Raw genomic sequence first — 57671 nt, 5'->3', positions numbered from 1 at the left:
AGTTGATACCGGCCAGCCTAATACCGAAGCCACTAGCAACCAGGTTGCCGCAGCAAGTAGCGCTGAGATCATACCAAAGACTAACAGTTCAGGAATATCAACAAAGAGTGCGGGATCAATAATGCCTTTACGTATAGTTGAAGTCACCTCTCCACCAGCAAGGTAGGCACCGGCAAATTCAAATACCATGGCAATGAAGATTGCCTGTTTTATCGTTAACGCTTTAGAACCAACCGATGTTCCCATCGCATTGGCAACATCATTGGCACCGATGCCCCAAGCCATAAAAAAGCCGACCACGGCTGCGATCATGACTAACGTTGAGCCATGTTGAAGTAAAATATCCATGACTAACCCTTATTTTCTAGCCAGTAAAATTTCTAATCGAGCACCGACTCTTTCGGCTAAATCTGCTAGGTCTCCTACCCACTCAATAATTTGATATAAAAACATAACATCGACTGGTTTAAGGTCGTCTTCAATTGCTAATAAGTTTTTACGTAATGACACTTGCAATGTATCGGTATCATCTTCGATACGGTCAAGCTGTTCGATCATCTTCTCGACATACTCTACTTCTCTGCCTCTGAAGCCGGTTTCTAATAAGTCATCTAACTCATTAATCGCTTCAGCCGCTTTTTCAATCGCATCAATACAACGGGCAACATATTGCTTGAACTCTTCATGCAAGGTTTCAGGAATTTCTAGTTTGCGTCCAAAGATCCGTCCAGCAATATCTTTCGCTTTATTTGCAATTTTATCTTGCTGAGTTAACAACTCTAACAAATCCGCACGATCAACTGGCATAAATAAGCCACCTGGCAACTCTAAACGTAATTGACGTTTCAAGTCGTCGGCTTGTCGCTCGTATTTAGAAATTTTGGTTCGGATTTTACCTGCCGTTGACCAGTCACACTGTGCAACCGCGTCAAAAAAAGGAACCAGTTGTTTAGAACATTTAGATACCATTCGAATATGTTTTTCTAATGGTTTAAGTGGTGATTTTGCAAAGACACCGAGAATTGAATTGCTGGCCATAATTATTTTCCAGGAGCTTTATTGCTCTTTGTTTTAATTCGCGCGGATATTAACTTATTTGACACAATTAGGAAACAACCGCATATCAATAAAAAAGACTATGCTGAAAAAATTTGAGCATAGTCTCACATTATAGACGTTTATATGAACGTGTTACTCTGGTGATGAATGACGTACCACCTTGCCATTAACAAAGTAAATAATATATTCACAAATATTCTGACAACGATCGCCAATACGCTCTAACGCCCGAGCCGACCAAATAACACTCATAATTTGTGGAATAGAGCGTGGTTCTTCCATCATATAAGTCATTAACTGACGCATTAATGCTTCATATTCACGATCAATTTTTTCATCACTTTTATGGGTTTTAATCGCAGTTTCTACATCCATGCGAGTGAAAGCATCTAAAGTTGTTTGTAAACACTCTAATACCCGGCGCCCTAGATTTTCTAGATTACGTAACAAATCCTTATGGGCACTGGTCAAGCTTTCTAATGCTACTTGTGAAATTTTTTGCGCTTCGTCACCGATACGCTCTAAATCTGCGATGGTTTTAACAATCGCCATAATTAAACGTAAGTCACCGGCCGCTGGCTGGCGTTTTGCAATAATGCGGGTACATTCATCATCAATACTGACTTCAAAATCATTAATAGCGTCATCACTGGTGAGTACTTTATTGGCTAAGTTTTCGTCTGAATCCGCCACCGCCGTTAACGCATCACTCAATTGTTTTTCAACTAAGCCACCCATTTGCATCACGTGATTTATTACACGCTCCAAATCTTCGTTAAATTGTCCCGAAATATGACGGCCAATATTTAAATTATCCATTATTTGCTCCTAATGATTCAATGATTAACCGTATCGGCCAGTTATATAGTCTTCGGTTTTCTTTTTCATCGGCGTAGTGAACAAGGTATTAGTATCACTGTATTCAATCAAGTCGCCCATATACATAAAGGCGGTTTGATCTGACACCCGTGCTGCCTGTTGCATATTATGAGTCACGATTACGACAGTAAATTGCTTTTTCAAGTCGTTGATCAACTCTTCAATCGTTAACGTTGAAATAGGATCTAACGCCGAGGTTGGTTCATCAAGCAATAATACTTCTGGCTCAATCGCAATCGCGCGGGCAATCACTAAACGCTGTTGCTGACCACCAGATAACCCTAAAGCACTATCGTGTAATCTGTCTTTTACTTCATTCCATAATGCAGCACTACGCAATGATTTTTCAACTGCTTCATCTAAAACACGGCGATTGCTTTCCCCGGTGATACGTAAGCCGTAAATCACATTTTCGTATATGCTTTTTGGAAACGGATTAGGTCGCTGAAACACCATGCCAACTTTACGACGCAATGCCGCAACATCGACATGCTTATTATAGATATTTTCACCGTGAAGATTAATTTCTCCGTCAATACGGCAAGAATCCACTAAGTCATTCATACGGTTGATACAACGTAACAAGGTCGACTTACCGCAACCACTTGGTCCGATAAATGCGGTCACTTGCCCTTTAGGGATCGCCATGGTGATGTTTTGCAGCGCTTGTTTCTCACCATAATATAAATTGAGTTTGTTTATCTCTAACGCCTTTTGCTCGGGTGAAAGATTATTCAAATCAATTTTCGTTTGTAACGCCGAACTCGTTTTAGGGCTAACAGAAATCATAATGTTCTCTTTAATTTTTTCTTTTACTTTCAGTAATCTTTTCAGTGTGAAGCTAAGCTTCTGGCTACAACATTAAATGATTAATGTTCTAACATCCGATATTTTTCACGCAAGCGGTTACGTATTGATACTGCCGTCATATTTAACGCGACTATAATTGTCACTAACAATAACGCAGTGGCATAAACTAATGGTCGCGCCGCTTCAACATTAGGGCTTTGGAAGCCAACATCATAAATATGGAAACCAAGGTGCATAAATTTGCGCTCCAAATGCAGGAACGGGAAGTTTCCATCTAATGGCAAGTTAGGCGCCATTTTCACCACTCCAACCAACATTAACGGTGCCACTTCACCGGCTGCGCGAGCAATCGCTAAAATAATCCCCGTCATAATTGCCGGGCTGGCAATAGGTAAAATAATGCGCCACAAGGTTTCCGCTTTTGTTGCGCCTAATGCCAAACTACCATGACGCATCGCGGCTGGTATTCTCGACAAACCTTCTTCTGTAGAAACAATGACTACAGGTAAGGTCAAAATTGCGAGCGTAATAGCTGACCACATCACACCAGGTGTGCCAAACGTTGGACTAGGTAAATTTTCAGGGTAGAACAGCTGATCTAAACTGCCGCCGACCATATAGACAAAGAAACCTAAACCAAAAACACCATAAACAATCGATGGCACACCAGCTAAGTTAATCACGGCGATGCGTAATAAGCGAGTTAAGGCATTGTTTCCGGCATACTCATGTAAATAAATTGCCGCAATCACTCCCATAGGAGAAACGATCACTGTCATCAGCAATACCATTAACACAGTACCAAAAATGGCCGGGAATACCCCTCCTTCAGTATTTGCTTCTCGAGGATCTTCGCTAACAAAGGTGGCTATCTGACTAAAGAATACGCCAACTTTTTCCAGCCAATACAGCTTATTATTAAAGGATACTTTTAAAATATGCTCGAAATTAATAGTGATAATTTGTCCATCCATAGCACGCATTTTTAACTGATCGCGCGACACTTTTTGACGTAACACCATTAGCTGCTGCTCAAGTGTCTGATATTCTGCTTTTAATTGAGCCACTTCATCGGCAATTTGCTGAGCTTGCTCATCAGTTAAACTTCCCTCTAAACGATATTTACGCTCCTTTAAACGCAAACGCTCAATTTGATAGTTAATTGCTCCGATATCAACAGCTTGCAATTCGTCAATTTGCTCTTGAAACGCAATCACACGTTCCAGCAGTTCAGGCATTTTATCTAATGATACCTGCTGACCATCAAGAATTAATGTCTCGATATAGCCATAGAAGTTGCCGTTAGTTCTGCGCTCAACCAGCACTAAATCTTCCGGAGTAGACTGTTGAGTGATTTGCGGCACCAATAACCAGCGAAAATCAAGGCTGACTAATTCCCGGTTACCGGTTTTGATCAATAAGCGTTCAACATCTTGCTCATCGTCTAACTTGAGATCTAAATGCGCTAATTGCTGCGCCGGAATACTTTCTCTGTCGTAAATTTCACCGATCACCGTCGATGATTTACCTTGCTCATCCGTTAATTCAAACTGATAGATATCTGCCGGCCAAAAATACGACAGGCCACGTGAGGCAATTAACCATAATAAACCAAGGACAGAAATCAAACTGATACTAACACCACCAGCTGATAACCAAATCCAGGGAGCGCCTGATTTAAACCATGTTTTCATATTTTCAGTACTCCCACACTATAACGAACTGTATTTTTCACGTAAGCGTTGACGAACAAACTCAGCTAACGTGTTAAAAATAAAAGTAAAAACAAACAAGACAAAGGCAGCTAAAAATAAGATACGATAATGCGAGCTTCCTACTTCTGATTCCGGCATTTCTACGGCAATATTAGCCGCTAACGTTCTCATTCCTTGGAAGATACTCCAGTCGACAATTGGGGTATTACCAGTCGCCATTAACACTATCATGGTTTCCCCAACCGCACGGCCAAGCCCCATCATAATGGCAGAGAAAATCCCTGGACTTGCGGTTAATAACACCACTTTAACTAAGGTTTGCCATTGCGTTGCCCCTAATGCTAAAGAACCACTGGTTAAATGCTTAGGCACACTAAAAATTGCATCTTCCGCCATAGAGAAAATCGTTGGAATAACGGCAAACCCCATAGCAATACCAACGACAAGCGCATTACGCTGGTCAAAGCTAATACCTAAGTCATTGGTAATAAACTGACGAACATCACCACCAAATAAATAGAGTTCCATTAATGGTGACAGTGAAAATGCAATTATCGCCGCCAAGATTAACACTGGGATCAGTAATATCGGCGCCCAGCTTTCAGGCAGCTTGTCTTTGATGTTTTTCGGTAGTTTGTGCCAGCCAAATGCCGTTAGGAACACAGCCAAAGGCAATAGGATCAGTAATAATGCGATCGCTGGCAGGTTATTCTCAACAATAGGCGCTAGCCATAGCCCTGCTAAAAAGCCCAAAATCACCGTCGGTAAAGCTTCCATGATCTCTATCGTCGGCTTAACTTTTTTCCGTAATGCTGGGGTCATAAAATATGCAGTATAAATTGCCGCCGTTAAAGCAATAGGCACCGCAAATAACATCGCATAAAGCGCTGCTTTAACCGTACCAAAAGAGATTGGTACTAATGAGAATTTCGCTTCAAAATCATCTGAACCTGAGGTTGATTGCCAGATATATTCCGGCTCTGGGTACCCTTCATACCAGACTTCCTGCCATAACGCTTGCCAGGTGACCTCCGGATGTTCATTTTCAACCGCATAAAGCTCAACTTTATTATTATTAAGCAGTAATAAACCATCAGCTCGTGGTGCAATCACCATAGCCGTAGGTAAACTGTCGGTTAACGTCCCGCGCCATAACTCCGCTTCACTGGTGGTATAGAAGGCCCCCATTTGTCCGGTAGCCGTTACGCTATAAAAACTCTTACGGTATTGCTCCGTGATAATCTGACTGATCGCTTCATAACGACTGGCCGTAAAAGTACGAACTTGCTTAAACTCTCGACCACTATCGGTTGACACTTCAAACCACTGGCTCACCATACCGCGACTATCACCCAGTAATACTGAGCTGCCGCCTGAAAGTAACGCCATCGCGGTTAAATGCTTAGGTTGGGCACTACTTTGCGCTAGCTGAGGAATAATCGTCGCTTTTAATTCAACGTCATATTCATCCGTTAGATCATAAACAAACACTTGATCAGCACTACGAACAAATGCCATTGCCAGATCTGGGGTTACCAGAACATCGTCAACCTGATCGTAAGGTGTATCTATTTGTTGATAGATGGCTTCATAAGCAGGATCATAATTAAAATCATCTTCGGCAATGAAACTGGTTTTAATTAAGCGACCATCTTGAGTAAAGCCAACGAACACTGCCAATTCATCGTTCATCGCGAATGCCAAATGTTGCAAAGCTTGTGCTTGTTCATCAACCGGCAAATAGTCTTCACCTAACGGATACTGAATGTTAGGAACTATCTCTCGTTGATCCAATTGATAAATAGCTTGGAATTGGGCACTGATCAGCTGAACATTACCCTGCTGGTCAACAATCAGTTTACGCTCATTATCTACATCAATAACCTTGGCTAACGGCTGCTCTGACAACACCTTGCTAAATAACTGCTTGCCAGGTACCACATCTGCAGCACCGGTTTGTAGTGAAAAATAGTTAATATGACCATCTTGCTTGATGGTATATGCAAGCTCTTGCAGTTCATCTAGGCCAACACTCAGCACCGCATCATTATGACTGAGATTAAATTCAGTCACTTTATCAACAGTCGCTGCCTCAAATATCGGTTTGATGACATAGAGTAGATACATAAAAATTAGCACTAGGGTAAATAACACACTGATCCCACCGAGTGTAATTAGCCATCGTGCTAATGAATTTTTCACCTGGCGAATGCCAGTTGATTTAAGTGCAATCGTCACTTACAACACCTTTAGTTCTAGAATTATTCTAACTTTGGCAATTATAAGACAGTTATGTGACATTTTTGTGACAGAGCAGATTTAACCACAACATCAAGTGATATTAAGTATATCTGCCATCCCAGCTCGGTAAAAAAGTTGTTTATTAATAAAAATCCGTTTATGTTAGCGTAAGACGGTTGTTCTGTAATATCAAAAGGATAAGCAGCATTATGAGCATTGAACATTTAATGACTAAAACCTTAGTAACGCTTGACATTGACGACGACCTAGCTCGGGCAAAACAAGTGTTTGAACAACATCAAATTCATCATATTCTGATTCTCAACGGTAAAGAACTTGCTGGGCTCCTTACCGATAGAGACTTATTTAAAAACCTCAGTCCAACAATCGGCACCAGTAAAGAAACCCCAAAAGACACGTCATTAACGAAAAAAAAACTACATTTAGTAATGAGCCGGGAATTAGTAACTGCCGGAACGGGAATCACCATTAACGAAGCCGTGTTGTTATTTTATGATAACCATATTTCCTGCTTACCTATTGTTGATGATAACTTTCGTCCACTCGGTATTCTTACCTGGCGTGATGTGATAAAAATTATCGCGGTTCAGTATCGTCATAAGCTGGCACAACCAAATAAACCAGTCACAAGTTAAACATTGGCGATTAAGAACTACAAGATAACATTGAACAGCCCGCTTTATTTTTAGCCCAGTCTGGTCGTTTAGCAGCAAAATGTTCAAATTCGCTATGCTCCTGATAGGGGCTAGCCAGCACAATTTGTAGTTGCTTGATCATGCTATAATCCCCAAGCTCAGCTTTATCGATTGCCTGTTGCGCTAAATAATTGCGCAAGACAAATTTAGGGTTAACCTGATTCATTTTTTTCGCCCGGTCATTATCATCACTGACATTTTGTTTAAGGCGCTGACAATAATCTGCCAGCCAGCTATCAAAACTTCGCCAAAAACCTTCAGTGTTTTGCTGTATTTGATAAAAACAGGAATTAAAGTGCACCTTGTTATCAATCACTTCATCGTTATAACCAGCGAGTAAACGATAAAAAATCGTCATATCGATATTGCCCGTCGTTAACAGCTGTTCTAAGCGGACAAATAATTCGCCGTCTGGCTCTCGTAATTGCTCAAAACCTAACTTATCTTTCATCATATCACGCCACTGGCTTTGATAAATTTCTGCGAAGTTACTAAGTAGTTGATTCAACGGTTCAGCTTCATCAATCAGTGGATAAATAGCATTGGCCAATTGAAATAAATTCCACTGCGCTATCTCTGGCTGAGCGCCAAAACAATAGCGTTTACCTTGTGCATCGGTGGTATTCGGCGTCCAAGATAAATCAAAATTATCTATCCAGCCATATGGGCCATAATCTATGGTTTCACCAATAATCGACATATTATCGGTATTTAGTACCCCATGAACAAAACCAACCCGCATCCAATGAATCACTAACTGACAGGTACGCTGACAAATTTCATCAAACCACTTAAGATACGTCTCTTTTGACGGAGGCCCAAGTTGAGGAAAATCCTGTGCAATAGAAAAATTCACCAATTGGCGTAACAACCCCACATCACCGCGCTGCGCCGGTAACTGAAAACTACCAAAACGTAAAAACGATGCTGAGACCCGGCAAACAACTGCGCCGAATTCCTCTTTTGGATGACCATCATAAAACATGTCCCGCACCACCTTGTCACCCGTCAAACATAAACTTAATGCCCGAGTGGTAGGAATACCTAAATGGTACATGGCTTCAGAGCATAAAAATTCTCTTATCGACGAGCGCAGCACTGCAAAGCCATCGGCTTGGCGAGAATAAGGCGTTGGTCCTGCGCCTTTTAACTGCAAGGTTTGCAACCCCAGAGTTTTGCTTGCTACTTGTCCGAGATTAATCGCCCGGCCATCGCCTAATTGCCCGGCCCAATGACCAAATTGGTGACCGCCATAGCACATGGCATAAGGCTGCATGCCTGCTAACAACTCGTTACCAGTAAAAACAGTAGCAAACTCTGATTCTGTTAATTGCTTAAGCCCGAGCGCTTCGACCAGAGAGGATGTCGTCGCAATTAATTGCGGCTCTGCTGTTTGCTTGGGACTAACGAAGGAATATGCTGCCGACATCACTTGGCGGCAATAATTCGCCTGTTCATTATCAGCGGGTAATTGTTGAATAAAGACGTTATTAAAATCGGGAATTGAGCGCGGCAAAATAGCACCATATCTGGCTTCACAGTACTGGTTATATTAACCGATCACGTATAATGAAGAAAGCAGTGCCCTAGGGTACTCAGTCGCAATAATTTTTTTATTAACCACGGTTAATGGGCAATATCACCCTAAAGGCCGCACCAGATAAAATATTAGAATCGCCGACACTCAGCTCACCGTGATGCCATTGTACAACCCGTTTAGCAAAGGCTAGCCCTATGCCATAACCGGAATTAGCCGCATGGTTGCCACGAACAAAAGGTTTAAAAATATCAAGCTGCTGCTGTTTTGGTACACCGTTACCATTATCATGTACCATTATTATCACCTGTCCCTGTTGATGACTTAATTCAATAATCACCTGTCCCTGGCCATAATTAATGGCATTCTTTATCAAGTTACTAAACAACATGGATAAGTATTGACTATCCCCCAACACTGTCAACTCAGGCTGATAGCGAGTTGCTTTTATCATGATGTTCACTTGCTCTGTGCTATATTGCTGCGCTAGTTTTTTTAGCAATGCCAACAACGCAAGCGGTTCACGCTCAATGGTTAACATTGTCTGTTCAAGGCGCGCATAATTAAGCAGCGTTTCCACTAACGCAGTCATTTGTTCAACATTGTCACTGATTTTTTCCTGATACTCCTTTATCAACTGAGGATCATCTTCCTCTGCTAAGGTATCAAGACCAAACTGAATACGCGCCAATGGCGTTCTTAAATCATGCGAGACAGCACTGCTAAGCAATTTAACATCGGCGATCAAATCGGCAATACGCTGTGCCATGTGGTTAAACTCTTGTTCTATTGCACTAATATATGAAATTTTACTCGGGACGATACGTTGCGTTAATTCTCCATCACCAAACGACTGCGCTGCTCGTTTTAACCGTGATAGTTGCCGCAATAATGGATATGCCCATATCAGAAAAAAGCTCAATAATAGTCCATAAAACAACAAAGTATAAAAAATATCAGTCGCATTACCTTGAGACTCAAACAGCCTCAATGGAGCCTTAAGCACTAGCACCTTATCATCTGGTAATAGCGCATAATATGAAAGCTGGCTATCAGTAGTTAACAACAAGTGTTGCTGCTGACGAAACTGTTCAACTAACAATGGTGGCATCACCAGTTTATCTAGCGCTTTAAGCGACAACTGATAATCATGATTTCCCGTCCACTGATGAATAAATGCCTGTTTGTTTGCTAACTGAGCCAAAGTTTGTGCAAGATTGTCACCAAACTGCTCAAACAACCTCACTTTGCTGACATCCTGTTCAGGCTCGGCGTTATGCTGATACAAGGTATCGACCAACCAGCCAAGGCCTATGGTTGAAGCAAACACCACCAGGATTAGCGAATATGTCAAAAAGCGCAAGTTACCAAGCCTCTTTTATAAACAAATAACCTTTACCCCACACCGTCTTAATGCGGTACGGATCGTTCGAACTGTCACCGAGCTTTTTACGTAAACGCGAGACTTTTAAATCGATCGAGCGGTCAAAACCGTCATAATCAAAGCCTCTAAGTTCATTCACTAACGCCTGACGAGAAACCACCTCACCTGCCTGAGTGGCCAGTATCCATAACAAATCAAATTCATGGCTTGATATTTTTACTAACTCACCGGCCAAACTCACAGTTCTTGCGGAATGATCTATCACTAGCTGATTAAAGTGCAAACGCTGTGGCGAATTCTCTTGCGTCTGGTGTTGCTGCTTTGCCAAATGTTTATTGATCCGCGCTAATAACGCTCTGGCCCGTACCGGTTTAGTAAGGTAATCATCCGCGCCCATTTCCAGCCCAAGCACTTCATCAATTTCTTCATCACGCGCTGTCACCATAATAATGGTATTCGTAAAGGTTGGACGAACCTGACGGCAAACCTCAATACCATCTAGGTTAGGTAACATGCCATCGAGGATCACTAAGTCCGGGTTGGTTGTTTGGATCAAGTTAACCGCCGCTAATCCACATCCTGTGATTTCAACCTCAAAGCCCTTTTTCTGCAAATAACTTTGCATCCACTCGGCCAGGTCCTGATCATCTTCAACAATCAGCAGATAAGGCGATAAACTAGGGCTATTCATCGATTAAAATAATCTCCAAGAAGTACGAGCGCGAACACTCTTTTTATAAACCCAGGCCATTTTCAGCTCTTTTTGTGCCAAAATTTCTGAGCCATGTTGCGCTTTTAAATAAAAGATCACATTTTCATTAGCGATCGTTTCCTGTTCAAAGTGACCTGACAAGCTGTTTTGCCAGCACAATAACGGTGCTTGCTGTTGACTGGAAAACAAACAATAATTGCCACTTTGCTGAGTTTGCCAATTCAAAGAAATATCGACATAACATTTTTCTCCCTGATGCACAGCAATACATTGATTCGGCTGAAGTTCAATTACATTATCCTGGGCATAGCAAACACTTGACAGCTGAATCAGGATAATCAAACTTAATACTACTAGATTTTTAATAGCAGACATCTTAATTCTCCTATTAAAAAACATAGCTAACAAGCACACCAAACTCAGTAATGCCCTGAGCACGATCATCTCGATTTGCTGCAAGTTGCATCACTGGGTTATCGGTTATGCTATCAGGTAAATCGGTATATCTGGCATAAGCTTCAAACAGAACATTTTCCGATATAGGATAACTGGTGCCAACCTGAGTAATAAGATTAATACCGCTGTCTGCCTGATAATGTTTAAAACCGATGCTTTCAATCGCATCAGAGGTCGAATAATAATAATCCATCATATCTCTCGAACGATATTCGACCCCAACCGACGCATAGACTTCCCAGTTTTTAATCAGCCAGGATTGTGAGCCCCACACTGAGGCATATAGCGCGCCGTCATATTCATCACTGAATGAGTATGGGGCTACCGTTGCCTGAAACGTCGTACGATCAAATCCACCTACCGCTCTTAAGCCCAGCATGTTGGTCGATTTTTTCACTTCCCTGATATGGGGAATATTTTTACCACCGAATTCATAGACATTTTCACCATGACCACGTACGGTTAATAAATCAAAGCTCCAGTGCTGGCTATTCCAAAAGTTAAAGCCAAAATTAGTGCCCTGATTCAGTTCGTTAGCACCGTGTGATACTTCAATAAAAAAGCCAGGTTTTAGCTGATAACGACCGCTGATAAATAATGAGCCGCCAGTATCCTTGTTATGATAAGGTGAGGTTTCCGATTTATAGCCGTAACCGACTTTTAAATAGCCACTGAGCCATTCGTTCTCTTCAGCTGGTACTTCATTCGCGAATACCGGGGCTAAACTTGCCAGTAAGTAGCAGCCAAGCGCACCATACGTTATCTGTTGTTTCAAGGTGATTCTCCATTCCATGTATTTTTCGCTGACAAGAATAACGCTTGAATCACGGCCAGGCTGTACCACGAATTATCTAAATGTATCACTTTGTATCTGTTGTATTGTTATTATCGGCCGCGAAGTTTAGCAAAAACACAATAGCTTAGCTAACGACTCGCCAAACCTAGCACTAAATCTATGAAAAATATCCACTCCATTGGCAAACCACCTTAATACAACTATGCTTAAAATATCAAAGCACTAGCAAAATATTTTGCTCAGTGTTCACTTTATCGAAGTTATTAAGGATGATCATGAATAAAGACCTCATCAACATCGCCCAGCAATCCATTGCCGAGATTATGAATAAAAACGTTATCACCGTTAGCGTTGATGACAGTATTTCCGATGTAGAAAAGTTTATAACTGAGCATCAGCTTTCTTTCTTACCTGTGATGGATATCGACAACAAGTGCTTCGGTGTTGTTAGTGACCGTGACTTTGTTAAGTTTCATCATTATAAAGGAAACGCTAAATTGGAGCATATCTGGGAGATATGTTCACACTCGGTAATAACCGTTGATATAGACACAACGATTAACGAAGCAGCACAACTGCTGATCGCTCATAAAGTGCATCATTTAATCGTTTTCGAAAACAATAACGTCACAGGCGTTGTCTCATCGATAGATTTGTTAAGGTATTATGTTAATGATTAACGCGAATTAATGCTTAATTATTATGGATGATCCGCCAATGGAGCCAAAATTTTGCAATCTGACTATTTTCGACAGCATAAACGATTAACCGATATCTGTTCAGAAGGTTTATGTGTATTAACGCCCAAGGGAAAATTCCTTCAGGTAAATGCCAGTTTTATCAAAATGACAGGTTATAGTGAGCAGGAATTACTCGACTTATCCATTCAAGATCTCGACAAGCATTTTTGCCTTCCAAGCACAGATACTGCAAATGCACCAATCGGCAATCAGTTAACCACCCAGTTACAACATAAAAACGGCTCAAAAATCAAAGTTAACCTTAATGTCTTATATCAGCAAAACGTGCACGACAACATCTTGCTCAATTGTCAAAAAGTTACTCACGAACCAAGCAGGCCAGCAAAAAACAGCATCATAGAGAATATTTTTAATAACTCAACAGAAGCAATCGTTGTAACAGATAACCGTGGAGAAATTATTTTAACCAATACGCAGTTCACCCATATTACTGGTTACAATACCACTGACGTGAGCGGCCAAACATTGGCGATTTTAAAATCAGGTCGCCATAATAATAGTTTCTATCAAGAGTTTTGGCACGAACTAAACACGAAAGGAGTCTGGTCGGGGGAAATTTGGAACAAACGAAAAAACGGTGAAATCTACCCAGAATGGTTAAACATTAGTAGTATCAGAGATGCAAACGATGAAATCAGCTACTTTATTGCCCAATTTTCCGATATCTCCTCGATAAAAAGATCAGAAAACATCCAACAATTTCAAGCGTACCATGACCCGTTAACTAAACTCCCTAATCGCAGGCTTTTATTTGAGCGCCTAGCCAAACTAGAGCAACATGATACGGTAATCGACTCGACCTTTGCAGTATTATTTTGCGATCTCGACCGCTTTAAAACGATCAATGATACCTTAGGACATAATGTTGGTGACGAAGTGTTAAAAGCGGTTGCCGATACTCTCAAAGGTGCGTTAAGGAATACTGATACCATTGCGCGCAGTGGCGGAGACGAATTTATTATTGTTATTGAAGGTAACGAGGCAATTCAACACTTAGAGCGTATTGCGGCACAAATACTAGCCAAATTCGATGCCCCAATTGAAACTAAATATGGTGAATTCTTTATTTCCTTCAGTATCGGTATCAGCAAATATCCAACAGACTCAAGCGATATCAGAGAACTCATTTCATTTGCAGATATTGCCATGTATCAAGTTAAACGCATTGGTGGAAACAATTTCTGTATTTTTGATCCCAAGCAAAAACAAAATATTCTCCATAAAATTGAGTTAGAAAATATTATTCATCAATCAATTGATAATAAGGAATTCGAAGTCTGGTACCAGCCACAAATTAACGCCAAAACGCGAGAGGTTTACGGCGTAGAATGCTTACTACGCTGGCAACACCCACAACATGGTTTTGTTTCTCCCGAGTTATTTATTCCTATTGCAGAGCGTAATGGCCTGATCAAAGAGCTAGGAGAGTTTGTCCTCACTACCGCCTGTCATCAACTCAGACAATGGCAAATTAATGATATTTTTACTGGCATGATGGCAATCAATGTTTCACCAAGACAATTTGATCGCGATAACTTGGTTGGTCTGTTAAGGAAAACCTTGGCAGAAGCAGCGGTTCCTGCACATTGCATCGAAATAGAAGTGACTGAATCTATTTTTGCCAAAGAAGATAATTTCCATATTTCGATACTGGAAGAGATACGTAATTTAGGCGCAAAAATAGCAATAGATGACTTTGGCACTGGCTACTCATCACTGGCTAGATTAAAACAACTGCCGATAGATAACCTAAAGATCGATAAGAGTTTTATCGACCATATCACTTCCTCAGATAAAGACTTATCAATAGTTAATGCCCTATGTTTATTAAGCCGCTCTTTTAATATCGACATCATTGCTGAGGGTGTTGAACACCAACAACAGGCAAATTTACTACAACAACTCGGCTGCCATAATCATCAAGGGTATTTATATGGCAAGCCCATGCCCGCTAAAGCATTTGAACAATGGCTCATCAACTTCTCTTTGTCGCCAGTCATTGACCCAATAAAAGCAAAAGTAACAGCAATAACGACCAACTAGATAAACAAGGTATGAAATCAATTAATTCGAACCACCATATTGACGTTTTAATCATCTATCAAGATAAAGAAAGCGTTAAACACGTTATCCTGCAATTACAAGAATTAAGCATCAATTTTAAAACCCTAATCTTTGATCATAATCGCTTCAGCGACATACTCCACTTAGCTCCCAAACTGATCTTACTTTCGTCCAATAACACCATCAGCACAATTAAATTTTACATTGAACTATTAGAGAAATATGAAGATAAACTCTGTAGTCATTCCAGTGTTTTACTTGTCAATAATAAAAATGCAGCCAAGGCCTATTTAGCCTGCCAACAAGGTTTGTTTGATGATTATGTCATTATCAATCCGTTAATTGAGCCTTATCGACTGAAACTATTAATTCAGCAGAGATTAAAAATTCGGCATCCCCACGGCGATAGTCATGTTAACGAGCTGCTTGCGGCCAGTGGCAATGAACTTGCGAACTGTATATCTTATGGAGTAAAACTAAAAAGCAACGTTGAGCATCAGCTATCGGCTTGTCAGCAGGAAATTATAAAGGCAACACTTGAGCAGTGTGTTACAGACGAATCGAACGAAGTATTGCAACACATGGTAAAAATGACCTTTAGCGAACTTAATCAGAACCTTTCGACACAAATTCAACAAATATTAACTCAAATGCTTGATGTCAAAGCATTACATAGCACCATAAATGACAAACTTACCTCATCCAACAATAATGGCCAACGACCTTGCTCCAGTGCAGGAATAAACTTGACCTCTTTACTCAAGCAACAAGATGATACTTTACTTACTCAGCCCCCCAAGCAATATAAATTACTGATCGCCGAACATTCAGAATTATTTACTAAATTACTGATTGAAATTTTTGAAGATACCCATTTTGATTTTGTTGTAGCACACAACGGTACAGACGCATTAATGCTATATAAAGTATTTCAGCCTGATGTTATTTTACTGTCCTACGATTTACCCAATATAGATGGCATTGAAGTGACCAAACGCCTGCGTCAGCAAGGAGAAAAAGTTCCCATTGTTGCCTTTAGCCAACATCAAAACAAACGTTTAATCAACCAGTGGATACCATTAGGACTAAGTGGCTATATCGTCAAACCATCCACTAAAAAGAATATCCTCAATACGGTTATACAAGCGAGTAAAAGCCAAAACGAAATCATCAGCCATAATCACAATCATAACCATGCACAGATAGAATGGATCCCCGCTTATTCTGTTGGCAATGAGCTGATTGATATGCAGCATAAAAAGCTGTTTTCGCTGATTAATGATTTTTTTAACAATAGCAATCAAGAAGCGGTGAAAGCCTTGTTTAGCAAATTAGCGCAATACATCAAAATACACTTTGAAGCAGAAGAAGAATTGATGTTTCATTGCAATTATCCAAAGATAATTGAGCACCAACAAAAACATATAGCGTTAACCAAAAAGTTTGAATTAATGGCAAATAAACTGGAAACATATAATGAGGCTAACCATCATAAAATAGGTTTGTTTTTGTATAACTGGTTAGCCAAACATATTTTAAAAGAAGATTTAGACTATAAACCCTATGCGATTAAACAAAGCAATATAGATTTACTGAATAATAACAGTATTTCAATCGAACAATGATATTAGCAAGCACCAGAGTATTTCTTTTTAAGCTCGGATGATTAGTGACCATAAGCTAGACGGGTCAAGCATAAACCCCTACAATATCGCCATATTTTTTTATTGCTATTATTTAAGGTCTCGTTATGGCATTGCCAGATAAGTTCATCTATTCAATGCACCGCGTCAGCAAAGTGGTGCCGCCGAAACGCACAATATTAAAAGACATCTCATTATCCTTTTTTCCAGGCGCCAAAATTGGTGTCTTAGGTTTAAACGGTGCAGGTAAATCAACGCTATTGAGAATAATGGCGGGGGTCGATACTGAATTTGAAGGGGAAGCCCAAGCACTCGCTGGCACTAACATCGGTTACTTACCACAAGAGCCTCAGCTGGATGAAAGTAAAACTGTACGCGAAGTAGTCGAAGAAGCGGTTTCAGAAGTTAAAAATGCTATGACGCGCTTAGATCAGGTTTATGCAGAGTATGCTGAACCAGACGCTGATTTTGACGCTTTAGCAAAAGAGCAAGGTGAGTTGGAAAACATTATTAACGCGCAAGACGGGCATAATATCGATAATGTACTAGAGCGCGCTGCTGATGCGTTACGCCTACCAGAGTGGCAACAAAAAGTCGCGGTACTCAGTGGTGGTGAACGACGCCGTGTCGCCTTATGTCGCTTATTATTACAAAAGCCAGATATGTTATTGTTGGACGAACCGACTAACCATTTAGATGCAGAATCCGTTGCCTGGTTAGAGCGCTTCCTACACGACTACACTGGCACTGTTGTCGCTATTACCCATGACCGTTACTTCTTAGATAATGTTGCTGGCTGGATTTTAGAATTAGACCGAGGCCATGGTATCCCATGGGAAGGCAACTATTCTTCATGGCTTGAACAAAAAGATGCCCGTTTAGAGCAAGAAAAACGCAGTGAAAACGCCCTACAAAAAACCATTAAACAAGAGCTTGAATGGGTTCGATCTAATCCAAAAGGCCGTCAGGCCAAAAGCAAAGCTCGTATGGCACGCTTTGAAGAACTCAATAGTCAAGAACATCAAAAACGTAACGAAACTAATGAGCTTTATATTCCACCAGGACCACGCCTTGGTGACAAAGTATTAGAAGTGAACAACCTAACGAAATCATTTGGCGAACGCGTATTAATTGATGATCTCAGCTTTAGCATTCCTAAAGGTGCCATAGTCGGCATTATCGGTGCTAACGGCGCAGGTAAATCAACCCTGTTTAAAATGCTATCGGGTGCTGAGCAGCCAGATTCAGGTTCAGTAGAACTTGGCGACACCGTACAGCTGGCGAGCGTTGATCAGTTTCGTGATGACATGAATGATAAAAATACTGTCTTTGAAGAAATTTCCGAAGGCCACGATATATTAACCATAGGCAACTATGAAATTCCAAGCCGTGCCTATTGTTCTCGTTTTAATTTTAAAGGTAATGATCAGCAAAAATTCATTGGTGATCTTTCCGGAGGGGAACGAAACCGAGTACATTTAGCGAAACTGGTTAAAACTGGCGGCAACTTATTACTACTGGATGAGCCAACCAATGATCTTGACGTTGAAACGCTACGTGCCTTAGAAGAAGCGTTATTGGAATTCCCAGGTTGTGCCATGGTGATCTCTCATGACCGTTGGTTCCTCGACCGTATTGCTACCCACATTCTTGATTACCGTGATGAAGGACAAGTGAACTTCTATGAAGGTAACTTTACTGATTACGAAGAATGGTTGAAAAAAACCTTAGGGGCAGCAGCGATAGAACCACACCGTATCAAGTATAAAAAAATCGGCTAAGCTATTCGCGTAACAACTTAGATAAGTTACTAGTAATTAAAGAATAAAAAGCACCTTAATTCATTTTTAAGGTGCTTTTTTTTTAAATCAGGCTATGCTAAAGATATCTATTCAACAATTGTACGAAAGTAAATGGAAAATAGACGACAGTTTACCCGGATATTGTTTTCAATTGATGCACAATTGGAAATCGATGAACAATGCTACCCGGTAAATATTCATGATATCTCACTCAATGGTGCCTTAATCAGTTCACCCGATAATATCGATAATATTTTGCATAAATTAGGGCTATTACGCTTTAATTTATCTGGTACAGAGGCAGAAGTTTGCATGCATATTGCCGTTGTCCATATAGAATCAGATGAGATCGGCTTACAATGTAACGCCATCGACATCGACAGCGTCACCCATTTACGTCGCTTAGTTGAATTAAACTTAGGTGATGAAAGCCAATTAAATAAGGAGTTATCGCAACTCTCCCGTAGTTAACCTCTTTTACTCTATAATAAGGACGACATATGAATCATCTGATCATCTCTTTTATTAGTCCAGATCGTCCTGGACTGGTTGATACGCTGGCCAATATCATTAGCCAACATCAAGGTAACTGGCAAACTAGTAGCCTGCATTATTTATCGGGTTATTTTTCCGGGGTCATGGAAATAGCCGTCGCGTCAGAACAGAGCGAGCAGTTAATCGATAAATTACAAAGTATTCCCGATTTTAAATGTCTGGTTGAGACAGCTAACACTAAAGCAACAGAGACAGATGCTAATATTATTCTGGAATTAACCGCAAACGACCGAACTGGCATAGTGCAAGAAATATCTTCAGTGATCCATCACCAAGGCGGAAATTTATTAAAACTGGTCAGTTCCCATGACAGCGCCCCACATTCCGGACAAACATTGTTTAAAGCTAAAGCAACCATCGCCGTTGCTGGTAATAGCGTAGAGAAATTAGTGGATGCACTAGAAAGTCTAGCTGATGATTTAATGGTAGACATTTCCCATTAACTCTTTGACTTATTAACGTTTTTTGACGAATTTAACAAAAGTGTAACACGGAAATTTTATACTGCCCCTTTTCAATAAATTCTTATTAGAAATAGGCCAGTATAACCATGATACATGACGTAGATATGAAATTTGATAAAGAACTCAGTTGGTTATCTTTTAACGAAAGGGTGTTACAAGAAGCCGCAGACCAAGCTGTGCCTTTATTAGAACGTATCCGATTTCTTGGTATTTACTCATCCAATTTGGATGAATTCTTCCGAGTTAGAGTGGGTGGTATTCGTCGTCGGGCTATGGTTGAGGCCGAACAAGACAACCCGAAAGACAAATGGGAAACATTGCACCAGGAAATTTCCGTAAAAGTCGGTATGCTAACGGAACAATTTAAAAAAGTGGCTGACGATGTTTTTCAGCAATTGGCCAAAGAAAATATCGTCACTATCTTTGATGATAATGACAACAGCCAATTCAACTTACATTTAAGTCAACGCCAGTTAGACTGGCTGGAGCAATATTTTGATAACGGAGTGATCCGGCATATCACTCCGATCATTATCCATTCAAAAACCCAGTTAGCTAATTGTATTGATGACGATGGCATCTACTTTTTAGTCGCTTTACATCATCAGGGTGACGTACATTACGCCTTAGTAGAAATACCAAGAGAAGAAACAAAACGATTTATTGTTCTACCAACAGTCAATGGCGACAAAACCAAATATATCGTGATGCTAGATGATGTTGTGCAATACTTTATCCGCAAGTTGTTTGATGGCGTTGTGCCATTTGACAAAATCGATGCCTATTCAATGAAGCTCACTCGAGATGCAGAATATAGCTTACCAGATGATCTGGATGAAAGTTTATTAGAACAAATGTCAAAAGGTTTAAAGCAACGACTAAAAGCTGACATGGTACGTTTGGTACATGATCGTAATATGCCAAAGTATATGACCAGTTATTTGAAAAAAGCGCTAAAAATAAAACACGAAGATGAACTGGCAGCTGGGGTGAGATATCGTCACTTCAAAGATTTTGTTAAGTTTCCTAACCTTGGGCAAGCTCAATTGGAAAACCCCGAATTGCCAGCACTCGATAGCGCTAGATTTACCGCCTATCCGTCGGTGTTTGATGCTATCTCGCACCAAGATATATTACTTTATTACCCATACCATAAATTTCGTCACTTTACCGAATTTGTCCGCCAGGCATCTTATGACCCGTTAGTACGTCATATTAAAATTAATATTTACCGTGTCGCAAAACATTCACGCATTATTCAATCATTAATTGAAGCGGTAAAAAACGGTAAAAAAGTCACGGTAGTGGTTGAGCTTAGAGCCCGCTTTGATGAACAAGCCAATATTGAGTGGGCTAAATTAATGAAAGATGCCGGCATTGAAATTGAATTTGGCATTGAAACCTTAAAAATACACTCAAAGCTTTGCCTAGTTACTCGTTTAGAGCATGATAAGCTTGTTCGCTATGCGCATTTAGGAACAGGCAACTTCCATGAAGGGAATGCCCGCGTATATACCGACTTTGCCCTGTTTACTAAACATAAAGAAATTTGCCAGGAAGTCGATAACGTTTTTTCATTTATTTCACACAGTTACAAACGCTTTCGCTTCAATCACCTGATCGTCTCCCCATTGACCTCAAGGCGCCGACTTTACCAGTTAATTGACAATGAAATACAAAGTGCACAAGATCATAAAAAAGCGGAAATCATATTAAAGCTCAATAACCTGGTGGATTCTGGTTTGATCAGTAAACTTTATGCCGCCAGTAGTGCCGGTGTGAAAATCAATATCATCGTTCGTGGTATGTGCTCTCTGATCCCTGGGGTCAAAGATAAAAGTGACAACATTAAAATTATCTCGATAATTGATCGCTTCCTTGAGCACCCTAGAGTCATGCTGTTTCACAATCAGGGCGAGCAACAACTGTTTATCAGCTCAGGTGACTGGATGGAGCGCAATATCGACCATAGGGTGGAAGTGGCCTGCCCAATATATGATGAAACCCTCAAGCAAAGGATCATCGGTATTCTTAACTTACATTTACAAGACAATGTTAAAGCAAGGATAATTAATAAAAGCCAAAATAATCGCTATGTCAGAGCCAGTAAGCAATCACCACTACGCTCACAAATTGCAATTTATCATTATTTATCTCAGCAGGAGCAACAGGACGAGCAGTTAAATGACCAACAACTATCCAAGTCAAAGCAATGAATAACACTGCCAAGCCATCATCTAATACCGATTACTTTGCCGCCTTAGATATTGGCTCAAACAGCTTTCACTATGTGTTAGCACGACAAGTGGGAGATCACCTGCAAATCCTACATGGAGAAAAATATCAGGTGCAGCTTGCACAAGGACTAGATAGTAACAACTTACTTTCAGCCAGTGCACTAAGCAGAGGTGTATCAACATTAGCGCATCTCGCCACCACCACAACACATATTCAGGCCAGTAATTTTCGTGCTGTCGCAACGTTTACCCTCAGACAGGCAAAAAACAGCGCTGCATTTCTTAAAGCCGCCCGTAAAGTTTTTCCTTTTAATATCGAAGTTATTTCGGGTCATGAAGAAGCACGTCTTATTTATCAAGGAGTGGCGCATTACTTACAAAATGACATTCAACAGTTGGTACTAGATATCGGCGGTGGCAGTACCGAATGTGTTATCGGTAAAAAAGACAAAATCCAAACCTTAGATAGCTTGAATATGGGATGTGTCAGCTATCAAAAACAGTTTTTTCCAAATCACATTATTTGCAAAAAAGCATTTAAACAGGCGATATTAAGCGCTAAGCATGAAGTTGATGCGATAGTAAAACGTTTTAAAAAGCAGCAATGGCAACATGTAGTCGGCACTTCAGGTACCATTAAAGCGATTTCCAGAATCGTTAATTATCACCATGAAATTCAACGACCATTCACCTTGCAAGATCTATTAACCATTAAACAACAGCTTCTGACGTTTAACCACAGTGACGACATTGTCATTGATGGACTGAAAGAAAATAGAAAAGCCGTCATTTGCTCGGGTGTTGCCATTTTGATCGCACTAATGGAACGTCTGGAAATATCAGAAATAGAGTACTGTCAATATGCACTACGTGAAGGAGTATTATTTGAACAACTGGAAAACCTTAAGCATAACAATGTTCGGCTGCGTACCATTAGTAATTTAATTGAGCGTTTTAACATCGACAAATTACATGCTAGCCACGTAAATAGCATAGCAATGAAAATGTTTAACCAAGTCAGTCAAGTGTGGCAACTAACAGATGCCATCTATCACGAATTACTCCAATCGGCGATTCAGCTGCATGAAATTGGTATGGATATTAATGCCTCTGGCTACCATAAACACGGACAATATATTCTGGAACAAGCAGATTTAGCAGGTTTCAATCAGGAGCAACAAAAAGCACTCGCTTGGCTGGTGGGCAATCAACGAAAAAAAATCACTCAAGCCGAAAGCGATATCTGGTATTTACTGTCAGAAGATAAACTGCTGAAACTGTGTATGATTGTCAGAATAAGCGTCTTACTGACGCAGCAACGCCATCACGATGATCAATTTTTATCGCAAGTTATCGCGGATAAAAAAAGCCTGACCCTAACACTAGATAAGCAATGGTTACAGGAACGTCCAATTATCGATACCGAACTATTTTATGAACAGCAAAATTGCAAAAAATGCGGTTATCAATTACTTATCAACCAGCGTTAAGTTATTCCCCACTCCCTACTAACGTTTTATCTAATATATTTGCCTAACCCCAAAAAACATTATAGCTTAACGATAGTTATCTAATAAGCTTCATCAGTTCGTATACAGGTAAATTCATGACCATAACAAAAAGAAATTTTCTCAAAGCCAGTGGTGCTGCCATAGCTTCATTATCCTTCGCTCAGTTAGCCCAAGCTACAGCAACTAAAAAAGCGAAACCTCAGCAACAAGGCAAGTTAACTGATATTACGACTACTGTTAGCGCCATCACGGCAAAAGAACGTCAGCAACGTATTGCTAAAGCTCAGCAGCTAATGGGTGAGCATAATATTGCTGCCATGATTATCGAACCCGGTGCTACTATGGATTATTTTTCCGGTATTCAATGGTGGCGTAGCGAGCGACTTACCGCGTTAGTGATCCCACAACAAGGCGAAGTTGCGGTTGTTTGTCCGTTTTTTGAAGAACCTAGCATTCGCGAAACCTTAATGGTGGGTAATGATGTCAGAGTGTGGCAAGAGCACGAAAGTCCATTTATTCGTATTAAGCAAATCCTTAAAGATCGCGGTATTGAAAAAGGCAATATCGCCTTTGAACATTCAGTGCGCTATTTTGTCCTGCAAGGCGTAATGGCGTTACTACCAGCGATGAAAGATGTCAGTGCCAGTGCTGTCACTTGGGGCTGTCGTATGTATAAGAGTCCTCATGAATTACAACTGATGCATAAAGCTAATGAAGTGACGCTAATGGCCTATCAGTATGTCTGGTCTCAATTAGCCGTCGGCATGACCCAAGCTGACGTCAAATCTTTAATGCACAGTGCACAAGCTCAGCTCGGCGGCAGTGGTATTTGGAACATGGCGTTGTTTAATCAAGCCAGTGCTTACCCTCATGGTACTAAGCAACAGCAGACATTAACTCAAGGTTCAGTGGTACTGATGGACTGTGGCTGTAATGTTCATGGTTATCAGTCAGATATCAGTCGAACTTTCGTTTTCGGTGAGGCAAATAAGCAACAACAAAAAGTATGGCATACCGTCAGACAAGGCCAAAATATCGCTTTTGACAAAGCACAATTAGGAGTTGCAGCAGGAGCTATAGATGATGCAGTTCGCCAATATTATCAAAATCAGGGCTACGGACCTGCATACCAGTTACCGGGTTTATCACACCGAACCGGACACGGTATCGGCATGAAAGGCCATGAAGGTGTAAACTTTGTGCACGGTGAAGAAACCAAGCTCGCTCAAGGTATGTGTTTTTCTAATGAACCAGGCATTTATCTGCCAGGAGAGTTTGGCGTACGCTTAGAAGACTGTTTGTATTTTAATGCGCAAGGGCCGCAATGGTTTACTGAACCTCCAGTATCATTGGACTCACCTATCGGTAAATTGGCCAAATTAAAAGTCTAGGGCTGAAACATCGCCCTTCCCGTGCACCCACGGCATTGCTTACATGGAGGTAAGTACTTAGTTTTTGTCTGGAACAAAAAAACTGACCGTACCTCCTGTACATCGTCACTCCTTTACATCCCTATAACCGCGACATACCGCACCTCCTGTACATCGTCACTCCTTTACATCCCTATAACCGCGACATACCGTACCTCCTGTACATAAAAAAGCCTGACACTGTCAGGCTTTTCTTTAAACTTGTGGATATTACCGTTAGATAGCAATACCAAGTTTTTTCAATTCTTTATTCACAACCGCTTTAGGTAATGGAATATAGCCATCTTTTTCAACAATTTTTTGACCCGATTGTGACAATACCATTTTTAAGAATTCAGCTTCCATCGGTGCTAATGGCTTGTTTGGATGCTTATTAACATAAACATATAAGAAGCGAGACAATGGATATTTCTTCGAAATAGCATTTTCCATCGTCGCAGCAACAAAATTGTCGCCTTTCTTAGCCAAAGGTAAAGCACGAACACCTGACGTTTTGTACCCGATACCCGAATAACCAATACCGTTTAATGACGCAGATACCGACTGTACAACAGACGCTGAACCTGGTTGTTCATTAACAGTATTTTTGAAGTCACCTTTACATAAAGCTTTCTTTTTAAAGTAACCATAAGTACCAGAAACTGAATTACGACCGTATAACTGAATGTCTTTACCCGCCCATTCTCCGGTTAAACCAACATCAGCCCAACGATCAACATTTTGTCCAGCACCACATTTACGGTTATTTGAGAAGATCGCATCCACTTGGTCAATACGTAAACCTTTTAATGGATTATCTTTATGAACAAATACCGCTAACGCATCGATAGCAACACGTACAGGTGTTGGCTTATAGCCATAACGCTTTTCGAATGCTTCAATTTCACGAGACTTCATTTTACGGCTCATAGGCCCTAAATTTGATGTTGACTCAGTTAACGCTGGTGGCGCAGTAGAAGAACCAGCCGCTTGAATTTGTACATTAACATTTGGGTAAGTGCGTTTAAATTCCTCAGCCCAGAACGTCATCATATTCGCTAAGGTATCAGAACCGACGGATGAAATGTTACCTGAGATCCCGCTAACCTTTTTATATTCAGGTAAACTTTTATCGATTGCTAATGATGAAAAACTCATCACACTAGCTAAACCAAGCACGCTTAATGCACGTTTGATAGTCATAATATTCTCCAATGAGAGTGTTTATTTAATTTGTGAACACTATATAAAGCTTATGTGACAATTATATTTAAGCTTTATGACACTTGTATGACAAAGGTAAAATAACTGTCATCAAACTTTTATAATAGAACAACAGAAGGAAATTAAATTTTCTCTTTAATATTCAAACAGTTAAGATGAATTAGGTTTAAAATCAGTTCAGCGACTTAATGCATTTAGGGTCAAAATAAATGATAAATTCACTGCCCTCTCCCCACTTGGAATTAATCGCCAATTCCGCATGATGATGATTAAGCACATGTTTGACAATTGCCAATCCTAAACCTGAACCGCCAGTGTCACGAGAGCGTGATTTATCGACGCGAAAAAAACGTTCGGTTAAACGATTAACATGTTCAGGACGAATACCCGGGCCGTCATCTTTCACCGAAAAGCACGCCTTATTGCCTGATTTCTTCCATGACACATGAATATGACCTTCAGCTGGAGTGTAAGCAATGGCATTGGAGATCAAATTAGAACAAGCACTTTTTAATTCGTTATCTAAACCTTCTATCGCTAAGGTTTCATCAATATCTGTTGTCAACTGGTGTTGTTTTTCCTGGTTCAACCACTGACTATCATCCACCAGTGCTTTGATCATTTTAGGCATATTGATCACTTGCTTTTCGTCTTCATCAATATTGATTTCAACCCGTGACAACACTAAGAGTTGTTCCACTAACCTGTCCATTCGTGACACTTGTGTTTCCATGGTGGTAAACACTTTCAGCCAATACGGATCCAATGCGTGCTCTGTACTTTGCACCATTTCAACATAACCGCGAACCACAGTAAGTGGTGTTTTTAACTCATGTGATACATTAGCGACAAAATCACGGCGCATTTCCTCCAGCCGGTGAATTTTACTAATATCTCGTGCAAGAAACAGCACTTGGTCTGTCCCATAAGGGATCAGCCTTAATTCAAGCATTAGCTCATTATTGACCGGAGATTGGATAATACATGGTGTATCATAAACTCCTGATTCTAAATAAGTGATAAATTCAGGAAAACGAAGTAGATTATCGATCCGCTGACCAACATCCCCTGGCCAACGAATACCTAACAATCGCTGGGCTTTTTTATTACCCCATTCGATCATTAAATCTTCAGAAAGCACTAATGCCGCATCAGGTAAAGCTTCAGCCCCATCGCGAAAACGTCGCACTTTCTCATTCAGTTGCTTTTGCTTGTTACGCGATTTTTTCATCTGACGATATAAACCGTCATATATCATCCCCCAAATCCCTTCGGCATGAGGAGGCGATAAAGATTTACTACGCCATAACCATTTAGCTAGCTTTAATAAATGGTGGTAATGCCAAGCCAACAATACAGTGGCACTAACAGCAACCACTAAAAAGGTATTCCCAGTCAAATATCCAACGACTGCACTGAGACATAAGATAATGATAAGGCGAGATACTACCGTGCTAATAGATACTTGAAAATACATACAGCTTGTTATTATACATTTACTTTGATCTTACCAGAAAAACGGTAACCAGAGCCACGAACTGTTTGAATAAAATCTTCATGTCCAGCGCCAGCTATCGCTTTTCTTAAACGACGAATATGGACATCTACCGTACGATCTTCAACATAGACATTAGTCCCCCAAACATTATCTAATAGCTGTTCTCGGCTATAAACACGTTCGGTATGAGTCATGAAAAAATGCAACAAACGAAATTCTGTTGGGCCTAAGTCCAGAGGCTTGTCATTGATTGACACCCGATGGGCAACCGGATCGAGTTTCATGCCATGGAATTCTATCGCTTCTTCCAGCGCCGTCGGAGATACCCGGCGAATAACAGCTTTAATCCGGGCAATTAATTCTTTTGGTGAAAATGGCTTAGTCACATAATCATCAACACCAACATCGAATCCTTTCACTTTATCATCTTCATCAGCACGCGCCGTCAACATAATAATCGGTATAGTACGGGTATATTCATTTTGCTTTAACTGTTTTGCTAATTTTACCCCTGTCCCTCCGGGTAACATCCAGTCCAATAGGATCAGATCAGGATAAGGCTCAACAATTTTCGCTTTTGCCTGGTCAAAGTCTTCTGCTTCTATGGTATTAAAACCATTTTGTTCAAGTACAAAGGTGATCATTTCTCTGATCGGCGCCTCGTCTTCAACAACCAAAATTTGTCTGTTCATGTATAAAGTTCCCTGATAATCATGTTACAACTTCTAATGAACATTGTGATAAGTTTTTGTGACAATTTTATTACACATAATAAATTTTAGTTCATCATCAACAATACTTGCTCAATACGCAAGAAAAAAGCGGCATAGGCGCCGCTTTTATTAATACCAAATGAAATAAATATTTAATTCAATTGGTATACAATTCTTTGAGCTTAATCGCTAAAATTTGTATTCGATTCCTGCCGCTAAATAATCCTGATCAGCGCCACTATCCATATCAAAGTTAGTATAGAAGGTATAAAGTTTAGTACTTTTCGCTAACTTATAATCAGCACCAACAGTAAAACCTGATTTATCATCGCCACCATCATGATCAGCCGTTTGCACTTGCGCTTTTAACGCCCAATTATTGATTGAATATTTTGCAGAAATTAATAAACCATCCATTTCTTTACCTGAACTCACTTCTTCCTGAGAGTGGTAGATAGCACCTAAGGTAAAGCCAGCTACTTTCCCTTGAACAGTCGCACGTGCAGTATCATAACCTTTAACTTCAGAGTCGAATGCTAATGCTGCATACACTTTAGATTTTTTAAGCGCTTTATCACCATAAAATAGTGCGACTGATGTTGCATCTTCGCCATCTACACTGTCTTCAGCAACATAAGTTACACCCAGTTGGAAACCATTAAACTTTTTTGTTTTATAAGTGATGGTATCACTCATACGGTTTTCACCTTTCCACAAGTGTTTAATATCAGCGTTTAGGTCACTGAATAAATCCACTTTACCTTGTGATTGCTTCAATACTGTATCGTTATTACCAATTAACACCTCACCAAAGTTGCCTTTTAAACCAACATATTGATTACGGTCGGTAATGCTTTTTCCTTTTTCACTATCGCCATCTAGATCAACTTGAAATTCAGCTTTAAAAACAACCGTTAAATCATTGTCTATCTGATGGCTACCTTTAAAGCCAATGCGAGAAGCATTACTTTTTATTTCGGTATAAGAACCATCGCCATCGTCTGATGATTGAGCCGATAAATTAGCTTTACCATAAATATCAACATCTGCAGCCATTAAAGACATAGAGCATGTTGCCAAAATCCCTGCTGCAATCGCGCTATAAGAACGTTTCATGTGATAACCTTTTAAGTGTGTCATGTAATAATTGCCGCATATTGTGCCAATAAAAGATGACATTTTTGTGACAATATGTATTTTTTTTTACCAAAATATGAATTATAAAAGTCATTTTTATTTAAATATCATGTCAGTTATATGACATTTTGTGATTAAAAAAGGTAAATAAAATAACTGAATCCATAATATATATAGTAGAAATATAATATTTTATTAGTTTTTAGTAAGTTAAATCGAAGAAAAAGCTTTAAACGTTGAGCAAAAGCGCTAAAATCAATCTAGGTGCACCGATAAATAAGAACTGAGAATGAAAGTCACTAGTATTTCCCGTAAGCTGTTAACACGCGTCTTATCCTTTTACTTTGTGCTTACATTTCTTGTGACCTGCGTACAAATCGGCGCAGAATATATCAATACCAAAAGCCATATCAACAGTGAACTGTTAACACTAGAAAAAACCTTTAGCAGCAGTTTAACCCGTGCCGTTTGGGAGCTAAACACCCAGCAGGCGATAGATATTGCCGAAGGTCTAGTCGCCATTCCTATGATCAAGGGAATAAAGGTTACCGATGAAAATAATCAAGTGATCACTCAGCTCGGTGAAGACCGAGATATCGATGACTTACAGTCCAATCAAATCGAACAACAAAGTTATTTTAATCTTACTTCTCAAGGTGAGGGGCTGTTTGGTTATAACTTTCCACTGATTTTTGAATTCTCTGGCCGCACCACTAAGGTGGGTACTGTTACTTTACTCTCAAGCAATCAGGTAATTTTTGATCGTATCGAAGTCGGGATTTATTTTCTTATCGGTAACGCTATGGTAAAAACAGCTGCGCTGGTGTTTTTATTTTCCATCGCCTTTGCCAAATTGCTGACTAACCCCCTTACTGAATTAACCGAACAAATTAATCAGTTCGATATGGATGATCCCGAAGCATCAAAAATTGATGTTGTGCATTACGAACAAAATGAGCTAAGCATTTTACAAAATGCTCACAATAACCTGTTAACGGAACTTGCCCGCAATAAGGAAGAATTAGCTCGCGCGCAAAATGAAATCATCGCCACCAATAATAAACTCGATGAACATAACCTCATGTTAGAACAGGAAGTCGCGAAGAAAACCTCATCGTTAAGCACCACTATGTTAAAAATGGAACGTCAACAACGAGAATTGTTAGTACAGCAAGAACAATTAAAAGCAGAGAACTTACGACGTAGTCAAACGGAAAAAACGCTTACCACGACAAACCAGGAATTAAAAAGCTCCATTGAAGAGCTAAACAAAGCACAAGAACGATTACTCGATGCAGAAAAAATGGCAATTTTAGGCAATTTATCCGCCGAAATTACTCATGAGATTAATACCCCTATCGGCGTCAGTATTACTTCCACCACCTATTTATCTGACTTGATCACTAAACTCAACAACGACATAAAAGAACATAAGCTCACGAAAAGGGCACTGGAAGAGTTTAGTCACAATGCCCAGCAAAGCATAGATTTACTGGTTAATAACTTAAACCGTGCATCGGAACTGATCTCTAGTTATAAACAAGTGGCGGTCGATCAAACCAGTGATAAGGTTCGTCAAATTAATCTGGCAAAATATATTCAAGAGATCATTCATTCCTTACACCCTAAACTGAAAAAAACCCAACATCAGATCCATGTAGAATGTGATGACAATATTGAAATTTACTGTCATGCAGGCGCTATTTCTCAAATTTTTACCAATCTGATCGTTAATTCTCTCATTCATGGTTTTAGCGGTATAGAACAGGGGAAAATTGATATAAAGGTAGCAATTCAGGGCTCACAAGTACAAATTAACTATCAGGACAACGGTGTTGGTATGCCAGAGCAAGACATCCCCAAACTCTTTGATCCTTTCTTTACCACCAAAGCAGGTAAAGGCGGCACAGGACTAGGAACTCACATTATTAATAACTTGGTGAGTGATACCTTAAACGGTGAAATATCAGCAAGCTCACCATCTGGTCAAGGATTATCTTATCTGATCACATTTAATGACATGCGCTAGAATTTTCATTAAGATAGCTTCCCCGTTTTGAGCATCGGCCTAAACAATGGCCAAAGGATAATTTTAATGTGGTTTAAAAACCTTTACTTTTTTGCCTTTACACGTCCATTTGAATGGTCTGAACAAGATATAGAAAAACTACTCAGCGAGCATTTATTTACCCCATGTGGCTCCACGGAAATGTCACACTTTGGCTGGGTTAATGCCTTAGGCAAACACGGGCAAACCATAGTACATTCAGTCAATGGCAACCACTTGCTCTGCGCACGTAAAGAAGAAAAGATTCTGCCAGCCCCCGTTATTAAAGACATGCTGGATGAAAAAATTGCCCACTTAGAAGCCGATCAGTCCCGCAGTGCCACTAAAAAAGAAAAAGAACAATTTAAAGAAGATATTATCTTTGAATTGCTGCCACGTGCATTTTCCCGTATCACAGATACTCACGCCTATATCAATGCAGAAGCGAACCTGATCGTAATTAACACCAGCAGCCGCAGCAAAGCAGAAGACTTCTTGGCGTTACTGAGAAAAGCCCTAGGTACCTTGCCAGTCACGAGTGTTTCTCCGGAAAAAGCACCAGATGAAATTATGACAGACTGGTTAACCGAAGCTAATCTTGGTGAAAGTTTTCAGTTAGGTTTGGAAGCAGAATTTCACGCTGTAGGCGATGATGGTGCGGTAGTACGAGTAAAAAACCAGGAGTTAGACAGTGACGAAATTAAAGCACATCTGGATGCCGATAAGTTCGTCGTTAAGTTAGCGTTAGAGTGGGATGATGCGCTGTCCTGTATTTTATGCGACGATTTGGCAATTAAACGTCTGAAATTTTTTGATGTCTTACATGAGCAAAATGAAGATATCGATAAAGACGATGTTATTGCCAGACTCGATGCTGACTTTGCTTTAATGGCAGGAGAAATTAATCGTTTTATTGGTGACTTACTCAACGAGTTTTCGGTGAAAGCAACGGACTACTTAGAAAGTTAATTGCCTGATAGCCAATATCATGATTAAAAAAGGCGCATTAAGCGCCTTTTTAATTTCTACACGATGAATGATTAACTAAACATCTGTTTGATATCTGCCGCAACATCTTTACATTCACCCGATTCCATAAAATCGATCTCTGGTAAAATCCCCTTACCGACATAATTTTTCAATAACACATCCTTAGTAGACTCATTTTTGAAAATATTATGATAAATCGCTCCAGCACGAATAAAGTCTAAGTAATGGACCTGAGTCGGCAATACTGTCAAATCACTCCAACGATGAATAATTTCACACAGTTCATCCGACAAGCCCCATGCCTTACTGATCTCGGCACCAACCTTACTCGATAGCTTAATAATCGCCTGTTGAATAAACGTCGGATTAGCAAAAACATCCGGATGATTTTCCGCTTCCGTTAATATCGGCAAAACACCAATATTATGCACTAATGCCGCAAGTGTTAAAGTATCTAGCATTAACGGCGAATGCTTTACTTCTTTTAAATAAAACGTCATCAATGCAATAGCAACCGAAGCGACATCCACGGTTTTTTTCCAGGATTTATCGAGGTACATAGCCACAATTTCATTTTCCGAAACAAAGACCTGTTCAAGCGCCATTGCAGTGGCAATACTTTTTATTTGTCTTAAACCAATACGAGTAACCGCCTGATTAACCGTTTCTACTTTGATACTGCGCCCTAACATTGCACTATTGGCAACTTTCAGTATCCCCATCGACAGCGCAGGGTCATGAGCGATAATTTCACTCATATGTGCCAAATTCACTTCTGGATCATCTGCAGCTTCCCTGACTTTTAACGCGATTTCTGGCAAAGTGGGTAAAACTAAGGCTTCTTGTTTTATTTTTTCTACCAGTATGGTGTAGAGTGCATTTTCCGTTCCCATGAAAACCTCTTAAATATCTGTTTCTATTTTTAAAATAGCACATATTTTTTATTAATTATCAAATGGCTCGATAAATAAAAATTTTTCTTTATCTTGATATTTCCTCGTGCTAACTCTGTTTAAATATCCAACAATTGTTAGCGATTTTTTCTGCGATTTTACCTGTAAAAGTTGCAAGGGATAATTGCAAGATAGTCTGCGACTCCTTATAATGCACGCCCTTTTTCCTGAGAGTGCTAATAATGTTGAAACCAGAACTACTTTCGCCAGCCGGTAGCTTAAAAAATATGCGTTATGCCTTTGCTTACGGAGCAGATGCTGTTTACGCTGGTCAACCTAGGTATTCTTTACGGGTAAGAAACAATGAATTCAACCTTGAAACCATTAAGCAAGGCATTGATGAAGCACATGCTTTAGGAAAAAAATTCTATCTGGTTAATAACATTGCGCCACACAACAGTAAGCTAAAAACCTTTTTAAAAGACATTAAACCGGTTATCGAAATGAACCCGGATGCACTGATCATGTCAGATCCCGGTTTGATCATGATGGTACGAGAAAGCTTCCCGGATGTAGCGATTCATTTATCAGTTCAGGCGAATGCCGTTAACTGGTCGACGGTTAAGTTCTGGCAACAACAAGGGGTAGAACGAGTAATACTATCTCGTGAGCTATCATTAGATGAGATAGAAGAAATTCGTTTTCGTTGCCCAGAAATGGAGTTAGAAGTGTTCGTCCACGGCGCTTTATGCATGGCCTATTCAGGCCGCTGTTTACTCTCAGGTTATATTAACAAGCGTGATCCTAATCAAGGTACCTGTACTAACTCCTGTCGCTGGAAATATGATGTCCACGAAGCCAAAGAAACAGAAACCGGTGACGTAATCGCTCAACCAGTGAATATTATTACACCAAGCGAACAACCTGTTGACGATATCGTGTTGCTACAAGAGCAAGGTCGCCCGGGTGAATATATGCCAGCCTTTGAAGATGAACATGGTACCTATATCATGAACTCAAAAGACCTCAGAGCGGTAGAGCACGTTGATCGTTTAGTGAAAATGGGCGTACATTCACTAAAAATTGAAGGCCGCACTAAGTCATTTTACTACTGCGCCCGTACCGCACAGATTTATCACCAAGCTATTTTAGACTCGCTCGCTAATAAGCCATTTAACCCAGAATTAAATACCAATTTAGAGCATCTAGCCCATCGAGGTTATACCGAAGGATTTTTACAACGTCATCGCCCGAGTGATACGCAAAATTATGATTACGGTTACTCTAAAAGCGATACTCAGCAATTTGTCGGCGAAGTTATCGGTAAAAATGCAGAGACAGGTTTAATTGAAATCGAGGTTAAAAATAAATTTTTAACTGGCGATCAATTAGAGCTAATGACGCCTGCTGGCAATATCACTTTTACCTTAGAGCATATGGAGAACGCCAAAGGTGAAGTGATCACCGACGCCAAAGGTTCAGGTCATAAAGTCGCGATTAAGCTTGATACTGACTTTGATTTAGCGTTTGGTATTATCATGCGTTATTTGGATGAAGGTGGCACAACTCGTCATCCTTTTGCGCAAAATCAAGGTTAGCTGATCATGGCACTCATCATCGAAGCGTCTTGCATCAATTGCGATATGTGTGATCCCGAATGTCCAAATCAGGCAATTTCGCTCGGGGATGAGATCTATGAAATTGATCCGACAAAATGCACAGAATGTATCGGGCACTATGATAAGCCAACCTGTATCTCAGTATGCCCGATCGATTGCATTAAAAAAGATCCCAAGCATCAAGAAAGCGAAGCACAGTTGCTAGAGAAGTTTATGCGCATGCACGGCTAACTCAATAACGTTAGCCTTTTACCGTATTTACGCTACTGTACATCTGACTTTTATCGCCTTTAATTTTATATAATGTTACAACTAAATATTATTATCGCTTTAGCACCTTACTAATTCTTTCTATAGTAGCGTGCAGTTTATTGCGAACGATAACAACAAAAAATAATACCAAGTGAATTAAATTATTGTTCACTTGGTGTAAAACATCATAATAAAATTGAGGAAACAGTTGTGCAACCCACTATTCCATTGTTGATTGCCTCTTCGATAGCCCTTACCGGCTGTTTGAATACTCCACAAAACCAACAACAAACAGCAGATACTAATAGTCAAGTCAGAGAGCAAACACCTTATTTAAGCCAAGAACAGGCAGCAAAGCGTTCTGCCCGATTGTCGAATGTCGCCTACCGCCTGAACTTTAAACTAGACGGCAGTGACTCTTTTAGTAACACCACTAATGTGCGCTTTAATTTAAACGATATCAGTAATGATTTAACCCTAGATCTGAAAGATGCAGAGGTTAAATCAGTTAAAATCAATGGTAAATCAGTAACGATTAACTACAACAAATGGTTTATCACCCTCGCAAAAGAAGATTTACGTATCGGCCGCAATGAAGTTGATGTCGAATTCACGCGCAAACACAGCACCAATGGTGAAGGCTTACACCGTATGCAAGATCCAGTGGATGGTAAAGTGTACCTCTACTCGCACTTTGAACCGGCTGCTGCACAGCAAATGTTTGCGGTATTTGATCAGCCTGACTTAAAAGCTAACTATCAAATGACAGTGTCAGCGCCTAAAGACTGGCACGTATTCAGCGCAATGAAAGAAACGAGCGTTGATAGCAAAGGTGATTTTAACGTTTGGCACTTCGATAACACATTGAAATTAAGCCCTTATAATTTCTCATTACATGCAGGCCCTTATCATATGTGGTCTGATAATAGTGGCAAATATCCGCTTCGACTTTTTGCAAGAGAGTCAGTCGCCAAACAAGTTTCACCTGAAGACTGGTTTAAATACACTAAGCAAGGGTTAGAGTTTTTCAATTCATATTACGGTGTTGATTATCCGTTTAGAAAATATGATCAAGTGCTAGTACCTGACTTTTTATATGGCGCCATGGAAAATGCTGCCGCTATTACCTTCGCCGAACGCGGATTTTTAACTAATGGTGAAATGACCAAAAGCCAAGAACAACGCTTAGCGAGCGTTATCATGCATGAAATGGCACATCAATGGTTCGGTAACTTAGTGACCATGAAATGGTGGAATGGCTTATGGCTTAATGAAAGCTTTGCCTCATTTATGGCAACAACAGCAACCGCCAACGCAACCGAATTTACGGATGCTTGGCAAAGCTTCTACGCAGGTGGTAAACAAGCTGCCTACCGTCAAGACCAACAAGTGACCACGCATCCAATTGAAGTACCCATTCCGTCATCAGCGAATGCGTTTGATAACATTGATGCGATCACTTACTCAAAAGGCCAATCGGTATTAAAACAATTAACTCATTTATTGGGTGAAGAAACCTTCCGTAAAGGCATACATAATTACTTAAGCCATTATGCCTATCAAAATGCCGAGTTAAAGGATTTTATCACTAGCTTAGGTGATGCAGCAGGTCGTGATTTGAATGAATTTTCTCAACAATGGCTATATAAAGCAGGTGTTAATACCATTACTGCAAATTACCAATGTGAAGGAGGTAAAATTACCAGTTTCGCATTAGAACAAAGTGCTGATGCTAAATTTCCAACCTTAAGAGAACAAAGAGTTCAGGTTGCACTTTATCAAAACAAGGGTGATCAACTGACGTTTGAAAGTGCAGTGCCTGTTACCTATCAAGGTGAATCTACTCAAGTCTCAGAATTAGTTGGTAAGAGCTGCCCAGATCTCGTATATCCTAATTATCAAGATTGGGGATTTGTGAAGGTTAATTTAGACGAGCGTTCATTTGCCACCGCAAAATCGGCGTTAAGCTCAGTAGAAGATAACTTGCAACGTTCTATGTTATGGCAAAGTCTATGGGACAGTGCCAGAGATGGCAATTTGCCGATGAACGAATATTTAGATATCGCTATTGCTAATGTTGCTAAAGAAACTGACTATACCATTTTAGGGCAAGTATTGTCTCAAATAGCCGCAGCGCGTAGCTACTTAAGTATTTTCTTCCCGCAAGGGCACAGCTTTTTAGCCAAGGTCAATAAAACCTTAAGCGCTTTAACATGGCAAGAAGCTAACGCCAACAGTGACAAAAAGAACATGCAACGTCGTTGGTTCAGCTTCTATCGTTCATTTGCTAACACACCGGATGAATTAACCAGACTAGCTAAAATACTCGATGGCAGTGTAACCATAGAAAATCTAACGATTAATCAAGATCTTCGTTGGAGTATCATTGGTCAATTAAGCCGTTACAACTATCAAGGTAGCGATGCATTAATTGATGCTGAGCTTACTAACGATAATTCTGACAGTGGTCAGAAATCGGCAATCAGTGCTCGTGTGATTCGTCCTGATGCTAAAGTTAAAGCCAAATGGTTAGCGAAAATTCAGGATAAAAATTCTGACTTGCCATTCTCAAAGCTGAGAACCGCTATGGGCAGCATGTATCCAAGCGAGCAATTAGTGCTTAGTGAAAAAACAGCAGAGCAACGCTTAGCAAGCCTAACAGCAATCGATAAGGCAAGCGAACATACCTTTATGCGCAGCTATGCCAATACCTTGATCCCTAGAGCCTGCAATGCTGCAAGTGTCGAACGACTCGCACAAGCAATTAAACAACAAACGAGTTTATCCGCAGGTACCAAACGTGCGCTATTAGTTACCCATCAAGCAGATGAGCGTTGTGTCAACATCCGCAACAACTTAACCATCAAATAGACTTGGTAACAATAACGAAAAAACGCCTTGCATCTGCAAGGCGTTTTTATATTCAAGACGAAAATATGTCGCGCTGTTACCACTGAAAAAGTTGACGACTCAAACGAACATACTTATACCTATTGAATTCAATATTTGATCATTCAGCGATAATGAAAAGGCTAATAGGCAATGCTTTGATTTCAGCTAATGGTCATTTTCGGTAACTGTTCCTGCGTGACCCTAATGCATGACATCCCTGTAATAACCTTAGCAAAATCAGTAGCGCATATAAGCCTTTTAAACTGAAATCGGTGCTTTAATATGGGGATGCGCCTGATAATCCACTAACTCAAAATCATCGAAGCTAAAATCAAAAATGCTATTAACCTCAGGGTTGATTTTCATGGTTGGTAAAGGCAATGGCTCTCGCGATAACTGCTCTTGTACTTGCTCCATGTGGTTTAGATATAAGTGCGCATCACCAAAAGTGTGAACAAAATCCCCTAATTTGAGATCACACACTTGCGCTATCATCATGGTAAACAAGGCATAACTGGCAATATTAAATGGTACTCCCAGAAAAATATCCGCACTACGTTGATATAGCTGACAAGACAATTTTCCATCCAGCACATAAAACTGAAATAAGGTATGACAAGGTGGCAAGGCCTGCTTACCAAGCGCCGCATTTTCACTTGGGCTGATCGACGTATCAGGTAGCAAAGCTGGGTTCCACGCGGTAATAATATGGCGACGAGAATCAGGATTGTTTTTTAGGTCATGAATAAGGTTCGCTAACTGATCAATAGTTTCACCATTGGCTGCTGGCCAATTGCGCCATTGCACACCATAAACAGGGCCGAGCTCCCCTTCCGGTGTCGCCCAGTCATCCCAGATTTTTACGCCATTTTCTTTCAAATAGGCAATATTCGACTCACCTTTGATAAACCATAACAATTCATGAATAATCGATTTTAAGTGACACTTTTTGGTCGTCACTAAAGGAAAGCCTTGGGCGAGATCAAAACGCATTTGGTAACCAAATATACTTTTTGTGCCTGTACCAGTTCGATCTGATTTCTCTACGCCATTTTCATAGACATGACGCATTAAATCCAAATAAGCTTTCATTAAATGATCCTAAAATTTTTGTGAATTTATAGCGGGAGAATTACCACAAATTATGCCGAATTTCTTGGTGAATTACTATGGTTAGCTCAATGCTTTTCGTTACTGAATGGCCATTTTTATTGCGACTAAAATTAAAAAGCCAGCGAATAAGCGTTTCAAATATCTAACCGGTAATTTCTCTGCTAATTTCACACCATAGGGGGCGAACAACGAACTGGTGGAGATAATACCCAGCAAGGCTGGTAAATATATATATCCGAGACTCCATGAAGGTAGATTAGGATGATCTAATCCGGTAATAATAAAACCAAGAGCACCAAATATTGCAACGACAAAACCACAAACCGTCGCGGTGCCGATCGCATGACGAATCGACATCGAATAGTAAGTTAACACTGGTACTAAAATCGCGCCGCCAGCAATTCCCATGATACTGGCAATACCGCCAGTGGCGAAACCTATCAGCTTAATAACACCATCGCTTGGCATCGCTTTGGTTTTCACCGTTCGAATAGAAAGTAACATATAACTGGCCAATATGGTTACAGCGACGGCAAAAATATAAGTCAGCAATTCATTCGACAATGTATCTGCAACATAAGCACCAAGTAATGCGCCCCCCGCAATCATCACCATTAGCTGCTTCGCAATATCCCAGGGAATATTATTATTTTTATGGTGAGCAAAGGTGGCAGAAGCGGCGGTAAAAACAATTGAAGCTAACGACGTGGCAATGGCAATTGGCATCAAACTTTCGCCTGAGACACCTAAACTCGGTAACAGATATACCATAGCAGGCACTATCACCAAACCACCACCAATTCCCAGTAAACCAGCAAGAAAACCGGCAACACAACCTAATATGGCACAAGCTATAAATACGCTAAAAAACATCGAGATTCCCTAAAGAGCGCTACAAACCAGCTCGGACAAATCCACCTAAACCAAGTAGTTCTAATTGTTCATTGAGATAATTATGCACTTGCTTAGCATTGGTAAATGTCAATGCGCGTTTTAATATTTTTTGAGCTTTTTTCAGCTCTATATGTCTTATCACCCACTTGATACGAGCAATATTATGTGGGTTCATACTTAATTGATCATAGCCCATTGCTAGCAATAATAAAGCACCGGCTGGCTCACCGGCTAATTCACCACATAAACTTAACGGAATATGGTATTGCTTAGCTTGTTCAGCGATGAGTGCTAGCGCTCTGAGCACCGCTGGATGGTATGCACTGTAAAGCCCAGCCACCCGCGCGTTATTACGATCAACCGCTAACAAGTACTGCGTTAGATCATTGCTACCAACTGAAAAGAAATCGACTTTTTTCGCCAGTTCAGGCAATTGAAACAGCACACTGGGTACTTCAATCATGATGCCTATTTTAGGGCGATTGAGTACTTGTCCTTCGTCTAGCACCAACTCACACGAGAGTTCATAATATGCCTGATTAACTAAACGAATCGCGTCATTCACTTCATCAAGGTGTGAAATCATCGGCAACATAATCGCCAGATTGCCCTGATCGATATTAGCCCGCATCATAGCTCTAACTTGCAGCAAAAAAATCTCTGGATGATCTAAGGTGATACGAATACCACGCCAGCCAAGAAAAGGGTTATCTTCAACAATAGGGAAATAGGGCAACGACTTATCACCACCAACATCCAGTGTTCTCATGGTAACCGTTTCACCAGCAAACGCTTCTAACACCTGACGATACAATACCGTTTGTTCAAGCTCAGATGGAAAGCAACTACGATTCATAAACGGAATTTCTGTCCGATATAAACCTATGCCCTGCGCACCGGAGTTTTTTGAATGTTCAAACCCAGAAGACAAGCCGGCATTGAGTAATAAATCAATTTGCTTACCGTCAAGTGTTTGTGCCGGTAAATCAATAACTGATCGCACTTTTTCCGATAAGGCACTTTCTTCTGCCAGTAAATGCTGATATTCGTTGATCAGCGCTTCATTTGGATCAATGTATAGCTCACCACTGTAGCCATCAAGAATACCTAACAACTTATCCAGCTTGCTAAGTGTTATTCGCTCAACCCCCATCACTGCGGGGATTGCCAGTGCTCTGGCTAAAATAGCCGCGTGGGAATTATTTGATCCCTGCACAGAGACTATGCCTTTTAATCCTTGATGCTGATACTCAGCGACCATAGAAGCAGTGACATCTTCTGCTACCAAAATAAAATTTTCAGGAGTTGCTTGTTCTTCACTATCTAATGCTTGTAAATTGAACAATAATCTATTACCTAGGTCTTTAATGTCTGATGCGCGTTCTCTGAGGTAGTCATCATCTAAGCCTTCAAAGCGCATAACATAACTGTCGATCACTAACTTTAACGCACTTTCAGCATTCCAGTGCTGAGCAATTTTCTCCATGACCTCCTTGCCCAGATTCGCTTTATCCAGCAACTGCTTATACATCTCAAATATATCAAGACTGCTATCTGAAATTATATTTTCCAGCTTGCCCGCCATTTGAGAAAAATCCGCTCGGGTACTGGTCACTGCACTTTCAAATCTTTGCTGTTGGCTTTTGATATTACTAGATTTTTTTAAAGTGATTGCTGCTAAGTTTGCATTAGGCTGTACCATTAATAATGGTGCCATCGCGACCCCGGGAGAACCAGCGATACCTTTAATCGCCTTATTCCATTGGCTCTGACCATGATGCAATGCAATCAAGGTATTCGCTTCAGTATTCGCCATTGAAGTGGCTATTTGCGCCGCTAGCGTCACTAGAAAAGCTTCTTCATTTTCATTAAAAAAGCGTGCCTGCTTTTGCTGAATAGTTAATACTCCCAGAACTTTACGCTGATGAATAATCGGCGTACCAAGAAAGGCATTTAAGTCTTCTTCTTTGACTTCTGGGGCATGAAGAAAATGAGGATGTAGTTTGGCATTAGCGATATTAAGCGGCTCTTCCCTTTGCCCAACTAATCCCACTAATCCTTCAGTAAAACCAAGCGTGGTTTGTCCTAATGAATCTTGCGCTAAGCCATCAGAGGCTACCAGCACATAATGTTGTTTTTGATGATCCGCCAGATAAACTGAACAACAATCGGTTTTTATCACTTGCTTAATTTGTGTCACTATACGGCGTAGCGAAACATCTAGCTCATTTCCCTGGCTAAATTCTAATACAATACGTCGTAAGCTAGTTAACATAACACCTCTTGTTACTATTAGTTTTTAAGGGCTTCTGTCTAGTTCATATAAAAAAATAGCCCACAGTTAAACAGTGAGCCATTGGTATTTTGACCTTAATATTAAGGTTAACACAGTGATAATCAACTACGACGTTTTCGGCGATCCGGGCGATAACCTGGTAAACTATGAGTGATGAATTCTTTCATCACTTTGCGATAAACTTCACGCTTAAATGAGACAACTTGTCTAACAGGGTACCAATAACTTACCCAACGCCAATCATCAAACTCAGGGTGACTTGAATGTAATAAATCAACTGCTGATTCTTTCGCTGTCAGTTTCAGCAAAAACCATTTCTGTTTTTGTCCGATACAAACAGGTTTACTGTCATGTCTGATCAATCGTTTTGGTAATTTGTACCTTAGCCAATGTTTCGTTGAAGCAATAATTTTAACATGTTCAGGTTTTAATCCAACTTCCTCATATAACTCCCGATACATGGTTTGCTCTGGTGTTTCCCCTTCATCAACTCCGCCTTGCGGATATTGCCAAGAGTGCTGACCATAGCGTCTTGCCCAAAAAACTTGTCCCCTGTCGTTGATTATAACTATGCCGACGTTGGCTCGATAGCCTTCGGCATCTATCACAGGACTTCCTAAAAAATTTAACTATGGTTTGATTCTTCCATAATCTGGCCCTGTGAGCAAATAAAACTTTCGCAATGATAAAATAACCCGATGCAGAAAGATATTGCACTTGTATTACAATAACCTGCGCTAGATAATATGCCTTTTCACCCGCTATATTTCACTAGGTCACCAATGAACATCCCCGCCAACGAAGCAGAACTAATTCACCGGGCTAATGAATTAGCAGGATTATCCTTAGGTGAAGTTGCTGCGCTTTATCAAATTAAAGTGCCAGCGAACCTAAATAAGGAAAAAGGCTGGAACGGATTATTACTCGAACAAGCGTTAGGAGCCAGTGCTGGCTCGAAACCAGAGCCTGACTTTCCCCACTTAGGGATAGAACTAAAATCACTCCCAATCGACCGACTAGGCAAACCATTAGAAACCACCTTTGTCTGTGTCGCACCATTAACCGGGTTAACCGGCATCACCTGGCAAAACAGCCATATTCGTAATAAGCTTGCCCGGGTGTTATGGGTGCCGGTTATTGCTGAACGAAGCATACCAGTAGCCGAGCGGATAATCGGCACGCCATTTCTTTGGAGTCCAACCCCAGAAGAAGAAAAGATACTTGCGGATGACTGGCAAGAATTAACCGATATGATCGTCCTTGGTGATGTTGAAAAAATTACAGCAAGATACGGTCAAGCATTACAACTTAGACCCAAAGCTGCGAACAGCAAAGCGAAAACTAAAGCCTTTAATAAACACGGCCAGCCTTTTCAAACCTTACCTCGTGGCTTTTACCTGAAAACCAGTTTTACCCGGCAACTGTTGGAGAACCATTTACGGATTAACTAAATTATAGAAGCTGATATCTTACAGATTTGAAAATTAAGTTGATATTTCATATGAAGGGCAGCTATGTTCGAAGAACGGTCGTTCACTAGCAATACGCTCAATGATAGCTTTAGACAAGGAGCCGCCGTTTAGAGCAAGGAAGAAAGGGGGAATACAGGTTCAACTTTGATCAATATGGTATTTATTCCATAGATTGAACCAAGTTCCCCCACTGTGCAGCACTTATAAGTCTGACTATAAACTTCCTAAAAAGTGAGCGTGCTTAATTGATAAATCGTTTCCTTATCAATCGTAGATACAAAAAGCTTAAAAACAGTAGCAATATCGATAATGTTGATGGTTCTGGCACTTCATAGCTTACGTTGAACGAATCAAGCTCACCAGTTAGATAAAGGTTATTTGAACTATCAAAATCAACTCTAAATATATGATTTTCGTATTCACTGGGAGATGGGTAATGTGTTGGAATACTAATACTATCAAGCCATTTAGCGTCACTATCAAACAATTGGAAAGCTAATCTCTCGACAATAAAACTGCCTAATTCGGAACTGGTTAATCCATCTGAAATTCTAGCGTTGACTCTTATATCAGAGTTGTTCCAAACAGTTAACTCTGTCACAGAAGACGCCATAGCATTGAATTCTCCAATAGTCACACTGAATAAACTAACAGAACTCTTAAATGAAGATGCAAATCCAACAATCTGCGAGTCTGGAGGAGTCTCCGTATCAAATACTAGTTCATAGATTACTCGATCTCCCCTAGAAAAGTAAGGCAAAAGTTCACTCGGGACCCCCCCTAAGCTGCCTTCAGCATTTAAAGTGATAAGTGCGGCTATAGAAGGTTGAGATGCTAGTCCAAGCGTCAATACGCAAAGGTTCAATAACCAACTGATTTTCTTTTTCATTTTTTTGTTTTCCTTATTCTTTAAACTTTTTCTAATCGCGAAATAGCAAAAGTTATACCAAGATATAAGTTGATGTTTTTAAGAAGAAAACACTAAGCAAAATGTATATCCTAATCCGTTTGTAAAATTTCCTGACACTCATGCGATTGTTTTTTATACAATTTTTTAACTAACTATCACAATAGTGACGTTTTTTGCAGGCGTACTAAGGCTTTCGATCATCGCCCTGATTCGCTCTAGGGTTCTTAACAAGATCTAAAGTGTCTTCTGATTTGGGGTAATACAACATTTGCGACTGTCGGATTTGATTGAACGCTATTAATCGCACCTGACCGTTCACGTTACAACTTGCTCAACTGAATATGTTCAACAAAGCAAAACCATTCACGCTAAAGAGACTCCAGAGATACTTTTTGTTTAATACTTGTTTGCTCGCCAGCTTTTATTAACTGCCAATTAGTATTCGCCGCTTCCAGACAAACATACTCATTTTCACCACCAGTATGAATATCATCCATAGTACTGGCGGTTTCTTTACCCGGATTCCACAGTACATATTGCTGGCAATGCTGAGTTTCAATCAAAATTTTGCGTTGCCACTGAGCATCGATTATTTGCTGATTTTCGCTGGTATGGTAGATGCGATCGATTGGCCCAACGCAATTCACTAGTGCCGTTTGCTGAGCGCTAAGCCCGGTTAACTTATCATCAAAATAAACAGACGATAACTCAGGCGCAGTGACATTTTCTGGTGCACTAACCGCAAAATAACTGTGCACGGCAGTTGTATATTGCACATCCTGATTCGATAAATTTTCCATAGTTAGCTGCTGGGAAAATTCACTGCCGAAAAATAGTTGTTGAGTGACTTTAAATTGCGCTGGCCATAATGGGTGGCGATCTTCCCCTACCAGCTCTAGCGTTAAACTCACACCTTGTTTATTAATTTCACTGTCGATAAGTTGCCATAAGCTAGTGCGGGCAAAACCGTGGTTACCACCATTTATTCCCTGCTCGTCTAAATTAGCGCCAAACCAGGGCCAGCAAATAGGAATGCCGCCTCTGATCGCTTTACCATAGGAAAAATCAGCGCTATCACTTAACCAAAAAACCTCTTGCTCGCCACTAGGTTGCCAGCTTAATACCTGACCACCGTATAAAGATAATGACGCGTTATGATTAACATGAGAGATATCTAAAATGGCAATATCGTTAATTTTACGCTGATTAATCGCGCCGTATTGATTGGATTGGATAAGTTCTTGAGTCATAAGCTAGCTGAATTTAAGACAGGAATCATTATTTTAGCGAAGCAAGTTATTGGAATAAAGCGTAAAAGTATTCACGCCTAGTAACTGCATATCTTTGGTAATTGTGTCGGCCAATTAAAGCCCAATATCGACCGACACCATAAATAAAGATCTTGCCATGGTAATAAGTAAATATCCACCATCTAAAGAAGGTGGCTTTCGTTGACCCCCTCGAAGGGGGCCTCTCCTGTCCAGAACCTTATTTGAACCTGAAGCTATCATTTTCTTAAAACGATAGCTCAACACAGCGAAATAAATCACTCAGCGCAAACAACGCATTCAGTCTGCTTTGAGCAAATGGCTAAAATCCAACTCTTGCTGCATGTATTGTTGGCATGGATGCCAACAAAGCTAAGCAGGCATAGGGATGTGCCTTCTTAGCGTTACATCGAAAGTGTGAGTTGAATTTTAGCATCAACATTTGCTAGCAGCGCCGGGGAGTCCAGAGGGGCTCGGCGTTTAGCCCTTCTGGTTGCCGTCGAGCAACCTCGACAAACCAATCAGCCGATAACCCCAAATAGTATTATCAACTGGCTCTTTCAGGCAAAGCCCTTTTTTGATGATAACCACCTACTGAAATAGGTGGTTTAGGCTAAAAATTAATACTAAACTGTTAATTATTTAACGTAGGCTCTTGGTAAATCCGCCTCTGCCGTATAACGTTTTCTAAGGGCATCCTGACGGCTGTCGGTACTGTATTCGATACCTTCAATCCACATTTTTTCAACCTGAGTACTAAGCTCAAACGGGTCGCCACTCCACAGTACCAGATCCGCTCGTTTACCTATCGCAATGCGCCCGGCATTTAAATCAAATGCATCTGCAGCATTAGCGGTTATTGCCGCTAACGCCTGTGTTTTATTCATTCCGTTAGCCACAGCGATACCCGCGTCATAGCGCAACTGATAAAGATTATGAGTGTCACCACGTACTGAAAATATCACAGTGACACCTGCATTCACTAACTGTGCAGCACTTTCCAGCGAGACCTGCAAAGCATCAAAGTTCGGTAAATTTTCGATCGCACCAATAATTACCGGCACCTTAGCTTCTGCCAGTTGATTGACCACGCGAATAGCATCACCGGCCCCATAAATCACTAAATCAAGGGCAAAATCTTTTTTCAGAGCTAACAACGCCATAATATCGGTTGCCCGCTCTGCATAGGCAATTAACGGCGTTTCTCCTGCTAATAACGCATTGATGATTTTTTCATCTCGTTTCGGTTCTTTCGCTGTTTTCTCATCGTCTTTGTTATCAGATTTTTCTGCCGCTTTTGCTAACGCTTTTTGCACATCTTCCAGCTTATTACGTAACTGTTGGATCTCCAAGGCACGAGAACCTTTACGCTTAGCACCTAATTCAACTATAACCGCTGCATTACGCTCAACGATACTATCCAATTCCCCTGTAAGATTGGCAATAAAAGCCTGACCTTTAAACATCTTATCGCCGCCGTAGGGCACCACCAGATTAGTGGTGATACCACCTTTGCGAGAATATGGGATCAAAGATGAAAACGGATTAAATGCCGCACTGGCATCAAACGTAATATCAGCATCTTTGTCACCAGCATCACGAGTGCTCGACACAGCAGACACTTCAACCAGTCCCAAGTGATTAAACGAACCAATTAGGCCGGGGGTTAAATTTTTCCCCATTGCATCGATAATGTTATCTGCCATCACAGTCTCTGGATTAATCGCAATAATTTTACCGTCTTCAATCACAACCGTAGCCTGAGTTAATACCCCTTGTTCAGTCACTGTATGAACGGTGGCATTAGTAATAGCAAGAGAGTCAGCAAATGCAGGAGTCGCGCAGGTCAATGCTAACGCGATAACCGAAGATTTAAATAATGTCATAATTTTATTCCTTATTACCGCTGACCTAACATAAAGTCACTTTGCGCCTGATATTTTTCGTCAAACCGATCATAGACTTTAGCGCCATCAACAAATACCTGTTCAGCCTGGGCATAAACACTAAACGGATTGTCGTTCCACAGCACCAAATCGGCATTTTTCCCTGGCTCTAGGCTACCTGTTTTGTCAGCAATACCTAGCGACTTAGCGGCATTAGCTGTGATCCAGGTGATCGCATGTTGCGGTTTAATATCAAAACCATGCTCATTCGCCCGATACATCACTTTACCAACTTCCTGATTGAGCCGTTGAATGGTAGTTGCTGAATCAGAATGAACCACAGCGCAAGAGTTTTTCTGTGCATCAACAATAGCGACATTTTCCTGCACCATGTCATAAGCTTCCATTTTAAAACCCCACCAATCTGGCCACATTGCCGCGCAGTTACCATTTTCCGCTAATTTATCAGCAATTTTATAGGCTTCAATCGCATGGTGAAATGTTCCTGAGTGATAACCAAATTCTTTTCCTAAATCTATCATCATCGCCATCTCTTCCGCTTTATAGCAATGATTATGAATAAGGATTTCACCATCGAGTACACCTTTCAATGTATCTAGCTCAATATCACGCGTCGGTACTTCAGGGTTCTTCCCAGCAGCATAATCAGTTTCATATTTATCCCAAGCGCGTTTATATTCCACCGCTTCTGCCCAAGCCATGCGATAACCTGCCATATTGCCCATTCGGGTTGATGGCGCTATTTTTTTACCTCCATAAACACGTTTCGGATTTTCACCGCAGGCCATTTTCAAACCATAAGGTGCTTCAGGAAATTTCATCCCTTGCATGGTCGGGCTTGGCACATTGCGCAAGGTAACTCCTCGGCCACCAAATAAATTGGCTGAGCCAGGTAAAATCTGTAATGTGGTGATCCCCCCAGCACGCGCCTGATGAAACCCAGGATCTTGCGGCCAAATGCTATGTTCAGCCCATACTTCAGAACTGTTAGGCTGTGTCGCTTCATTGACATCAGCGTGAGATTCCGCCGATGGACTTGGATAAACGCCAAGGTGAGAATGGACATCAATGATACCAGGTGTCAGCCACTTTCCTTCAGCCTCGACAACCTGAGCCTGCGAGGCTGATAAATTAGTGCCAACTTGCACGATCTTACCCTGTTCCATTAAAACATCGGCATTATCCAAGCGCTTTCCAGTGCCGGTTAATACCGTTGCATGACGGATCAAGGTGGGTTGACTTGCTAGCGGGTGATAAGTACTCGGATACGGGTTTTTATTAATAACCACTTTTTCATCTTGTGACTCAGAGCTATTACACGCTGAAATTCCCATCGATAAAGCGACCATCAGCAAGGATGGAGCCATTTTTTGCATGATTGATATTCCCTAATAGACATGGCTTTTGCTCTTATTATTGATAAAGAGGCTAAGCGCTTATTCTTGTATTAACAATACGTTATTATGAATAAGTGATGGTAACAAGAAAATTTTAGCGTTATCAGGCTAGGCTGCGGTCAGTGGCCCAAAAACTAGGACTAATGGTTATTGGCACGGTGTTTGTTTGCCAGCCAACGGGTAAATTTATCCTTTCTAAACCACAATAATCCAAGGGCCAGTATGATATAAATACTGGGTTCTATAATTTCAGATTTTACCGACCAGTAAAAATGAATCGCTACCAACAATAGCGCTAAATAAACCCAATTATGTAGCAACTGCCATTTTCGCCCTAATTGTTTTTTCATTGCGCTAATAGAAGTAACCGCCAACGTCAATAAAATCACAAATGCCGCCATACCTATAGTGACATAAGGACGCTGATAAATTTCTTCGATAAATAACGGCCAGTCAAACTGCACTTCAAATGCTAGAAAACTCAAGACATGGCACAAGGCATACGTAAAACTGTATAAACCAAGTAAACGACGGACCTGCATAAAGATACGCCACTGGCAATACTTAACGATAGGGGTCACCAAGAGACTGAGTAGCAGTAAATTAAATGCCCCTATGCCGGTAAAATGTAATACCGCTTCTACCGGATCGGCACCAAGCTGATCATTAATCGCTAAATAGTAGACATTCACTAACAGCGATAGGCTAACCAAATGAATCACTGATTTAAGCAATATGACTTTCATCGACTTTTTGTTGATCATTTGCTGTCACCACTAATAATACTGACGTAAATCCATGTTTTTATATAGCTCTGCGACCTGTTCGCCATAACCGTTAAATGGCAAAGTCTCGATGCGATTACGGGCAAAGAGTCCGCCAGTAGTAATACGTCGCTCACTAGCCTGACTCCACCTTGGATGATCAACTTCAGGATTAACATTGGCATAAAAACCATATTCATTCGGTGCTAATAAGTTCCAAGTGGTTGGTGGCATTTTTTCAACCAAACGAATCGAGACAATCGATTTAATACTCTTAAAGCCATATTTCCACGGAACCACTAGCCGAATTGGCGCACCATTTTGCGGTGGTAAGGTCTTGCCATACAAGCCAACACTTAGCAGAGTTAACGGATGCATGGCTTCATCAAGGCGCAAGCCTTCGACATAGGGATAATCAATGCCCCCACCAATACGACGACTGTTTTGTCCCGGCATTTGCTGTGGATCATACAAGGTTTCAAAGGCGACATATTTCGCCTTAGCTAACGGCTTTGCCTGTTTAATCAGTTGTGCCAGAGGAAAACCAATCCAGGGGATCACCATTGACCACGCTTCAACGCAGCGTAATCGATATATTCGCTCTTCCAGCGAAAAGCGTTTTAGTAGATCATCGTAATCTAAGGTGATTTCTTGCTCTACTTCGCCTGAAACCTTTAATTGCCATGGTTTAACCTTAAACTGCTGGGCATTTTCACTCGGATCGGATTTATTCGTGCCAAACTCATAAAAATTATTATGAGAGAGCACTTTTTGCTCTGGCGTTAAGCTTTCACTTGTGGCGGGACTCGCTTGAAACTTGAGAGGATGGGTTTGAAAACGCTTAGTTTGCTTGTGAGTAAACCAGTCGATGGCATTAGCATGTGGTGATAATAACCCACTGGCACCAACAAAGCCTAAGCGTTTAAGGAATGAGCGACGTGAACGGTACACCGCTTCATCCGTCACCTGATTTTCTGTTATTTGCCACGAAGAATGTTGACGAAATGCTTTTGACATAGAAGGTAAATAATCTTAACAATACGATATATCACTAGACCACCTAACCGCCAAAATAATTCGCAAATCGTCTAAATTAACGGTTAACGAACAAACTGTTGTATGTATTGCTTAATATCCGATGATTCGTATAACCAGGTTACCTCTTGGTTATCATTGACAATTTTCAAACAAGGAACCTTGTGCTTCCCTCCTTGTTCTACAAGCTCTTGTCGCAGACTATTATCTTTATTAATGTTCTTAACTGCGATATTTAATCCGCCCCGTTTCATTGCGCGGCGTACTTTGACACAAAACGGACAGGCAGGCAGTTGGTACAAACTCAAATGCGCCGTACTTTCATCAATTTCATTTTGCAATTCTGGCGCTCTTTTGGGTTTTTTCGGCGAAAAGACAAAATCAAAAAATAAAATAATACGGCCGATTAGCCAACGTAAAATAAACATCAATACACCTTAAACTGTATGTTAGCAAACAGCTATTACCAACAAATAAATAGATAAAATTTGGCCGCGCAGTCTATCACAGCGCGGCCAAACTATAAAACTCAGTATTGTTCGGATTAAAATAACGGCAAATTTACCACATTAAATCATCTGGAATTTGATAGGCGGCATAGGGATCTTCTTCATCGGTATGCTCGTCATCAACCTGATCGTTTTGTACTAAAATCACCTCTGGTTCTAATTGGGCAAGCTTTTCCGCGGTTTCCTTAGTCACAATATAAGTAACATCATCCTGACCACACAAAGCTAAACGACCATTGACTAATGCTTGGTAGGTCATCGCGTTTAAATGTAACTTTTTGATGACGTTGTTAAAAGTGTAATTGTATTCTTTTTCCCCTTCGACACCGGTAATTTGATGATGTTGCAGGATCTGCAAAATACGCAGTTTTTGCTCTTTCATTGCTAATTGCTGCTTTTTCTCCGCATTAAGCGCCGCATCCTTTTCCTGCTTGGCTTGTTGAGCCTTAGCTAAGTCTTGCTTTACTTGCTCCTGCAAGCTGGTTTCCACTTTGGCACCACTGCGCTTTTGTTTATTTTTCTTTCGTTTATCTGTATTTGCTTGTCGGGCTTTTTGTTTAGTCGTTAAGCCTGCTTTTAATAATTGCTCTTGTAAAGATGCCATCTGTTTCTTTCCGTTAGACATTCATTCTGTCGACGATTTTATCAAGTTAATTTCAGTTATACCAAGTGAATTCAATCGATATTATCAACGCGTTGCAATTCAGATAATTGCTCTGGCGTATCTAAATCAACAAAGGCGCTTGCTAATGGCAGCCAAATAACCTGCTGACGATTCGCGGCAATGACTGATTTAGCACCCTGCCCTTGCGGTAAACGGGTTAAAGCTGAAAAATATTGTTTAGGAAAAATCACTGGTGGGCCAAATACTTTGGCTAAACCACTATCTTGCGTACTGTGCTCGGCACAAACAATCGATTCAGGCTCCACCTGCCAGCGAGTAACTAATCGCTGTAGATCATCAAGCGTAAGTTGCCATTGATCCACTAACAACAGCAACACTGCATCAGTTTCTGGGGCCACAGCACTAACTCCTGCAGCTATTGAGCTGGCTAAACCTGAGTGCCAGTTTTCATTATTCACGCAGCGTACTGACAACTGACTAACTTCCTGTGCCATTCGCTTAGCTTGGAAGCCTAACACGCAAATAACCTTATCACTTAACGCCAGTGCCATTTTACTTTGTCTGATAATCAGTGATTGCCCTTGAAATTCGACCAGTTGTTTCGGCTGGCCAAGACGATCTGAACAACCCGCCGCCAACAAAATAACTTCCAGCACTAGTGGCATTTTAAAGACCAGGATTTAAGATTTTTTTGTTGAGTCTGCCGGCTGATAAACTGTTGAATTTCAGCACAAATAGATAAGGCTATCGCCTGTGGACTGCGACCGCCAATATCTAAACCAATCGGGCCGAACACTTGCTGCTCAACATCGGATGCTGTTAATGACAGCTCAGCTAATAACTTATCACGTCGCCCTGCTGGCCCTAATAAGCCGATATAATCAATATCAGCTGCCAGTGCATTTTTCAGTAATAGGCCATCATTGGTTAAGTTATGGGTCATGATAATCACCGCATCAAAGCCAGCTAAGTCGTCTGTCGTTAGATGTTCAGCGCGCAATTTTCGTTTGGCATCACAAAGGGAAAACTCACTTTGCGCCAAATTATTCTCCCGATGATCTTGCAAAGTAACTTTCCAGCCGAGCTGTTTCGCCATAGTCACCACCGGTGCAGCATCGGGTCCGGCACCACATAGCAATATCGACCAAACGGGTGTCACCGGCGTCACTAACCAGCGTTTAGCATCATTATTTTTACCTGATATTGCATTTGTTACTTGTTGTTGTAGCAATGCTTTATCATCTAAAGGTGCCCTAATAAAACAGGCTTGAGCAACTGTCTGCTCACTCACTTGCTGACAATAAATGCCACTTTGCCCTTGTTCAATCGCCTGGATCAAATGGACAAATTCTAAGTGTTGGTTATTAGCGTTTAATGGCTGGAGTAAGATGTCAATTGCCCCTTCACAGCCCAATCCCAGCCCCCAAAGTAATTCTGCATCCGCCTTGAGATCATAGGTCAGTAATTTATTATGCGTTTGATGCAATACTTCCTGTGCATGGCAACTAATATCAGCTTCCAGACAACCACCACTGAGCAAACCGGTGCAAGCTCCCTGTTGATCAATCAACATCATGGTACCGGTTTTACGATAGGTTGAGCCACGGGTTGCCACTATCGTGGCAAGAACAAAGTCTTCGTTGCTATCGAATCGAGAAATAATTTGCTGCCAGTTTTCCTGCATAGGTTACTAAACCTCGCTCTCATTAAGGGTTTTCTTTAATACCTTATCCAAGGTACTCCAAGGTAACAGGGCACATTGTTTACGAACCGGAAATTTAGCCACCGCCCCCAAAGGAGCAAAATGCTCAGCCATCTGACCAGTAAAAGCGAGGTTTTTATCGAGTGATAACTGCAACTGTTGACTTATTGCGAGAGCTTGAGCCACTGGTTGATTTCGCAAAAACTGACACAGCATGGAAGCAGAAGCACGGCAAATAGCACAACTGTCGCCAAAAAAGGCTAAGTGACTAATATGATCATCACAAAGCTCAGCATCAATACGAATTTCATCACCACAGGCAGGGTTAACTCCATCGGCACTATGACTGACGTTAATCTCTTGCTCAAATCCAACCGGAGATTTGTGATGCGCCAACATTGCTTGTTGATAAAGCGAATGTTGCCCCTGATTATGTCCGTTAGTGTAAGCTTGTTGCACCTGATTCCCCATGAAAGCTCCAACAACTATTATCGCTAACTTAGCATAAGTTGGTGCGCTTGATCTAACCCTGCCACTAAACGGTCAATATCGGAGTAATCGTTATAGAGCCCAAGTGATGCTCTAATGGTCGAATTAACAGCGAAAAACTGATGCAAAGGTTGAGCACAATGATGACCCGCCCTGACAGCAATGTCCTCACTATCGAGTATGCTGGCGACATCATGACAATGAACCCCTTTAATTTGAAAGCTAGTTAAAGTCGGCAAGGTAACACCTTTGTATTCCGGTAACGGCAGTTTAACTAACGGCTTAAAGTACTTTAACTCTTGTAAAGACTGCTGCAAATAAAACGCTAAATCATTTAAGTAATGATTAATATCATGCCAGGACAAATCATTCAGATAATCAATCGCTTCAACGAGTCCAACAATAGCAGCTACGTTATGAGACCCCGGTTCAAACTTAAGCGGCCCGGCTATAAATTCACTTTGTTGATAACTAACGCTTGATATGATGCCGCCACCTAATTGATAGGGTCGCATATTGTCAAAATGTTCAACTTTACCATACAACACACCACAGCCTGTTGGTCCGTAGAGTTTATGTGCCGAAAACACATAAAAGTCACAACCTATCGCATTAACGTCAACAGCACCTCTAGCAACCGCCTGAGCACCATCAACTACAGTTGCAATCTTTTTATCACTGGCAAGCTGACATATCTGCTGAACATCTTCATATTGGCCAATAACATTAGAACAATGAGTCACGGCTAATACCCTAGTTTCACTGTCCAGTAATGATCTTAGATGCTCAATATTTAAGGTGCCATCGGGCATTAAATCGACCACCCTAAGCTCTGCCTGGTACTGCTGTGCCAGCCGCTGCCACGGCAATAAATTGGCATGATGTTCTGCAGCGCTGATCACTATATTGCTCGCTGTTTCTTGTTGTTGCGCTTTAATTAGCAATGGCTCAACAAAACTGTAAGCAACTAAATTCAGTGCTTCCGTCGTACCTGAGTTAAAGATGATTTGCTGGCCACTATTTGCCCCAAGAAAATGAGCGACTTTTTCTCTTGCCTGTTCGACTATTTCCGTGACATTAGCGCTCAACTGATACAAGCCTTTATGACTATTGGCATGGGCATAACATTGATAATGATAAATAGCATCAGCGACATGTTTAGGCGTTAAACACGTTGCAGCACTATCTAGATAACACAATCTGGGGTAAGCGCGAGTTGAAAATATTGGAAAATCCTGTTTCCAGGGGCTGATAATTGACATGGCATAATGAATTATTGTTATTAACTAACGAAAAATTAACAACATCGATACCAAGTTGCAATCACACAAGTGTAACTATTAATGAATGTTGACACAGTTAACAACCGCTTAAATGCCAACTAAAACTCAGTAGATGATCATTTGTACCCTATCTGTAATTGGGATAATCTTAAGCTACGCAAAAAGCTTTCACTAAAATAATGAATAACATCAAAAAAATCTCTATTGCTGTTTCACTTATTATCTTTTTACTCTGCGCAATGGCGTTGACCTGGGTATATAGCCAAATTGACAGTGCATTACCAATCCTCGAGGGAAAACAAACTATCTTGGGTATCAAAAATAGCGTTGTTATCGAAAGAGATCAGCAAGGTATCGCCACGATAAAAGGGCAAGATCGTCTCGATATTGCGACTGCCACCGGTTTTATACACGCGCAGGAAAGATTCTTCCAAATGGATTTATTGCGTAAAAACGCCGCTGGCGAGTTATCCAGTTTATTCGGCCCAGCCGCGCTTGATTATGATAAATCCATTCGCTTACATCGTTTTCGACAAAGAGCGGAACAGATAGTTAACCATCTGCCGAAGGCACAACAGCGCTTGTTAACGGCTTATACCACAGGAGTTAATGAAGGCTTACACAGCTTGAAAGCACAACCGTTTGAATACTTACTCCTGCAGCAAGAACCGGTAGAATGGCTAGAAGAAGATACCGTGCTAACGGTATTAAGCATGTATTTGGATTTACAGTATAAAGACGGCGGCAGGGAAAGAACATTAGGGGTATTGGCGTCCAGTTTTGCACCAGAAATTTTTGCCTTTTTAAACCCTAAAGGCAGCCGTTGGGATGCAGCTGTAGATGGCACTAGATATTCTGCTGCGCCATTACCAGATATGCCATGGCCTGCTGCTCACGCCTCAGTTAACAAACACACTCATAGCAAACAATTTAGTGACACCGACGATAGTAGCGAACAGTTCCCAGGCTCTAATAACTGGGCTGTTGGCGGTAACATCAGCGCCACAGGCAGTGCCATCGTTGCCAATGATATGCACCTAGGCTTACGTGTACCAAATACCTGGTTCAGGGCATCATTTGAGTACCAAGATGACAACGATGAGTTAGTAAAAGTTAGCGGTCTCACCTTGCCCGGCACACCTGCCATGGTCACAGGTAGCAATGGTAATATCGCCTGGGGTTTTACTAACAGTTACGGTGACTGGAGCGATGTCATTATCATCAACACCAATGAAAAGGGTAGCCATTACCTCACTCCTGATGGCGAAAAAGCATTTACCCAATACAAGCATGTAATCGCGGTAAAAGGTCAGCAACCGCAGGAATTTATCAGCAAAGAAACTCAGTGGGGACCTATTATCGGCAAAAATGCTGACGGGAAATTATTAGCCTATCGTTGGGTTGCTCATGATCTAGAAGCGGTTAATTTTACCGCGCAGCAGCTGGAACAGGCAACATCAGTACAACAGGCATTCACTGTTGCTGCTCATTCAGGCATTCCTGCACAAAACATGATGATTGGCGATAAGGCAGGTAATATTGGCTGGACCATTATGGGGCCTATTCCGAAAAAATCTTCAAACTTTGGCGCAACCCCTAAATCATGGGCGAATGGTCGCTATTTCTGGGACGGCTATTTAACTGAAGATCAATACCCTCGCATACTCAATCCAGCAACAGATCGTTTATGGACCGCCAACGCCCGCGTTGTTGGCGGTCAAATGCAAGAAAAAATAGGCAATGGCGGTTATGCCTTAGGAGCAAGGGCACAGCAGATCAGAGACGCTCTGTTCGCCGAAACTCATTTTGATGAAAAAAAGTTACTAGCAATAGCGCTAGATGACCGCGCGTTATTTTTAAAACCCTGGCAGCATTTTTTATTGGATAAAGTTCTGACAACAGAAGCAATTACCAATAAACCATTATGGCAACAAGCTAAAGAAATTTTGCAAACTGAACACCTTAGCGCCTCAGTTAATTCAGTTAGTTAC

The 57671-nt window shown here is 40.8% G+C and carries 49 protein-coding genes (2 of these 49 only partly in view); 17 read left to right on the top strand and 32 right to left on the bottom strand.

Annotated elements, in window-relative coordinates; translation table 11 throughout:
• The 6 genes from QQK06_RS13575 to QQK06_RS13550 all read right to left on the bottom strand — a co-directional run.
• Nucleotides 1-348: the start of an inorganic phosphate transporter gene (locus QQK06_RS13575; protein ID WP_284245267.1), read on the bottom strand. It extends 948 nt beyond the left edge of the window; the window shows 348 of its 1296 coding nt (coding positions 1-348); its start codon is at nt 346-348; its stop codon lies beyond the left edge, outside the window.
• A 9-nt stretch (nt 349-357) separates the two neighbouring features.
• Nucleotides 358-1038 (bottom strand): TIGR00153 family protein, encoded by a 681-nt coding sequence (locus QQK06_RS13570; protein ID WP_284245266.1) that lies wholly within the window; start codon nt 1036-1038, stop codon nt 358-360.
• Between the two features lie 153 nt (nt 1039-1191).
• On the bottom strand, nt 1192-1878 hold the full coding sequence (phoU, locus tag QQK06_RS13565) for a phosphate signaling complex protein PhoU (protein ID WP_284245265.1): 687 nt from the start codon (nt 1876-1878) through the stop codon (nt 1192-1194).
• A gap of 24 nt (nt 1879-1902) precedes the next feature.
• Entirely contained in the window at nt 1903-2727 is an 825-nt protein-coding gene (pstB, locus tag QQK06_RS13560) for a phosphate ABC transporter ATP-binding protein PstB (RefSeq protein WP_284245264.1), read from the bottom strand.
• 80 nt (nt 2728-2807) lie between these two features.
• The gene (gene pstA / locus QQK06_RS13555) at nt 2808-4442 is read right to left on the bottom strand and encodes a phosphate ABC transporter permease PstA (protein WP_284245263.1); all 1635 of its coding nucleotides are present in this window, start codon (nt 4440-4442) and stop codon (nt 2808-2810) included.
• A gap of 18 nt (nt 4443-4460) precedes the next feature.
• Nucleotides 4461-6590: an ABC transporter permease subunit gene (locus tag QQK06_RS13550; RefSeq protein ID WP_284246626.1), complete on the bottom strand. Its 2130-nt coding sequence runs from the start codon at nt 6588-6590 to the stop codon at nt 4461-4463.
• A 323-nt stretch (nt 6591-6913) separates the two neighbouring features.
• Between QQK06_RS13550 and QQK06_RS13545 the strand changes: the two genes are divergently transcribed.
• The gene (locus tag QQK06_RS13545) at nt 6914-7360 is read left to right on the top strand and encodes a CBS domain-containing protein (RefSeq protein WP_284245262.1); all 447 of its coding nucleotides are present in this window, start codon (nt 6914-6916) and stop codon (nt 7358-7360) included.
• A 10-nt stretch (nt 7361-7370) separates the two neighbouring features.
• Here QQK06_RS13545 and QQK06_RS13540 read toward each other — a convergent pair whose 3' ends face one another.
• From QQK06_RS13540 to QQK06_RS13520, 5 genes are all read right to left on the bottom strand, one after another.
• Nucleotides 7371-8936, bottom strand: a complete 1566-nt coding sequence (locus tag QQK06_RS13540; protein WP_284245261.1) for a protein adenylyltransferase SelO — start codon at nt 8934-8936, stop codon at nt 7371-7373.
• Nucleotides 8937-9036: 100 nt separating this feature from the next.
• A complete protein-coding gene (locus tag QQK06_RS13535; RefSeq protein ID WP_284245260.1) occupies nt 9037-10311 on the bottom strand; it encodes a sensor histidine kinase in 1275 nt (424 codons plus the stop codon).
• Between the two features lie 10 nt (nt 10312-10321).
• Complete coding sequence (locus tag QQK06_RS13530) at nt 10322-11032, bottom strand: response regulator (RefSeq protein ID WP_284245259.1); 711 nt, start codon at nt 11030-11032, stop codon at nt 10322-10324.
• 3 nt (nt 11033-11035) lie between these two features.
• Nucleotides 11036-11428 carry a DUF3019 domain-containing protein gene (locus QQK06_RS13525; RefSeq protein ID WP_284245258.1) on the bottom strand — a complete coding sequence of 131 codons (393 nt, stop codon included), beginning with the start codon at nt 11426-11428 and terminating at the stop codon, nt 11036-11038.
• A gap of 13 nt (nt 11429-11441) precedes the next feature.
• The gene (locus QQK06_RS13520; protein ID WP_284245257.1) at nt 11442-12284 is read right to left on the bottom strand and encodes a MipA/OmpV family protein; all 843 of its coding nucleotides are present in this window, start codon (nt 12282-12284) and stop codon (nt 11442-11444) included.
• A 296-nt stretch (nt 12285-12580) separates the two neighbouring features.
• Here QQK06_RS13520 and QQK06_RS13515 point away from each other — a divergent pair, with 296 nt between their 5' ends.
• The 9 genes from QQK06_RS13515 to QQK06_RS13475 all read left to right on the top strand — a co-directional run bounded on the left by QQK06_RS13515 (nt 12581) and on the right by QQK06_RS13475 (nt 24733).
• A complete protein-coding gene (locus tag QQK06_RS13515) occupies nt 12581-12985 on the top strand; it encodes a CBS domain-containing protein (protein WP_284245255.1) in 405 nt (134 codons plus the stop codon).
• Nucleotides 12986-13036: 51 nt separating this feature from the next.
• On the top strand, nt 13037-15109 hold the full coding sequence (locus QQK06_RS13510) for a GGDEF and EAL domain-containing protein (protein WP_284245254.1): 2073 nt from the start codon (nt 13037-13039) through the stop codon (nt 15107-15109).
• Nucleotides 15110-15120: 11 nt separating this feature from the next.
• Nucleotides 15121-16755 carry a bacteriohemerythrin gene (locus QQK06_RS13505; protein WP_284245253.1) on the top strand — a complete coding sequence of 545 codons (1635 nt, stop codon included), beginning with the start codon at nt 15121-15123 and terminating at the stop codon, nt 16753-16755.
• A 125-nt stretch (nt 16756-16880) separates the two neighbouring features.
• Nucleotides 16881-18554: an energy-dependent translational throttle protein EttA gene (ettA, locus tag QQK06_RS13500; protein WP_284245252.1), complete on the top strand. Its 1674-nt coding sequence runs from the start codon at nt 16881-16883 to the stop codon at nt 18552-18554.
• Nucleotides 18555-18686: 132 nt separating this feature from the next.
• Nucleotides 18687-19046, top strand: coding sequence for a PilZ domain-containing protein (locus QQK06_RS13495; protein WP_284245251.1), 360 nt, complete (start codon nt 18687-18689; stop codon nt 19044-19046).
• Nucleotides 19047-19075: 29 nt separating this feature from the next.
• A complete protein-coding gene (locus QQK06_RS13490) occupies nt 19076-19573 on the top strand; it encodes a glycine cleavage system transcriptional repressor (RefSeq protein ID WP_284245250.1) in 498 nt (165 codons plus the stop codon).
• Nucleotides 19574-19698: 125 nt separating this feature from the next.
• Nucleotides 19699-21810 carry a polyphosphate kinase 1 gene (gene ppk1 / locus QQK06_RS13485; protein WP_284245249.1) on the top strand — a complete coding sequence of 704 codons (2112 nt, stop codon included), beginning with the start codon at nt 19699-19701 and terminating at the stop codon, nt 21808-21810.
• The gene (locus tag QQK06_RS13480; RefSeq protein ID WP_284245248.1) at nt 21807-23321 is read left to right on the top strand and encodes a Ppx/GppA phosphatase family protein; all 1515 of its coding nucleotides are present in this window, start codon (nt 21807-21809) and stop codon (nt 23319-23321) included. Before ppk1 ends, QQK06_RS13480 begins: the two co-directional genes overlap by 4 nt.
• Before the next feature lie 116 nt (nt 23322-23437).
• Nucleotides 23438-24733: a M24 family metallopeptidase gene (locus tag QQK06_RS13475; protein WP_284245246.1), complete on the top strand. Its 1296-nt coding sequence runs from the start codon at nt 23438-23440 to the stop codon at nt 24731-24733.
• A 255-nt stretch (nt 24734-24988) separates the two neighbouring features.
• On the opposite strand, the gene QQK06_RS13470 is transcribed toward QQK06_RS13475, so the two are convergent.
• From QQK06_RS13470 to QQK06_RS13455, 4 genes are all read right to left on the bottom strand, one after another.
• The gene (locus tag QQK06_RS13470) at nt 24989-25954 is read right to left on the bottom strand and encodes a PstS family phosphate ABC transporter substrate-binding protein (protein ID WP_284245245.1); all 966 of its coding nucleotides are present in this window, start codon (nt 25952-25954) and stop codon (nt 24989-24991) included.
• 193 nt (nt 25955-26147) lie between these two features.
• Complete coding sequence (gene phoR, locus QQK06_RS13465) at nt 26148-27452, bottom strand: phosphate regulon sensor histidine kinase PhoR (protein ID WP_284245243.1); 1305 nt, start codon at nt 27450-27452, stop codon at nt 26148-26150.
• Nucleotides 27453-27463: 11 nt separating this feature from the next.
• Nucleotides 27464-28165, bottom strand: a complete 702-nt coding sequence (phoB, locus tag QQK06_RS13460) for a phosphate regulon transcriptional regulator PhoB (protein ID WP_284245242.1) — start codon at nt 28163-28165, stop codon at nt 27464-27466.
• 210 nt (nt 28166-28375) lie between these two features.
• A complete protein-coding gene (locus QQK06_RS13455; RefSeq protein WP_284245241.1) occupies nt 28376-29302 on the bottom strand; it encodes a porin in 927 nt (308 codons plus the stop codon).
• 310 nt (nt 29303-29612) lie between these two features.
• Here QQK06_RS13455 and QQK06_RS13450 point away from each other — a divergent pair, with 310 nt between their 5' ends.
• A complete protein-coding gene (locus tag QQK06_RS13450; protein ID WP_284245240.1) occupies nt 29613-31352 on the top strand; it encodes an ATP-binding protein in 1740 nt (579 codons plus the stop codon).
• Between the two features lie 66 nt (nt 31353-31418).
• The gene (rdgC, locus tag QQK06_RS13445; protein WP_284245239.1) at nt 31419-32339 is read left to right on the top strand and encodes a recombination-associated protein RdgC; all 921 of its coding nucleotides are present in this window, start codon (nt 31419-31421) and stop codon (nt 32337-32339) included.
• Nucleotides 32340-32410: 71 nt separating this feature from the next.
• On the opposite strand, the gene QQK06_RS13440 is transcribed toward rdgC, so the two are convergent.
• A complete protein-coding gene (locus QQK06_RS13440; protein WP_284245238.1) occupies nt 32411-33253 on the bottom strand; it encodes an HDOD domain-containing protein in 843 nt (280 codons plus the stop codon).
• A gap of 242 nt (nt 33254-33495) precedes the next feature.
• Between QQK06_RS13440 and trhP the strand changes: the two genes are divergently transcribed.
• The 3 genes from trhP (at nt 33496) to pepN (ending at nt 37995) form a co-directional block, all read left to right on the top strand.
• Entirely contained in the window at nt 33496-34851 is a 1356-nt protein-coding gene (gene trhP / locus QQK06_RS13435) for a prephenate-dependent tRNA uridine(34) hydroxylase TrhP (RefSeq protein ID WP_284245237.1), read from the top strand.
• Between the two features lie 6 nt (nt 34852-34857).
• Nucleotides 34858-35103: a YfhL family 4Fe-4S dicluster ferredoxin gene (locus QQK06_RS13430; protein WP_284245236.1), complete on the top strand. Its 246-nt coding sequence runs from the start codon at nt 34858-34860 to the stop codon at nt 35101-35103.
• Nucleotides 35104-35334: 231 nt separating this feature from the next.
• Complete coding sequence (pepN, locus tag QQK06_RS13425; RefSeq protein ID WP_284245234.1) at nt 35335-37995, top strand: aminopeptidase N; 2661 nt, start codon at nt 35335-35337, stop codon at nt 37993-37995.
• A 279-nt stretch (nt 37996-38274) separates the two neighbouring features.
• On the opposite strand, the gene QQK06_RS13420 is transcribed toward pepN, so the two are convergent.
• The 4 genes from QQK06_RS13420 to rppH all read right to left on the bottom strand — a co-directional run bounded on the left by QQK06_RS13420 (nt 38275) and on the right by rppH (nt 42927).
• A complete protein-coding gene (locus QQK06_RS13420) occupies nt 38275-39108 on the bottom strand; it encodes a thymidylate synthase (protein ID WP_284245233.1) in 834 nt (277 codons plus the stop codon).
• Between the two features lie 99 nt (nt 39109-39207).
• Nucleotides 39208-40002: a sulfite exporter TauE/SafE family protein gene (locus QQK06_RS13415; protein ID WP_284245232.1), complete on the bottom strand. Its 795-nt coding sequence runs from the start codon at nt 40000-40002 to the stop codon at nt 39208-39210.
• A gap of 19 nt (nt 40003-40021) precedes the next feature.
• Nucleotides 40022-42298, bottom strand: a complete 2277-nt coding sequence (gene ptsP / locus QQK06_RS13410; protein ID WP_284245231.1) for a phosphoenolpyruvate--protein phosphotransferase — start codon at nt 42296-42298, stop codon at nt 40022-40024.
• A gap of 122 nt (nt 42299-42420) precedes the next feature.
• A complete protein-coding gene (gene rppH / locus QQK06_RS13405; protein WP_284245230.1) occupies nt 42421-42927 on the bottom strand; it encodes an RNA pyrophosphohydrolase in 507 nt (168 codons plus the stop codon).
• Between the two features lie 174 nt (nt 42928-43101).
• Between rppH and mutH the strand changes: the two genes are divergently transcribed.
• Nucleotides 43102-43770, top strand: a complete 669-nt coding sequence (mutH, locus tag QQK06_RS13400; RefSeq protein ID WP_284245229.1) for a DNA mismatch repair endonuclease MutH — start codon at nt 43102-43104, stop codon at nt 43768-43770.
• A gap of 262 nt (nt 43771-44032) precedes the next feature.
• On the opposite strand, the gene QQK06_RS13395 is transcribed toward mutH, so the two are convergent.
• The 12 genes from QQK06_RS13395 to QQK06_RS13340 all read right to left on the bottom strand — a co-directional run bounded on the left by QQK06_RS13395 (nt 44033) and on the right by QQK06_RS13340 (nt 55659).
• Nucleotides 44033-44680 carry a hypothetical protein gene (locus QQK06_RS13395; RefSeq protein WP_284245228.1) on the bottom strand — a complete coding sequence of 216 codons (648 nt, stop codon included), beginning with the start codon at nt 44678-44680 and terminating at the stop codon, nt 44033-44035.
• 389 nt (nt 44681-45069) lie between these two features.
• Complete coding sequence (locus tag QQK06_RS13390; RefSeq protein ID WP_284245226.1) at nt 45070-45951, bottom strand: D-hexose-6-phosphate mutarotase; 882 nt, start codon at nt 45949-45951, stop codon at nt 45070-45072.
• Nucleotides 45952-46607: 656 nt separating this feature from the next.
• Entirely contained in the window at nt 46608-47855 is a 1248-nt protein-coding gene (locus tag QQK06_RS13385; protein WP_284245225.1) for an amidohydrolase family protein, read from the bottom strand.
• 14 nt (nt 47856-47869) lie between these two features.
• The gene (locus QQK06_RS13380) at nt 47870-49252 is read right to left on the bottom strand and encodes an amidohydrolase (protein ID WP_284245224.1); all 1383 of its coding nucleotides are present in this window, start codon (nt 49250-49252) and stop codon (nt 47870-47872) included.
• A gap of 161 nt (nt 49253-49413) precedes the next feature.
• Nucleotides 49414-50037, bottom strand: coding sequence for a protein-methionine-sulfoxide reductase heme-binding subunit MsrQ (msrQ, locus tag QQK06_RS13375; RefSeq protein WP_284245223.1), 624 nt, complete (start codon nt 50035-50037; stop codon nt 49414-49416).
• A 12-nt stretch (nt 50038-50049) separates the two neighbouring features.
• Nucleotides 50050-51054, bottom strand: coding sequence for a protein-methionine-sulfoxide reductase catalytic subunit MsrP (msrP, locus tag QQK06_RS13370; protein WP_284245222.1), 1005 nt, complete (start codon nt 51052-51054; stop codon nt 50050-50052).
• A gap of 83 nt (nt 51055-51137) precedes the next feature.
• Nucleotides 51138-51500 carry a glutaredoxin family protein gene (locus QQK06_RS13365; RefSeq protein ID WP_284245221.1) on the bottom strand — a complete coding sequence of 121 codons (363 nt, stop codon included), beginning with the start codon at nt 51498-51500 and terminating at the stop codon, nt 51138-51140.
• A 133-nt stretch (nt 51501-51633) separates the two neighbouring features.
• Nucleotides 51634-52185, bottom strand: a complete 552-nt coding sequence (locus QQK06_RS13360; protein ID WP_284245220.1) for a DUF2058 domain-containing protein — start codon at nt 52183-52185, stop codon at nt 51634-51636.
• A 71-nt stretch (nt 52186-52256) separates the two neighbouring features.
• Nucleotides 52257-52871 carry a nucleotidyltransferase family protein gene (locus QQK06_RS13355; protein WP_284245219.1) on the bottom strand — a complete coding sequence of 205 codons (615 nt, stop codon included), beginning with the start codon at nt 52869-52871 and terminating at the stop codon, nt 52257-52259.
• The gene (locus QQK06_RS13350; protein ID WP_284245217.1) at nt 52862-53890 is read right to left on the bottom strand and encodes an XdhC family protein; all 1029 of its coding nucleotides are present in this window, start codon (nt 53888-53890) and stop codon (nt 52862-52864) included. Before QQK06_RS13350 ends, QQK06_RS13355 begins: the two co-directional genes overlap by 10 nt.
• 6 nt (nt 53891-53896) lie before the next feature.
• A complete protein-coding gene (gene sufU / locus QQK06_RS13345; RefSeq protein WP_284245216.1) occupies nt 53897-54379 on the bottom strand; it encodes a Fe-S cluster assembly sulfur transfer protein SufU in 483 nt (160 codons plus the stop codon).
• Nucleotides 54380-54402: 23 nt separating this feature from the next.
• On the bottom strand, nt 54403-55659 hold the full coding sequence (locus QQK06_RS13340) for an aminotransferase class V-fold PLP-dependent enzyme (protein WP_284245215.1): 1257 nt from the start codon (nt 55657-55659) through the stop codon (nt 54403-54405).
• Nucleotides 55660-55859: 200 nt separating this feature from the next.
• On the opposite strand from QQK06_RS13340, the gene QQK06_RS13335 reads away from it, so the two are divergent.
• Nucleotides 55860-57671, top strand: the 5' portion of a protein-coding gene (locus QQK06_RS13335; RefSeq protein ID WP_284245214.1) for a penicillin acylase family protein. 579 nt of this gene lie beyond the right edge of the window; the window shows 1812 of its 2391 coding nt (coding positions 1-1812); the start codon lies at nt 55860-55862; the stop codon falls past the right edge of the window.

Source organism: Thalassotalea insulae (genome assembly GCF_030161395.1).
GTDB classification, from domain to species: domain Bacteria; phylum Pseudomonadota; class Gammaproteobacteria; order Enterobacterales; family Alteromonadaceae; genus Thalassotalea_E; species Thalassotalea_E insulae.
This window is presented reverse-complemented; position numbering and strand designations above follow the sequence as displayed.

What these genes read in the sequence shown, in the direction of transcription:
- QQK06_RS13570 (WP_284245266.1), bottom strand. Translation starts at nt 1,038, where the DNA reads ATGGCCAGCAATTCAATTCTCGGTGTCTTTGCAAAATCACCACTTAAA.
- phoU (WP_284245265.1), bottom strand. Translation starts at nt 1,878, where the DNA reads ATGGATAATTTAAATATTGGCCGTCATATTTCGGGACAATTTAACGAA.
- pstB (WP_284245264.1), bottom strand. Translation starts at nt 2,727, where the DNA reads ATGATTTCTGTTAGCCCTAAAACGAGTTCGGCGTTACAAACGAAAATT.
- pstA (WP_284245263.1), bottom strand. Translation starts at nt 4,442, where the DNA reads ATGAAAACATGGTTTAAATCAGGCGCTCCCTGGATTTGGTTATCAGCT.
- QQK06_RS13550 (WP_284246626.1), bottom strand. Translation starts at nt 6,590, where the DNA reads ATGTATCTACTCTATGTCATCAAACCGATATTTGAGGCAGCGACTGTT.
- QQK06_RS13545 (WP_284245262.1), top strand. Translation starts at nt 6,914, where the DNA reads ATGAGCATTGAACATTTAATGACTAAAACCTTAGTAACGCTTGACATT.
- QQK06_RS13530 (WP_284245259.1), bottom strand. Translation starts at nt 11,032, where the DNA reads ATGAATAGCCCTAGTTTATCGCCTTATCTGCTGATTGTTGAAGATGAT.
- QQK06_RS13525 (WP_284245258.1), bottom strand. Translation starts at nt 11,428, where the DNA reads ATGTCTGCTATTAAAAATCTAGTAGTATTAAGTTTGATTATCCTGATT.
- QQK06_RS13515 (WP_284245255.1), top strand. Translation starts at nt 12,581, where the DNA reads ATGAATAAAGACCTCATCAACATCGCCCAGCAATCCATTGCCGAGATT.
- QQK06_RS13505 (WP_284245253.1), top strand. Translation starts at nt 15,121, where the DNA reads ATGAAATCAATTAATTCGAACCACCATATTGACGTTTTAATCATCTAT.
- ettA (WP_284245252.1), top strand. Translation starts at nt 16,881, where the DNA reads ATGGCATTGCCAGATAAGTTCATCTATTCAATGCACCGCGTCAGCAAA.
- QQK06_RS13495 (WP_284245251.1), top strand. Translation starts at nt 18,687, where the DNA reads ATGGAAAATAGACGACAGTTTACCCGGATATTGTTTTCAATTGATGCA.
- QQK06_RS13490 (WP_284245250.1), top strand. Translation starts at nt 19,076, where the DNA reads ATGAATCATCTGATCATCTCTTTTATTAGTCCAGATCGTCCTGGACTG.
- ppk1 (WP_284245249.1), top strand. Translation starts at nt 19,699, where the DNA reads ATGAAATTTGATAAAGAACTCAGTTGGTTATCTTTTAACGAAAGGGTG.
- QQK06_RS13480 (WP_284245248.1), top strand. Translation starts at nt 21,807, where the DNA reads ATGAATAACACTGCCAAGCCATCATCTAATACCGATTACTTTGCCGCC.
- QQK06_RS13475 (WP_284245246.1), top strand. Translation starts at nt 23,438, where the DNA reads ATGACCATAACAAAAAGAAATTTTCTCAAAGCCAGTGGTGCTGCCATA.
- QQK06_RS13470 (WP_284245245.1), bottom strand. Translation starts at nt 25,954, where the DNA reads ATGACTATCAAACGTGCATTAAGCGTGCTTGGTTTAGCTAGTGTGATG.
- phoR (WP_284245243.1), bottom strand. Translation starts at nt 27,452, where the DNA reads ATGTATTTTCAAGTATCTATTAGCACGGTAGTATCTCGCCTTATCATT.
- phoB (WP_284245242.1), bottom strand. Translation starts at nt 28,165, where the DNA reads ATGAACAGACAAATTTTGGTTGTTGAAGACGAGGCGCCGATCAGAGAA.
- QQK06_RS13455 (WP_284245241.1), bottom strand. Translation starts at nt 29,302, where the DNA reads ATGAAACGTTCTTATAGCGCGATTGCAGCAGGGATTTTGGCAACATGC.
- QQK06_RS13450 (WP_284245240.1), top strand. Translation starts at nt 29,613, where the DNA reads ATGAAAGTCACTAGTATTTCCCGTAAGCTGTTAACACGCGTCTTATCC.
- rdgC (WP_284245239.1), top strand. Translation starts at nt 31,419, where the DNA reads ATGTGGTTTAAAAACCTTTACTTTTTTGCCTTTACACGTCCATTTGAA.
- QQK06_RS13440 (WP_284245238.1), bottom strand. Translation starts at nt 33,253, where the DNA reads ATGGGAACGGAAAATGCACTCTACACCATACTGGTAGAAAAAATAAAA.
- trhP (WP_284245237.1), top strand. Translation starts at nt 33,496, where the DNA reads ATGTTGAAACCAGAACTACTTTCGCCAGCCGGTAGCTTAAAAAATATG.
- QQK06_RS13430 (WP_284245236.1), top strand. Translation starts at nt 34,858, where the DNA reads ATGGCACTCATCATCGAAGCGTCTTGCATCAATTGCGATATGTGTGAT.
- QQK06_RS13420 (WP_284245233.1), bottom strand. Translation starts at nt 39,108, where the DNA reads ATGAAAGCTTATTTGGATTTAATGCGTCATGTCTATGAAAATGGCGTA.
- QQK06_RS13415 (WP_284245232.1), bottom strand. Translation starts at nt 40,002, where the DNA reads ATGTTTTTTAGCGTATTTATAGCTTGTGCCATATTAGGTTGTGTTGCC.
- ptsP (WP_284245231.1), bottom strand. Translation starts at nt 42,298, where the DNA reads ATGTTAACTAGCTTACGACGTATTGTATTAGAATTTAGCCAGGGAAAT.
- mutH (WP_284245229.1), top strand. Translation starts at nt 43,102, where the DNA reads ATGAACATCCCCGCCAACGAAGCAGAACTAATTCACCGGGCTAATGAA.
- QQK06_RS13395 (WP_284245228.1), bottom strand. Translation starts at nt 44,680, where the DNA reads ATGAAAAAGAAAATCAGTTGGTTATTGAACCTTTGCGTATTGACGCTT.
- QQK06_RS13390 (WP_284245226.1), bottom strand. Translation starts at nt 45,951, where the DNA reads ATGACTCAAGAACTTATCCAATCCAATCAATACGGCGCGATTAATCAG.
- QQK06_RS13385 (WP_284245225.1), bottom strand. Translation starts at nt 47,855, where the DNA reads ATGACATTATTTAAATCTTCGGTTATCGCGTTAGCATTGACCTGCGCG.
- QQK06_RS13380 (WP_284245224.1), bottom strand. Translation starts at nt 49,252, where the DNA reads ATGCAAAAAATGGCTCCATCCTTGCTGATGGTCGCTTTATCGATGGGA.
- msrQ (WP_284245223.1), bottom strand. Translation starts at nt 50,037, where the DNA reads ATGATCAACAAAAAGTCGATGAAAGTCATATTGCTTAAATCAGTGATT.
- msrP (WP_284245222.1), bottom strand. Translation starts at nt 51,054, where the DNA reads ATGTCAAAAGCATTTCGTCAACATTCTTCGTGGCAAATAACAGAAAAT.
- QQK06_RS13365 (WP_284245221.1), bottom strand. Translation starts at nt 51,500, where the DNA reads ATGTTTATTTTACGTTGGCTAATCGGCCGTATTATTTTATTTTTTGAT.
- QQK06_RS13360 (WP_284245220.1), bottom strand. Translation starts at nt 52,185, where the DNA reads ATGGCATCTTTACAAGAGCAATTATTAAAAGCAGGCTTAACGACTAAA.
- QQK06_RS13355 (WP_284245219.1), bottom strand. Translation starts at nt 52,871, where the DNA reads ATGCCACTAGTGCTGGAAGTTATTTTGTTGGCGGCGGGTTGTTCAGAT.
- QQK06_RS13350 (WP_284245217.1), bottom strand. Translation starts at nt 53,890, where the DNA reads ATGCAGGAAAACTGGCAGCAAATTATTTCTCGATTCGATAGCAACGAA.
- sufU (WP_284245216.1), bottom strand. Translation starts at nt 54,379, where the DNA reads ATGGGGAATCAGGTGCAACAAGCTTACACTAACGGACATAATCAGGGG.
- QQK06_RS13340 (WP_284245215.1), bottom strand. Translation starts at nt 55,659, where the DNA reads ATGTCAATTATCAGCCCCTGGAAACAGGATTTTCCAATATTTTCAACT.